A 56,950-nucleotide genomic window follows, 5' to 3' on the forward strand; every position below is an offset into this window, starting at 1 on the left:
GAAAGCCCCACCCTCAGGATCCAGGACCCGGCGACATCCGCGCTTACCGCTGAGTTCGCCGACGCCTATTTCGCGCTGCGCCAGCACAAAGGCGTCAGTCACGAGGTCGCTGAGACACAGGCGCATGACCCGCTGGTATTTGCCGCCATGATGGTGCGCCTGGGCCATGCTGACGGCACTGTTGGCGGTGCGGTTGCAACCACTGGTGATACGGTGCGCGCGGCCCTTCAGGTCATCGGCAAGGCTAAAGAAGCCCCGCTCGTCTCCAGCTTTTTTCTGATGGTTCTGCCGGAAAACCATCCCTCCGGGCGTGATGCGATGATCTTTGGCGATTGTGGGTTGGTGATCGAACCGACCTCCGAAGAACTGGCCGCGATTGCCGTGGCTTCGGCCGCGTCCTGCCAACAGCTGCTGGGCGTTGAACCAAAGGTCGCGCTTTTGTCCTTCTCCACCATGGGCTCGGCGCGCCACGGTTCCGTTACCAGGGTAAGCGAGGCCGCCGCCTTGCTCCGGGCCAACCATCCCGACCTGAAGGCCGATGGTGAATTGCAATTTGACGCGGCCTTCGCGCCCGAAGTCGCCGCGACCAAGGCCAAGGGATCCGCCATCGCAGGCCATGCCAATGTGATGATATTTCCCAACCTTGATGCGGGCAACATCGGCTATAAGATCGCACAGCGTATCGGTGGCGCCGTTGCCATTGGCCCGGTGTTGCAAGGTCTTGCCAAACCCGCCAATGATCTGTCACGCGGATGTGTGGCAGAGGATGTAACGAACATGATTGCTGTGACTGCATTGCAGGCCACCGCGTAAAGGACACTCAGGAGCCAGTATGAACCAGCCAGTGATTGATCTAAGCCCCAAAGTGTCCGATGAGGTCCGCAAGACCACCTGTTATATGTGCGCCTGCCGCTGTGGGATCAACGTGCATATGAAGGACGGCCCCGATGGTGAAAAACAGGTCGCCTATATCGAGGGCAACAAGGACCACCCGGTCAATCAGGGCGTGCTTTGTGCCAAAGGGTCGGCGGGCATCATGCAGGTCAACGCGCCCTCGCGTTTGCGCAAACCCCTGAAACGCGTCGGGCCGCGCGGATCAGGCGAATTCGAAGAGATCGAATGGGATGAGGCGTTGCAAATCGCGACCGATTGGCTGGAGCCGGTGCGCAAGGATAACCCCGAAAAGCTCGCGTTCTTCACCGGGCGAGATCAGTCGCAAAGCTTCACGAGCCTCTGGGCGCAGGGGTTCGGCACGCCGAATTATGCAGCCCACGGCGGGTTCTGTTCGGTCAATATGGCAGCGGCGGGCATCTACACGATGGGTGGTGCCTTCTGGGAATTCGGCCAACCCGATTGGGACCATACCAAGTTGTTCATGCTCTTTGGTGTGGCTGAGGATCACGATAGCAACCCGATCAAGATGGGCATTGGCAAGATCAAGAAACGCGGAGCGCGCATCATCGGCGTGAACCCGATCCGCACAGGCTATAACGCCGTGGCCGATGATTGGGTCGGCATCACGCCCGGCACCGATGGGCTGTTCATTCTGGCGATGATCCATTGCCTGATGAAGGCCGGGAAAATCGACCTCACTTACCTCGCGCAATATACCAACGCGCCGGTTTTGGTGATCAATAACCCCGGTGGTGATGATCACGGCCTGTTGATGCGGGACGCGGATGGCAAAGAGCTGGTCATCGACCGTAAAACGGGCAAGCTGACGCCGTTTGATCAACCCGGTGTGCACCCCGATCTGGCTGCGACCTATGAGGCCGACGGGCGCACCTATCGCCCCGTCTTCCATCAGATGGCGGATATGTATCTGGACGATCAATACGCGCCTGAAAACGTGGCGGAGCGTTGCGGCATCCCTGCAAAACGCATCCGCGCGATTGCGGCGGAACTGGCGCGTGTCGCCTTTGAGGAAGCCTTTGAGCTGGATCAGGAATGGACTGATTTTCGCGGCGTGAAACACACCAAAATGACCGGTCGCCCGGTGTCTTTCCACTCCATGCGCGGGATTTCGGCCCACGCCAATGGGTTCCAGACCTGCCGTGCGCTGCATGTGTTGCAGATCATCCTCGGCACGGTCGAGGTCCCCGGTGGATTCCGCTTCAAGCCGCCCTATCCCAAGCCCGCGACCGCCCACCCGAAACCGCATGTTGGCGTGACGCCGGGTTCCGCGCTGAACGGTCCCCACCTTGGGTTTGTGCATGGTCCTGAGGACCTCGCGCTCAAGGCAGACGGTTCGCCCGCGCGCATCGACAAGGCATTTACCTGGGAAAACCCGATGTCCAGCCACGGGTTGATGCATATGGTAATCTCCAATGCCTACGCCGGGGACCCCTATAAAATCGACGTGCTGTTCATGTATATGGCCAATATGTCGTGGAATTCCTCAATGAACACGCGCGGCGTGATCGACATGCTGACGGACAAGGACGAGAACGGCGAGTACGTGATCCCCAAGATCATCTATTCCGATGCTTATTCTTCGGAAATGGTCGCCTATTCCGATCTGATCCTGCCGGACACGACGTACCTCGAACGCCACGATTGTATTTCGCTTCTGGACCGTCCCATTTGCGAAGCGGATGCAGCGGCGGATGCCATCCGCTGGCCCGTGATAGAACCCGACCGTGACGTCAAAGGGTTCCAATCCGCACTTTGTGATCTGGGCGGCAAGCTTGGCCTTCCCGGCTTCGTCAACCCGGATGGCAGTCAGAAGTACAAGGATTACGCCGATTATATCGTGAACCACGAGCGCCGTCCGGGCATCGGGCCATTGGCGGGTTTTCGCGGTGTGGACGGCGACAAATCGGGGCGTGGTGAGGTCAATTCCAACCAGTTGGACCGTTATATCGAAAACGGCGGTTTCTTTGTGGAACACATTCCGGCCGGGTCGAATTACTATAAACCGTGGAATGCCGCCTATCAGGATTGGGCCGTGGGCATGGGGCTTTATGACAAGCCAATGCCCTATCTGTTCTCGCTTTATGTGGAGCCGATGCGCAAATTCCAACTGGCTGCCGAAGGGCACGGCGACCGCCAGCCCCCTGATCATCTGCGGGACCGCATCAAGGAAAAGATGTCACCCCTGCCGATCTGGTATTCCTCGGAAGAGGAAAATAAGGCAGGCGAATTCCCCATTACCGCGCTCACGCAACGCCCGATGGCGATGTATCACTCCTGGGGGTCGCAAAACGCGTGGCTGCGACAATTGCACGGCCATAACCCGCTTTATATTCCGACCAAGCTGATGCGCGAAAACGGCTTGAGTGATGGCGATTGGGCGCGGGTCACGTCACCGCATGGTGAAATTACCGTGCCGGTGCTGGAAATGGCGGCGCTGAATGAAAACACCATCTGGACGTGGAACGCGATCGGCAAGCGTAAAGGGGCCTGGGCCTTAGAGGAGAACGCGCTTGAGGCCACGCGCGGCTTCCTGCTCAACCACCTGATCCACGAATTGCTGCCGCCCAAGGGCGACGGTTTACGGTGGGCCAATTCCGATCCGATCACGGGACAGGCCGCGTGGTTTGACCTCAAGGTCCGCATCGAAAAGGCCACCCCGCCCGATGAATCGCAACCCGGTTTTGCCCCGATCAAATCGCCCGTTGGTCAGGGCCCTAAAGATCTGAAATGGAAGGTTGGCAAATGACGACGCTCCCCACCAGCACGCAAAAGAAACTCGGGCTCGTCATCGACCTCGATACCTGTGTGGGCTGCCATGCCTGCGTGATATCCTGCAAGGGGTGGAACACGGAAAACTATGGCGCGCCGCTCTCTGATCAAAACGCCTATGGCGGTGACAACAGCGGCACGTTCCTCAACCGCGTCCACAGTTACGAGGTACAGCCCGAGCAGGGTGAGGCGCAGCTGATCCACTTCCCCAAATCCTGTCTGCATTGCGAGGACGCGCCTTGCGTGACCGTCTGCCCGACAGGGGCGAGCTACAAGCGGGTCGAGGATGGGATCGTTCTGGTCAACGAGAGCGATTGCATCGGTTGCGGGCTTTGTGCCTGGGCCTGTCCTTATGGCGCGCGCGAACTCGATCAAGCCGAGGGGGTGATGAAGAAATGCACCCTCTGCGTGGATCGGATTTACAACGAAAACCTGCCCGAAGAAGACCGCCAGCCCGCCTGTGTGCGCACCTGCCCGTCCAATGCGCGCCACTTTGGCGATCTGGGCGATCCTGACAGCGACGTGAGCAAACTGGTGGCGGAGCGTGGTGGTATGGATTTGATGCCGGAACAAGGCACCAAGCCGGTCAATCAATACCTGCCGCCCCGCCCCAAAGACGCCCTGCCTGAATTTGACGTTCTGGCCCCCTTTCTGGAACCCGTCGCACAGGAGCCAAAAGGGTTCCTCGGCTGGCTCGATAAAACCCTGGAGAAACTCTGATGCATCCAGCACCTTCCGTCATTTTCTTCACCACCTTCAGTGGCTTGGGCTTTGGCCTGCTGTTCTTCCTCGGCCTCGGGATGCCGGTTGTCACGGGTTGGGTAGCCTTCGTATTTTTCGCCATCGCCTATGCCATGGCGGTGGGCGGTCTGATGGCCTCCACCTTCCATTTGGGCCGCCCTGAACGCGCGCTCAAGGCCTTCACGCAGTGGCGTTCCAGCTGGCTGAGCCGGGAGGCATGGTGCGCGGTTGGTGCGCTTGTTTTCATGGGGCTCTATGCGGCGGGCCTCGTGTTTCTGGAAACGCGATATACGGTGTTTGGCCTGCTGGGCGCGGTTTTCTGCCTCGCAACCGTATTTACCACCTCCATGATCTATACCCAGCTCAAAACCATCCCGCGCTGGAATATGGGCATTACGCCCGTGAAGTTCATGACCCTCTCCCTCGCGGGGGGTGCGCTGTTTGCAGGGCAAGTGAGTGTTGCCCTTGGCTTACTGGTCATCGCCGGGATTGTGCAGGTCATGACATGGGTTCAGGGCGACAAGGCGCTTGCCGCATCAGGAACCGATATGGCCACAGCCACCGGTCTCGGCAGCATCGGCAAGGTGCGCGCGTTCGAGCCACCCCATACTGGCACGAACTATCTGCTGCGCGAATTCGTGCATGAGATCGGGCGCAAACATAGCCAGAAGCTGCGCGTTATTTCATTGCTGCTTATGGTGGTCATACCTGTCATGCTCTTGATGCTGCCTGTTTCGCACCTCATCGCCACACTTGCCGTGCTCAGCCATGTGGCAGGTGTGTTAACGGCCCGCTGGTTGTTCTTCGCAGAGGCGGAACATGTCGTCGGGCTTTATTACGGCAAACGCTGAAACCAAATGCGCGCCACGGGTTTACCCCTGCGGCGCGCATGTTTTATAGGCAATGGCGGGATCGCGACCCAGGGATGCGATCAGTTCATCAGCCCCGCGTGACGCAAACCATCCTCGACAAGCCCGCGCGTCGTATCCGACAGACCGCTGAGCGGCAAGCGCACCTCATCCGAGCACAGATCCAACCGTGACATGGCGTATTTGACCCCAACCAGACCGGGTTCGGTGAAAATCGCCTTGTGCAATGGCATCAACCGATCCTGGATCTGGAGAGCCTTGGCATAGTCACCCGTGAGGCAAGCCGCCTGCATCTCGCTCAACATCTTGGGCGCGACATTCGCCGTGACCGAAATACACCCGGTGCCGCCTTGGGCGTTGAACCCATGCGCCGTGGCGTCTTCGCCCGACAACTGGATGAAATCCGGCCCACATGTGAGCCGCTGGTCGCTTACGCGCGCCAGATCGCCCGTGGCATCCTTCACCCCGACAATGCGCGGCAGCTGGGCCAATTCGCCCATGGTTTCCGGCGACATATCCACAACCGACCGGCCCGGGATATTATAAATAATGATCGGCAATTCACAGCAATCATGCAGCGCGGTGAAATGCGCGATCAGACCCTTTTGCGTCGGCTTGTTGTAATAGGGCGTCACGACCAGTACAGCATCCGCACCGACTTTTTCGGCATGGCGCGCCAGGCGCATCGCCTCGATTGTATTGTTGGACCCGGCACCGGCAATGACCGGGATGCGACCAGCTGCGGCCTTGACGACCTCTTCGACGACGATCTCATGTTCGCGGTGTGTCAGCGTCGGGCTTTCACCCGTCGTGCCCACAGGAACCAGTCCATTGCTGCCTTCTCCAATATGCCATTCGACAAGTTTCTTGAGCGTCTCAAGATCCAGCTCGCCGTTTCTGAACGGCGTGACGAGGGCAGGCATTGAGCCTTTGAACATGTGCACGCTCCTTTTTCCATTTTGGCCGGCAAATGGCCTGAGATTAACTTCATGTCAGCACGATCGTGATTTGATACACGCCAAGCTGTATGTAACAGAGGCTCTAGCCCTCAATCGCCGGGAATTGCAAGTGATCAGACGTCTGCTGACAACGATGATTCTTATTTTTGTAACCGCTATGCCGAGTCTGGCGGAGCGGCCAAGGCCCCTGGCCTGGGCAATGGATGCGGTGCGCAGCGGCGACTGGCAGACCGCGGCAAAAGCTGCTGCACGTGACGGCGATGTTGCGGCCGATGTGGTTGAATGGTCGCGTTTGCGCGCGGGGCGGGGCACCTATGACGATGTCATGACGTTTCTGAATCGGCGCCCGGATTGGCCGGGCGAACCATATTTGCGCAAACAATCCGAAAAGGTTGTGATTGTGCGGCCCGATTCGGATGTCATCGCGTTTTTTGATGCACAGGCTGCGCAGACAGCGGAAGGCGTTTTGCGCCATGCCCAAGCACTGGAGCGGACCGGGAAGCCGGATCAGGCCCGCAAAAATATCATAAATGCTTGGCGTTCAATGCCTATGGGTGCCACCGCGCAGGCGTTATTCGTGGCATCGCATGATGCGCTCTTGAAAGAGCATGATACCGCCCGCCTCGATGCGATGCTCTGGGCCGGCGCGATTGAGAACGCGCGCCGCATGTTTGATCGGGTGTCTGCTGCGGATCGAGCCGTTGCCGATGCGCGCATTGCCCTGCATAAATTGGATAAGGGCGTGGATACGCTCATCTCCAGAATACCACAAAGCCACGCGAAAAACCCCGGCTTGCAATATGAGCGGTTTGTCTGGCGCGCGCGCAAGGGGCGATGGGATGATGCAAAAGCGCTCCTGCTGGCCACGTCAACCAGTGCCGACGCCCTCGGTGATCCGCAAGCCTGGAGCAATCGTCGCAGGTCTATGGCTCGGGATGAAATGCGTGACGGCAACGCCGAGCGCGCCTATGAAATCGCGGCGCGCCATTTTCTGACCAGTGGCTCGAACTATGCCGATCTGGAATGGCTGGCCGGTTACATTGCGCTGCGCAAACTGAATGAACCAGAGACAGCGCTGCAGCATTTCAAGAATCATGACGCAGCGGTGCGCTCTCCAATATCAAAAGGGCGAGCAGGGTACTGGCAAGGCCGTGCATTGGAGGCCCTGGGAGATGTGGCTGCTGCGGATCAGGCATATACGCGCGGAGCACAATATCAGACCTCCTTCTATGGGTTGCTGGCCGCAGAGCGGGCAGATTTGCCCTTTGATGTCCACCTTCCAGATGACGCCGCAGGGTTAAATTGGCGTGATTCATCCTTGGCTCAAGAGCCCCTGTTTGTAGCGGGTTTGTTACTTCAGGCCTCTGGTGAGTTGAATTTGGCCGAGAGGTTCTGGACACATTTGGCCGAAAGCCTGGATCAACAACAGGCAACTCTTTTGGCAGAGGCTGCACTGGATACGGGTGAGCCGCATTTGGCAGTCATGATCGGCAAACGTGCCGCCCAGCGCAGCGTAGTTGTTCCCCGTGGGTATTATGCGCTTCATCCCATCTCAGAACAACCGCTCCCGATGGCTCCTGAGATGGTACTTGCGATTGCACGACGCGAAAGTGAGTTCGACCCTGGCGTGCAAAGTGGCGTCGGTGCGCGCGGTTTGATGCAGATTATGCCTGCAACGGGCCGCGAGGTTGCCGCTTCCATGGGGCGCGCTTCTCAGCATAGTACAGAACGGCTCATATCGGATCCTACCTATAATGCAGAATTAGGTGCCGCCTATCTGGAAGAACTGGCACATCGTTTCCGGGGCAATGTCGTGATGATGTCCGCGGGTTATAATGCCGGTCCAAGCCGCCCGGACCGGTGGATGATTACCTTTGGAGACCCCAGAAAAGGGGAGATCGACATGATCGACTGGATCGAACACATACCGTTCCGCGAGACGCGCAACTATGTGATGCGGGTGACGGAGAGCTTGCCAATATATCGCGCCAGGCTTGGTAAAGACCCATTGCCGCAACCGTTCAGCGAGGAGTTGACCGGATCATCGCTGTTGTCTTTCGCGCCAAAGGGTGAATAGCCCAGCGATGATGATGATCGCGACGCCCAATGCCACATTGGGACGGATCACCTCTCCAAATATTGTGATGCCAATTGCTGATGCAAAAACGAGCTGGAAATAGGCGAAAGGCTGCACCGCACTGGCTTCGGCGGCCTCATAGCATCGGATCAGCAGCCAATGCCCGGCGACACCCGTCACGCAAAGCAACCCCATCCACGCCCAATCCACCCGCGTCATCGGCTCCCAAAACCAAATACCTATAAGCGTCATGGTCACGGCACCCGCCGTTCCCGTCCAGAAGAAGCTGGTCGCGGTACTGTCACGGCGCGCGGCGAAACGGGTCAAAAGCCCGTAGAGTGCGAACATGAAAGCCGCAAGGAGTGGAATGGCCGCAAGCGGGTCAAATACAGACCCGCCAGGCTGGAGAATGATAATCACGCCGACAAACCCTACGGCGATCGCGCTCCAGCGGCGCCATCCCACCCGCTCGCCCAAAAGTGGTCCGGAAAGCGCCGCAACCAGCAAAGGATAACAAGCAAAAACCGCATGGCTTTCAACCAGTCCAAGGAGCGTGAAACCCGTTACCATGACGCAAACCTCCAGCGCGAGGAGAATGCTGCGAAACCCTTGCAAAACCGGCTGGGTGGTCGTTGAGGCAGACCGCAGTCCACCTGCCTTTCTGCATGCAATTGCGATGACAAAAGCCGCGAAAAACCAATAACGTACCATCACCACCAGATAGACGTTATAAGCCTGCGCAAGATGGCGCGAAATACCGTCTTGAAAGGCGAAAACGAGCGTCGTCATCAGCATCAGAGTAACACCGAGACGTACGTTATTGGACTGCGTCACGGCCGCAACACTCCCTGTGACATATGTCGTTTACGCCCAAATCCCTTTGAGCGCGTCACGGCAAATCCCGCCCTTTCAAGTGATCGCCGCACGAAACCCGCCGCAGTGTAGGTGGCAAAAGTCCCTTCCGCGGCGGTGTGCCGGGCCACCTGATCGAGTATGGTGTCAGACCACAGGTCAGGGTTTTTAGCGGGCGAAAAACCATCAAGATACCAGGCGTTTGCCAGACCACCCCAACCGTTGAGCGCCGGACTGGCGTCACCTTTGATCACATTGAGTTCAACATCATCATCCAGATTGAAAACGCCACCAACCGGTTCCCAACAGGCAACCAACTGAGAGCGCAGCCCAGTCAATTCTGGAAACACGGCGAGGGCTTGCTCTATTTGCTCTGCAGACAAAGGAAAAGCTTCGAAACTGGTAAATCTCAGCCGCCCCGATACACCGGATGCACGCCACGCCAAAACAGTTGCCAGAAAGTTGAGGCCCGTACCAAACCCCAATTCAGCCACGTGGAACCCATCACAAAACCGCTCCGGCAGGCCGTTCCCGTGCAAAAAAACATGGCGTGTTTCTTCCAATCCGTTTTCAAGACTGAAATACGGGTCATCAAAGCGGTTGGAAAACGGTACGCCATTTGCGTCCCATGTCACATCTGCGGATGGGTCCTGCACGGGTAGGCCTCACAATGCAGCTACGATCTGGCGCGACATTGAGGGAGGCAATCGAAATTGGCAATGGTCGATATCACGATCCGCGGCGCGGGTATCTTTGGTCTTTCGATCGCATGGGCCTGCGTTAAAAGAGGGGCAAAAGTTCAGATTATCGACCCCCACGGCGCGGGATCCGGAAGCAGCGGTGGCATCGTTGGCGCGCTTGCGCCTCATGTGCCGGAAAACTGGAACCCAAAGAAGGCCTTCCAATTGGACTCGCTTTTGATGGCTGGTCAGTTTTGGGCGGATGTGGAGAACACCTGCGGGGGCTGCGCCGGATACATCCGCTCGGGGCGCCTTCAACCTATCATGGAAGAGGCTGGAATGACCCTCGCAAAGCGGCGATCCGAAACGGCGCGCACGCTCTGGCAAGGCAAGGCCACTTGGGTGGTCGAGGAATGTGACCAGAATCCGTGGCAACCCAACTCCCCAACCGGATGGGTCATTCGCGATAATCTGAGTGCTTCACTGCATCCACTGAAGGCTTGTGAGGCCCTGGTCGCGGCATTGGCGGCGAAGGGCGTATCGGTTGAGGCGGATGGTATCGATACCGGGCGAACGCTTTGGGCAACGGGTGTGCATGGTCTGGAACACCTGGGCCGGGACCGCGCGCGCAACGTCGGCAGTGGGGTCAAGGGGCAAGCGGCGCTATTGCGTTTTGACGCGTGGGGTGCCCCGCAACTCTTTGCGGATGCACTCCACATCATCCCCCACCTTGATGGCACCGTCGCGGTTGGTTCAACGTCCGAGAACACTTTTGATGATCCGCGTTCGGTGGATGCACAAATCGACGGGATCATCTCGCGGGCCCGTGTGGCGGTGCCCCTTTTGCGGGATGCGCCGGTCGTGCAGAAATGGGCGGGCGTGCGCCCCCGCAGCAGGAGCCGTGCGCCGATGCTGGGCCATTGGCCGGACCGGCGCGATCACTTCATTGCAAACGGTGGATTCAAGATCGGGTTCGGAATGGCGCCGAAGATCGCGCAGGTTATGGCCGACCTGCTTCTCGAAGACCTCAACCGGATTCCTCAAGGTTTTGAGGTCAGCGCGTCGTTTTAGGATTAACACGATGCTGCAAATTCAGGTTTATGCTATAAGACGTCTGGCAGTATTCAATCTTTGAGCGAAAGAAACCCAATGTTACAACCTGAAATTCAATGCCGCGTGCGCATGCTCGACCATTTCGTTCTGACGGTGAAGAGTATCCCAGAAACGGTACGGTTTTACACTCAGGTGCTGGGCATGCGCGGTGAACAGTTTCAGGCCGCGGATGGCACACGCAGATGGGCGCTTTTGTTCGGCCAGACCAAAATCAACCTGCATCAGCAAGGGCGCGAGTTCAAACCGAACGCAGGCCATGCGCAGCCTGGAACGGCTGATGTCTGTTTCTTGACCGATGCACCCGTTGAGGCATGGATCAGCCATCTGACCACACATCAGATTGACATCGAAGATGGCCCGATAGACCGTTTGGGCGCAATCGGGCCGATCGTATCACTCTATTTGCGCGATCCCGATGACAATCTGATAGAGGTTTCCGTCCCGCAGGCTTAGCGTTCGATTTCCCTGCGCAACCCCTGCATCAACGCCTTGAGTTCGCGCGGATAGACCTCTCCCAGGAGAGCGCCATTGTCATCAAACTGGTTCGTGCAATCGGCGAGATGGATTTCCGGACCCTGAAGAATGCGCACACGAAAAGGCACCATGAAACCACGCAACACCATTTGCGCGCGCTCACCACCCGCGCGACCCGCTGCCGCGGACATCACGGCCACGGGTTTGTCGTTCCATGGTTTGCCCTTCGTCCGGCTGATCCAATCCAGAGCGTTCTTTAAAACACCGGACGGGCCTTTGTTATATTCGGGCGTCGAAATCAACACGGCATCTGCTTTTGCGATACTGTCTGACAAGGCCTGAACAGCGGCGGGCACGCCCTGTTCACTTTCAAGATCACCGTCATAAAGCGGCAAGTTCAAATCGGCCAGCGTGAATTCCTGCGCCTCAAAAAGGCGCGCTGCCTCGCGAAGCAACTGCGTATTGGCAGAGTCTTTTCTGAGCGAACCCGACAGGCCGATAAGGGAGTATTTTGCCATGATATGTCTTTCAAATTTCAATCAATCAGGGGTTATCCTGATGCCGGGAGCGCAAAAGGCAAGAGCCTCAGCAGAAAACTGAGGCTCTTATCGCACATTTCCGATCCGGATTTAGGATGCTGTGGGAAGGATAACGATTTCGACGCGGCGGTTTTGTGCTTTGCCCTGCGCACTCAAATTGCTTGCGATGGGTTGGCTTTCTCCGCGTCCAAACGTCTGGATACGCGCCCCGGACACGCCGGCGTTCAAAAGGACGGTTCCAACTGCGCTGGCGCGACGCTCTGAGAGCTGTTGGTTATATCCGGCCTCGCCATCGCTATCGGTATGACCGATCACCTGTATGGTGGATTGGGGGTATTGCTGCAAATTTCCCGCAACCGATCGGATGTCCGTTTCCAGATCGGGGCGCACGGTAAAGCTGTTTGTTGCAAACAGGATATCCTGCGGCAGGCTCACAATCAGCCGATCCCCGGTATTTGTGATCGTGACGTCATCATTGCCAAGCTGGGCGCGCAGGTCTGCTTCCTGTCGGTCGAGCGAATACCCAATGCCAGCCCCCAGCGCACCGCCAATGGCGGCTCCTACCAAGGCACCATCCCCGCGATTGCCGTCGCCTTTTGAAAGGGCACCGAGCAAAGCACCCGCACCGGCACCAATCAGCGCGCCTTGCTGGGTTCTGGGATTATTGGAATTTGCGCCGATTTGATTCGGGTTTGTGCAGGCCGTCAGGGCCAATGTGCCCGAAACGGCGACCACCAAGAGGGGTTTTGCAAATGTCATATATGCTGCCTTCGATTGTTACGGCCCCGTTCAAGCGAGGCACCATTGTGTTACCGAAGTCTATATGGCGCTATTGTGCGAGCCAACCAAGGGGGAAATTACAGCGGCAGAACTCCGCCACCCCGACGCGTCATCACGTTTCCGCGCGTGCCGTCTCATAGGCGAGCATCGCGCGTTTCATCGGCAAGCCCCAGTGATACCCGCCCAATCCACCCGATTTGCGCAAGGCCCTGTGGCAAGGGATCAGCCAGCTGATCGGGTTGCGCCCCACGGCCGTGCCAACCGCACGCACGGCACGCGGATTGCCAATCGCCTGCGCAATCTGCGAATAGGTCGTGACCTGACCAGATGGGATGCTCAACAGCGCCTCCCAGACCTTGATTTGAAACGGGGCACCCATCAGGAAAAGAGGGGCGGTATCCAGGGTGCCATCGCCCGCGCCAAAGGCTTTGAGCACCCAGGGGCGTAATTTCATCGGATCTTCGACAAACTCTGCCCTGGGCCAGCGTGACAGCAGATCTTCCAGCGCGCAGGACTCGCCCATCTCGGCCGCAAACCCAATGCCGCAGATGCCCTTATCCGTTCCCATCACCACAGCGGGTCCGAAGGGGCTTTCGAACCAGCCCCAGAATATCGTGAGCCCCGCACCGGCCCGCGCAAATTCACCGGGGCTCATGGCCTCCCAGCGCAAAAACAGATCATGCAGACGCCCGCTGCCGGAAAGCCCGAGCGCGTGTGAGGCCTCAAGCGTTGTGAATTTTTCCCGCAACAACGTGCGGGCATGGTCCAGTTTCAGGTATTGTTCGTAGCGTTTGGGCGACACACCCACCCACCGCGAAAAGACCCGTTGGAAATGGGCGGTGCTCATCCCGATTTCCGCAGCGATTTCATCCAGAGACATTGGATTTTCCGACTGGTCGATCAGGTCAATGGCACGGCGCACCACTTGATAGTGGTAGCTCGTTTCGGATGCGGCAAAGAGGGGTTGATGCTGTGTCATACCCCCTTTTACGGGAGGCCGCGCGCTCATGCGACCCGGAACTTGCGGATTGGTGACTGCACGCTGGATGGGTATTTACCTCAGATTTTAGCCGTCAGGCGTAGTTACTCTTGCTCCGTGCGTAGAATTCTCGCATACCCGGCGGATGGCAAAACAGCTGGGTTATCATACGATAAGAGAAATTTTCGCACGGTTTCAGGAAGCTGATCCCGCGCCGAAAGGCGAGTTGGACCACGTGAATGTCTACACGCTGGTTGTTGCCGTCGCGCTCAGTGCTCAGGCGACAGATGCCGGTGTGAATAAAGCCACGCGCAAACTGTTTGAAATTGCCGATACGCCCCAAAAAATGCTTGATCTTGGGCTCGACGGGGTGACGGAACATATCAAGACCATCGGCCTATACCGACAAAAGGCCAAAAACGTCATCAAATTAAGCGAAATTCTGGTACGAGAGTATGGCGGTGAAGTCCCCAACAGCCGCGCGGCCTTGCAAGGGCTGCCAGGCGTGGGGCGCAAAACTGCGAATGTCGTTTTGAACATGTGGTGGCAGTTCCCCGCGCAAGCCGTGGATACGCATATTTTCCGTCTCGGAAATCGCACCGGAATCGCGCCCGGCAAAACCGTTGATGCCGTAGAGCGCGCCATTGAGGACAATATTCCCGCTGATTTTCAGCTGCACGCCCACCACTGGATGATCCTGCACGGGCGCTATCATTGCAAAGCGCGCAAACCCATGTGCCCCACCTGCATCATCCGCGATCTATGCCCATTTGAGGAAAAAACCATATGAAAACCTACGAAGTTGTTGGCATCGGAAACGCCGTTGTCGATGTGATCACCCATGCGGATGACACGTTTCTGGATCACATGGGCATCGAAAAAGGCATCATGCAATTGGTTGATCAGGCACGGTCAGAGAAACTTTTCGGGGCGATGAATGATCGGTTGCAAACACCCGGTGGCGCTGTAGCCAATACGGTGGCCGGTGTCGGATCGCTGGGCTTGCAAACCGCGTTTATCGGGCGGGTGCGCGATGATGCCTTGGGTAAATTCTATGCCAGCGCCATGACGGATAACGGGATTGATTTTGTGAATCCGCCTGTTGTGGAGGGTGAGATGCCGACATCACGCTGCATGATCTTCGTCACGCCCGACGGCGAGCGCTCCCTCAATACCTACCTTGGCATTTCTACCGGGCTCACCTCGGCAGATGTCCCGATCAGCGTTTCGGGCAATGCGCGGATCATGTTGCTTGAAGGGTATCTGTTTGATCATGACGCGGGCAAAACGGCGTTCCGCGAAGCGGCGCGCGCGACCAAGGCGGGGAATGGCATTGCGGGGATTGCGATCTCGGACCCCTTCTGCGTCGAACGCCATCGCGCGGATTTCCTGTCGCTGATCGAACATGACCTGGATTATGTGATCGGCAATGAGCATGAGATCAAGTCGCTGTTTCAAACCGATCTTGAAACGGCACTGGCCAAGACTGCCGAGATTTGCCCGTTGGTGGTTTGCACCCGGTCAGGTGATGGCGTGAGTGTCCTGTCCAAAGGCGAGCGGGTGGACGTGCCAGTGCAGGAGATCATTCCGGTCGATGCGACCGGTGCGGGGGATCAGTTTGCCGCCGGGTTCCTTTACGGCCTGGCGACCGGTCGTAAATTGGAAATTTGCGCGCGCATGGGCAACCTCTGTGCCGCGGAAGTCATCAGCCATGTTGGTCCGCGTCCGCAGATCGACATGAAGGATGTCTTCGTCAAGGAAGGTCTTGTCTGACCATGCTGGCCAGTCGGTTTCACGCAGTTCCAGCGGAAAAAACCGCGATACCCGCAAGAGCGTAGATGGCTGTCGGGCCCCTCTATTGGGTGCGGCACGGTCGCCTGACCTTGGGCGATGACCATCTGTTGACGCGCCGGCAAAAAGAAGATCACCGGGGATGTGTAGGTCGCATAAACTTAGCCATGTTTGCATGGCGCGATAGAGCGACCGGGGATTTATCTGATCGCTGGTCTGGAATGGTGGAAATCGAAGATGATCACGCGGGCTCGCCGTGTTGCTCAAAACCGCAGTTCCGAACGTCCCGCCCCTGCTTCCCTAGAAGTAATCTGCGAATTCGGCCATCACACCGACGTAAACATCGCGTTTGAACGGCACGATATTCTCGACCAAATCACGCGCAGCCAACCAGCGCCATTCCGAAAACTCCGGGTGTTCTGTTGCGATGTTGATGTCGCTGTCCTGGCCATTGAATTGCATCAGAAACCAACGTTGTTTTTGGCCGCGATACCGACCTTTCCAGAGCTTGGGGACCAAGTCAAAGGGCAATTCATAAGGCAACCATTGTTGGCTTTCAGCAATGATCTCCACCAGATTCGACGTGACACCGGTCTCTTCCCATAGTTCGCGCAGGGCGGCGTCTCGAGCGGGTTCGCCCTCATCAATACCGCCCTGTGGCATTTGCCAGGCCGCAATCTGACTATCACGACGCTGACCGACAAAAACCTCTTTGTCCGCATTCACCAACATGACCCCCACACATGGACGGTAGGGCAATTTTGCAATCTCTTGGGGCGTCATGACGGTCATTTCTCCATTCTGGTGCGGCACAGGTCGTCTGGTTACGCGCAATCGTTTTGCGATAGATACCGCCAAATGCCACCATCTGAAAGAGACGCCGCGCCATAGGGGTCGGTTGGGTCTGCAAAAACATTTTTGGGCGTTGTGCATCCCATTGCGTGACGCGCTTTTGAGCCGGGCGGCAAAGGTTTGTTTAGTGTATGCGTCCAAAGCCTGGGCTTTCAGCGCCTGTTATCGCCTAAAGCGCCGTGCACCAGCACCATAGCCATCAAAATGCCGGGCCGATGATGTTTGTTTGAACGCCTATGGAACCCGACACACCTTAACCCATCGGTCCGTTTGCGCTCCCTGCATCTGGCGCAACCAGAGCTTCCGCTTCAATCTCGACGCGGTAGCCGCCGACCAATTTAGCCACCACCACAAGGGTGTTGGCCGGTTTGATCTCGCCAAATACGCGGCCATGCGCATTTGAAACGTGCAGCGTGTCGGCTTCATCCACCAGATAGATCCTTGTTCTGATCACATCCTTTGGCCCTGCCCCGAATGCCGCCAATGCCTCGGCGATCTTGTCGAGGATAAATGTCGTCTGCGCCCCCGCGTCATCTGGTGCCACAACCCTGTCCGATCCCGCGGTCGCAGTTGTCCCCGAGACCAATATCCGGTCTCCAACGCGTTGGGCGCGACAATATCCGGCAATATCTTCCCACTTCGACCCGCTCAATACACGCTCAGCGCCTAGGCGATACGGAACGGGGACGCTCTCATATGAAAGCGGTATCTGATCCAGATGATCGCTTAAATCACCGGTGGCCGTCAGGAAGGGCGGCTTGCGGTATTCATCGCCGCAATCGCCCGGAATTGGTCTGGTCTGTGCGAAGGCGATCTCAAGGCGGTCGTGATCTTCGCGATCAAGCTCATAAGCAAACAGCTGCGCATTATCTTCGGTATGTATGTTTTCGCCCAAGCGTGCACCGATGATGACCCCGGCGACTGCGCGCTGCTCCAACACCCAACGGGTTGCGACATTGGCAATGGAAACCCCATGTTTGCGCGCGATTGCAGAAGCCGCGCTTAGGATGGTCTGAAACGCCTTCCATCCCCCGGCCGCATCAATGAAGCGCTTGTATTTCATTTTGGACCAATCGGTGATCTGGTCGGGTTCGGGCGCATCAAGCCATCTCTCGCTCAAAAAACCACCGCATAGAGTCCCATAGGCAAGAAGCCGGACGGGCGACGTGGCGCATAATTCTGCGAGAGGCCCTGCCGCGCGGCGATCCACAAGGGAGAACGAGACCTGATTGGTGCGCAGTGCAATTCCATCCGCCAGCGCCAGAGCCAGGTGGGCGGCGTCAAAATTGGTGACACCTATCTCACGGATCAGCCCTTCCTCGCGCAGGGCGGTGAGTTCGTGCAGCGCATCAAGCCATGCCGGATGCTGAAAGCTCCACCAATGAAATTGCAACAAATCAACGCGCTCCACGCCCAGCCGGTCCAGCCTTTCCTGCACACCTTTGCGCACGATCTCCGCACTCATCGGTCCGGGGGGCGGGCACCATTTGGTGAAGGCAAGCGGCTTGGGGCTTCCCGTTCCGGTGCGACGCAGCAGCGCGCCCGTGATGATCTCCGCGGAACCGTAATGGTCCGCCATATCAAAGGTGTCAAACCCCGCATCAACGTAGCGCTGCAAAACATCGGCACCCGCCTCGGGATCCAGCTTTCCCTGCTTGCGCTCGATATCGGCGACCTGCCAAAGCCCTGTCAGCGCACGGGCGATGTTCAGGCCAGGGGCAATTTCATATCGTTCTGGTTGGGCCAATTTTGCGTCTCCATTCATGAACGGGGTGCCATTGATGCCAGGTCCGGATCGTTTTTCAAGACACCAAAGGATTGCTCGATGTCCCGCCTGAGCGCGACTTGTGCAGCGGCCAAATCATTCCGCTCCAGCGCATTTAGAAGGGCACCGTGGTATTTATGCTCTTCAATATGCGCCACATTTTTATGATAGATGATCAGATTGAGATAGGATCCATATTGCAGCCAAAGCGCCTCGACGATTGGCAACAACACGTCGGAGCCAGACATCCGATAGAGCGTGAAATGAAAATCATAGTTCTGCACAAGATCGGGCCCGTGCTGCGCGGGGTCCTCAGGTCGTTCAAGAATAGCCTTGAGTTTGGCAATGCCTGAGGCATCAATGGACGCCAGGGCTTGCTCCAGCAGAAGGCTTTCCAGAGCAAGCCGTGCTGATTTCAAATCCGACATCCTGCGCGGGTCAAAAGGGGGCACCAGCAACTTGCGGCTGCGCGTATCGATGAGCGCCCCTTCGGCGACGAGCCGACGCACGGCCTCACGCACCGGCGTCATGGAGGTGCCAAGCTGTTCTGCCAAGGAGCGCAGGGACAGCACGTCACCCGGCGCAAACGCCCCGCGCGTAAAAGCATCATGCAGCGCCTGATAGGCGCTATCGCGCATATTCGTCTGATCGATTGCTGCGATTTGCGCGGTTGTCATCTTTGCCTTTCCCGTTCTGTGCAGGGGAAGTGTTGCGCGTCATGAGGGTCATTGACAAGGGTGAGATATGATATCTACGATAAAATATCACAGGTAACAGCCGTTTTGGCGAGGAACATCAGCATGGTGCAAGAGGCGGGCTTCTGGCTATACGATCTGCGCGTCGAAACACGGCTCGAGGGACGGACGCCCGTCTGTCGCCATGTGGAGGGCGAATTCTTCCGCGTACAGGGCGAAAACCTCGTTTTCAGCGAGGGCCAGCAGGTTTCCATGTACGGGCTCGCCGCGATCCTGCCGCTGCTACCGGCCAAACAACGTGTCACATCCGAGCATGACTGGATGAGCACGGATGCTGAAATCGCCTGCCCCGATCCGCATTGCGGTGCCCGCTTCCACATCCGGCGCGAAGACAAACGCTGGTTTTCGCATGCCGAAACGACGGGCCTGCCGGACGCGCGCACAACCCCCTATTGGCAGAAGGAAACCCGCTGATGCAGCCCGTTGAAACCGTCGATCTGCGCCCGGACCACCGTATTTCGCGTGTAATAAAAGGCGGTTGGCAGCTTGCAGGCGATCATGGTGCCGTGAACAGACAGGCCGCCATTGCGGATATGGAGGCCTTTGTCGATGCCGGGATCACCACCTTTGATTGTGCCGACATCTATACCGGCGTCGAGGAGATGATTGGTGAATTCATCGCCGACCTGCGCCGCCGTCGCGGGGCGCAGGTGGCGGACCGGGTGCTGGTGCATACCAAACTGGTGCCGGACTTGACGCGCCTTGCCGATCTGCGCGCGCAGGAGGTGGAGGCGATCATCGACCGCTCCCTCAAACGCTTGCAGGTGGACCGGCTGGATCTGGTGCAATTCTTCTGGTGGGACCTGTCGCTGGGCGATGCTGTCAAAGGGCTCGACGTGCTGAAGGACTGCCAGAAAAAGGGCAAAATCGCCAATCTTGGCGTCACTAATTGGGACGTCGGACAAACCGCGCGTTTTCTGGAAGCGGGCTTTGATATCGCCGCGACGCAGGTGCAATATTCCATTCTGGACCGCCGCCCGAGCCATGGTCTGGCGGATTGGGCGCGCGCAAATGACATGCAAATCCTGTGTTACGGCACGCTGGCGGGCGGATTTCTGACCGAAAACTGGCTGGGGCGGGACGATCCCGGTTTTGCTTTTGAAAACCGCAGTCTGGTCAAATACCGGCTGATCATCGATGAATTCGGTCCCTGGGAGCGGTTCCAGGAGCTGCTTCGCTTGCTCAAATCCATCGGCGACAAACATGACGTATCGCTCAGCGCCGTCGCCACGCGTTGGGTGCTGGATCAACCGCAGGTCGCCGCCGGGATCGTCGGCGCACGATACGCAAGCCATCTGCCAAAGACGCTTGCGACATTTGCCTTCACGCTCGACGCCGATGATCACGCCGCCATCGCCGCGCTGCAAGCCCAGGCATCCGGCCCGAACGGCGCGGTCTTTGGCATGGAAGGCGATCGCACATCACGCCACGGGCGCATCATGAAATATAATCTCAACACCCGCCCGCAGGATCAGGTCTTGGGGCGCTGATGGGCGATGCGATCCTGTCCACGCTGGCATTGACCTGCGACTTCGGCCCGTTTCGCGCGGTGGATAACGTGTCGATCCGCGTTGCGCGAGGGTCGATCACCGGGCTGATCGGGCCAAACGGGGCCGGGAAATCCACCTTCTTCAATGCGATCACGGGTAACTTGAAACCGACCTCCGGCACGGTTGAGCTTGATGGGGCGGATATTACCGGGCAAGGGCCGGATCGTCTGTTCCTGGGCGGCATGGGGCGCGCCTTTCAGATCCCGCGCCCTTTCGGTCGCATGTCTGTGCTCGAAAACGTGATGCTGGCCCCAGTGGCCCAGATCGGCGAGCGTCTGTGGGGGCCGTTCCTGTCCCGCAAAGCGGTGCGCGCGCAGGAAGAAGCGATCCGCACCCGCGCGATGGAGATGCTGGAGTTCATGACGCTTGGACCTTTGGCGGATCACCCGGCGGGCAAAATTTCCGGCGGGCAGATGAAGCTCCTGGAACTGGCGCGCGTGTTGATGGGCGATCCCAAGGTGATCCTGCTTGATGAACCCGCCGCCGGGGTGAACCCGACCCTGACCGGCACGTTGATCGAAAAAATCGAAGCGCTGAATGCGACGGGCAAGACCTTCGTGATCATCGAACATGATATGGATTTCATCATGCGCCACTGCAACCCGATCATCGCGCTGGCCGAGGGGCGCGTGGTGTTCGAGGGCAGTGCCGAGGAGGCCCAGAACAGTGAGGTCCTGCGCAACGCCTATCTGGGGGCGCCGGTGGATGCCTGAGCTTGCTTTGGAAGTGACGGATCTGGTGGCGGGCTATGTGCCGGATCTACCGATCCTGCATGGCGTTTCGCTCAAGGTGCAGCGCAGCGCCGTGACAGTAATCATCGGGCCGAACGGTGCGGGAAAATCCACGTTGATCAAGGCGATTGCGGGGCTGGTGCCCGTGTCACAAGGCACCATCCGGCAAGCGGGTGAAGACATCACCCACATCCGCCCCGATCAGATGGCCACGCATCACATCGCCTATGTCCCTCAGAGCGATAATATCTTTCGCAACCTGACGATTGGTCAAAACCTCGATCTCGCCCTGCGCCGTGCCAAAGGCGAACAGGCCGCGCGACGGGCGGATCTGCTGGCGCAATTTCCGGCACTGGCGGGCAGGCTGGCGGAAAAGGCCGGGGCGCTCTCGGGTGGGCAGCGCCAGTTTCTGGCGGTCGCCATGGCGCTGGCGACGCGGCCGCAACTGATCCTTATGGATGAACCCTCAGCCGGTCTTGCCCCCAAAGCCGTGCAAGAGGTCCTCGCACAGGTCCGCCAATTGACGCAGACTGGCACCACGATCCTGCTGGTCGAGCAGAACGTGACGCAGGCGCTGGCGCTGGCCGATCACTGTTATATCCTCGCCGAAGGGCGCAACCAGATCGACGGAAAGGCCGCAGATCTGCTCGGCGATCCCGTCGTGGCCGACATCTATCTGGGTGGTAAACGGATGAGGGCGGGCGCATGATCCAGCATCTGCTCGACGGTATCCTCGTGGGCGCGATCCTGTCGCTGGGCGCGGCGGGGCTGACGATGGTCATGCACATGCTGCGCTTTGCCAATTTCAGCCATGCGGAACTTCTCTCCATCGGGGCCTATGCCGCTTTGGTGTTCGATCAACTGTTCAAGGGCCTCATGCCCGTGATGGCGACACATATCGGGCCGCTGTCCATGACCTGGGCGCTTGTTGCCGCGATGCTTGTCTCCATGGTCATCACGGGTCTGAGCGCGGTGCTCTTTGATCGGCTGATATTCCGCCGGGTGCGCGAAAACGGCGAAGAGCTCTCGATGGTCTTCGCCTCCTTCGGGCTGGCGCTGATCATCCGCAACGCCATCGGTCTGATCTTCGGGTTGCACACCAAACTCTACAGCCAGGACATCGTCTTTGCCACGGTGCTCAGCCGCGATCCCCTGATCCTTGTGAAACCCGATCAACTCGCCTCCCTCGCCATCACGCTCACCCTCATCGCGGTCCTCCATCTCATCCTGTCGCGCACCACCTTCGGCTATGCCCTGCGCGCGGTGGCCGAAAACCCCACGCTGGCGCAGGTCAACGGCATCAACCTGCGCCGTATGATCGTCGTGGTCTGGCTCCTGGGCGGCGGGCTGGCCGCGCTCGCCGGGGTTCTCTACGGCCTCAACAATCAAATCACGCCGGTCATTGGCCGCGATCTGGTGCTGCCGATCTTTGCGGCCACCATCGTGGGCGGCATCGGCTCCATCTATGGCGCATTGCTTGGCGGCTTCATCGTGGGGATTGCTGCCAACCTCGCCGTCATGGTCTTCTCAGCGGGGTACAGCCCCGCCGTCCCCTTCCTGATCATCCTCGCCGTGCTGCTGATCCGTCCTAACGGGTTGTTCGGGGAAGAACGCACATGATCGGCGTCATCTCCTATCTGGTGTTCTTCACCACCGTGGCCTCCATCCTCGCGATCGCGGTACTGGGGCTGAACCTGCAATGGGGCAATACGGGGCTGTTTAATGGCGGCGTCGTGGCCTTCTTTGGCGCCGGGGCCTACGGCACGCTCATCCTGGGCGGCACCGCGCAGGACGGCCAATTGGGCGGCTTTGCGCTCCCCTATCTTCTTGCCCTTCTGGGCGGCATGGCGGTAGCAGGGATCATGGCATGGATCGTGGGCGTGCTGACCCTGCGCCTGCGACACGATTATCTGGCGATTTCGACCTTCGGCATCGCGGTCGCCTTTGAAAACCTGATGCGCAACGCGCAGTGGCTGGGCGGCGGCGCGCAAGGCATCCGCGGGTTTGAACGCCCTTTGCGCGCGGCACTGGGGGATGGGTTCACCTATAACATCCTGTTTCTGCTCTGCGTGCTGGGTTTGCTCTTCCTTACCTACCGCTTTCTGGAAACGCTGGTCGCCTCGCCATTCGGGCGCCAATTGCGCGCCATCCGTGAGGATGAGACCGCCGCGCGCTCGCTGGGCAAAAACCCCGACCACATCCGGCTCACGGCCTTCATCACCGGCTCGGTGATCATGGGACTTGCGGGCGGGCTCTATGCAACCTTCTACGCTTTCATCAGCCCGCAGGATATTCTGCCCACGCTGACGTTTCAGATCTGGGCGATGCTGATCGTCGGCGGTGCGGGCAACAACAAGGGCGCGATGCTCGGGGCCTTCCTGATCTGGGCGGCCTGGACGGCGAGCGGTTGGGCGCTGTCGCGTTTCGCACCCGTCGAGGCGCAGCTTTATACCGGATCGATCCAATATATCCTGATTGGCCTGATCATCGTGGGAATGTTGCTCTGGCGACCACAAGGCTTGTTGCCAGAACGGCTGGTTGTGTCACAATCAGGCAAAAGACCAGAATGATAATCCAAAGGGAGTACGGAAAAATGAAAAAAGATATGCGCATCATCACATCCGCCGCAGGCCTCGCCGCAGCGCTGGCGCTCAGCGCCGGGGCCGCCGCCGCACAGGAGTGCACCACCAAGATCGGCGCGGTGTTGCCCACATCCGTGGACTGGGGCCGGCCCATCGCCGAGACCGCGCAATTCGTCGTGGATCAGGTCAACGAGGCGGGCGGCGTTGCGGGCTGCACCATCGAAATGGTGTTGCGCGACTCGCAAGTTGACCCCAAGGTCGGGGTGGATGCCGCCAAGGCGCTGGTCGATCTGGACGGGGTGCAGGTACTGCTCGGGGCGGTGTCCTCGGGCGTGTCCATGCCGATCCTGACATCCGTGACCGTGCCCAGTGACGTGTTGCAGATGTCCTGCTGCTCCTCCTCCACCGCCTTCACCAAACTGGCGCAGGAGGGCAAGACGAACGGTCTGTTCTTCCGCACCTTTGCCACCACCGGGGTGCAGGCCGCAGTCGGGGCCAAGGTTGCCCGCGATCAGGGCTATAAATCCGTCGCGATCCTCTACAAGAACGATGATTGGGGGCAGGATCTGCAAGCGCTCGTCACACGGGACCTTGAGGCGCTGGGGATCACCGTCACCTCCTCCACCGCGATCAATGATGCACAACCCTCCTTCCGCGCCGAAGTCACCAGCGCGCTATCGGGCAACCCGGATGCGCTTTATCTGGGGCTTTACCCCAACGAAGGTACGGCGGCTGTGCGCGAATGGCTGTCACTGGGCGGGACACAGAACATGATCATGGCCAATGCGCTGAAATCGGATGAGTTCCGCGACAACGTTGGCCTGCAATATCTGGGCAATGCGCTGGGGACCGATACCGCATCGCCGCGTGTGGCCAGCGCGGATGATTTTGTCACTGCCTATGAGGCGAAATTCGGCAGCGCCCCTAACGGGCCGGGTCTGGCCAACAGCTATGACGCCACAATGATCGCGCTTCTGGCGATGGAGGCTGCGGGCAAGGATGCCACCGGCGATCAGATCGCGTCACAGATCACGCGCGTCACCGACCCCGCTGGCACGCCGATCACCGCCGATAGCGCAGGCTTCGCGCAGGCCCGCGACATTCTGGCCGGGGGTGGCAGCGTCATGTATCAGGGTGCAACAGGCAACGTGCGCTTTGACGCCAATGGCGATGTATCGGCTCCGGCTGTGGTCTGGAAGTACACGGAAGATAGCGTTGAAGAGGTCGAATATCTGTCGCTTACGGAGGTGGATGATTTCATCGCCTCCCTGAACTAAGCGCTTCCTGGAAGACAAGGAAACGCACCCCTTGACGCGCTCGAGGTTTGATTTCAGGCGGCGTCAAGGGGTGCGGGTTTTGCTGGAAATGGCCCCGGTTCATCCGCGCTCCCGGATACATCCAGATCGGCTGCGTCAACATGACATAGTTGGCTGAGGCTCGAAAGCCTCTCAACCCGCCCGCATGCATCGCTTGGTGTCACAGCACACTCCCGCAACGGTGGACCCGTCGCGGGGGTGTCGCATATTCAAGGATTACGTAAACACGAAATCCTCGAAAATCAGCCCTTCCTGCATCGCAACAATACCCGCCGTCTCATTGGTATGACCGGTTTCGGCGTCCGCGGAGCCTTCTTCCTGGACAAACAACGACACGTCCGTGTTGCTGAGCGCCGTCATTCGCAGCGTTGCGGTGTCATTCCCATCCGTGCTTTGCATATCGCCCAAAAGGACCGGCGCGGCGTCAAAGCTTGTGGTGAACTCGAAGGTATCCGCTCGATGGTCCAACTGGTCCGGCGTGCGCACAACATCCAGCCCCGCTGACGCCCCCGATTCCAGCGCAATCCAGGAGACGGTTTCATCGACATGCGGGCCTTGGGCTTCTTCTTCCTGCAATTTCACCTCAAAGCCGTCATTGTCTACGCCTCTGATACGGGTCGTCACCGCGTCGTTTTCGTTTATGGAGCTGACCTCCGCCAGAACAACCGCGCCCTCCAGGGCTTCCCCGAATGCCACGCTTTCGAAATCGACACCGACGCTGGTCGTGCCCGCCACGATGGTCCGCCCCCCGCTCAGTGCGTGCGACCCCTCCGATATTGCCAGCCATCCGATGTCTTCCTGAAGGTGAAAACCGTCCAGATAATCCCATTCGTCGATCTGGAATTGAAAACCCGTGTCGGTCACGTCGCGAATACGCGTGGTTCCGGGCTGGATGCCGTTGAACGTCATGGGGCCCATGACAACAACCGCGTCCTCGATGACCGCATCAAAGCTGACGGTGTGCCATTGATCCGCGCTGTTTTGTGAAACCGTCACCGTGCCGCTTTGGCCGATGGGGGCGCGTGTGTCGGGCGCAATGCCTTGGATCGTGACCGAGACATCCGCCTGATCATTTGCACCACTCACGTCAGTCACCGTGTAGGAGAAGGATTCCAGCGCCGTATCCCCCTCATCAAGAGCCTCAAACGCATCGTTCTGATCATAGAACAGCTTGCCATTGGCGGTCAGCGTCACAGATGCGCCAGACAGCAGGGCGATAGTTTCACCCGTATTGATCGCCTGCCCCTCGATCGCGGTGATGGTGAGCGCACCTGGCTCTGCATCCGTATCATTGGCCAGAACATCAAGGATCAACCCAGCGCCTTCCTCGACACTGGCGATATCATCCCCCGCGACAGGGGCCGTGTTGCCGAACAAATCGAAGATGGTCGAAAACCCATAGGTGACATCGGCAAACTGCAGGTTTTCAATCGTGTCAAAGACCAGGTCAATGCCCTCACCGACCACCTCGATCATGTTCTCGAAAAGTGAGAAGCTGTAGGTATTGAACAGCGACGCATAGATCACCGTGTCAACGCCCGCATCGCCGTGGAAGGTATCATTGCCACCGCCCCCGATGAAGCTGTCGTTCCCGGCCCCACCCGACAGGATGTTATCCGCGACATTCCCGATCAGCTGGTCATCACCCGAACCTGTCACCGCATTCTCGATCACGGTGCCGATGCCCAACGTCAAATTGCCAGTGCTGCCCCCAATGTCAGAGGTGTTCTGGAATGTCTGCCCCTCGGTCTGGACGGTAAGGTCGATCTTTTGATCGGCGCTGTACCCGCTAACATCCAACGTATCGATACCGCTGGCGTCAATGATCGTGGATGCAGTGCGATTGGCGAAATCGGAATATGAATTCCAGATACGGCTTTCGTCTGCTGAAATGTTCGTGTTGAAACCATAGGTCGTGTCGCCCACAAAGGCGTTTGACACACCGTAACCGAACTGCCCGTAGATGCTGTCCAGGGCCAGCCAATCAACGGCCATCGGTGTCTGAAGGAACTCATAGCGTGCATCAATGACCGTGTTCTCGCTCTGGGAGAAATAGGACATCATGGAGGCCTGCCAGCTGTCCAGCTCAAATTCCGCATCCGAAGCGTAACTGGCACTGCCGTTATAACCGCCCTGGTGACCAAGGCCCAAAGCATGGCCGATCTCGTGAAAAATCGTCTGCAATGTGTAGTCATCATAGGTGGACGTACCGCCCGACCAACTTTGGGATACGTTGATGTAGGAGTAATAGATCGTGCCGTCGCTGTAGCGCGTTGAGCCGGCATAGGCGCCACTGGAATTATCGGAGAAAAAGAAATCCACCAGGCTATCGTCGGTGCTTTGGGTCTCGACAAATTCGACCCCGAGAACGGCGCTGTAGACGTCAAAGGCGTCCCGGATCAGCTCTGCCCGCTGGGCGGAAACACCGTCTGTATCGCTTCCCCCACCATAGCGCAAAGTGTTGAATCCGCTTACATTATAGTGGAGCACGCCGTTGTTGGCATCCAATCCGGTTGTCCCAAGATTGTGGCGCAATCCGGTGCTGTTGTTCCAATACCCCAGTTCCAGAAAGTCCGACATTTCCCGTAACGTTGCCGTTGCCCCTGCAGAGTCGGTTCCGATGTCGGTGAGGACCTCAGCACGGTCTACGTCATCGCGGAACCTATCGGAATTCATGCAAGCGTCACAGACGCAGGTCGAAAGGTGATCAGACAGATCGGTATCAGTAGCTGACATGGAATTCTCATTTTCATGTGTTGATATTGCAGCGGTGTGACCGTTCTGGTCTGGTAACTTGGAAAACATGCGTTTCCTCCTGAGTTGGTCCCAACACCCTTCTCGAACATACATGGAACCGATAAGATTTTGCTAGTGGTCAACCGGCAGAAATCAGTGACGTGCGAAGTTATGTTGGCGATCTTCCGCCCGCTGCGCCGCTTTCCTTTGACCGACAGGCAGTTTTTTGCCGGAACGCGGGGGCCACATCAGGCACCAAGGTCTCCAGAAAATTAATGCGATGGCACGCCGAGACGTCCTGTCGCATGCGCGTGTTCAACAGGATCCGCTGTTAACTTCACTGTTTATCGCCAGCCTCATCTAAAGCTGGTGGGCGCTGGCGGCACCAGTTTTACCAAATTTGATCTAACGCTGCTTTGCGGTGATCGCCCCCTGTGGCTTTTCCGGCTGGCATTCACCTGCGGCCTCCGTTTAGGCTGGTGCCGCACAAAACGCCAAGGAACACAGCCATGCCCGCCCCCCTCAACACCTTCAAGAAATCTCTCGCAGAGGGGCAGACGCTTTTTGGCTGCTGGATGAGCATCGCTGAGGGCTATACCGCCGAAATCCTCTCCGGCGCGGGGTTTGATTGGTTACTGATCGACGGGGAACACTCCCCAAATGACATCCGCTCCATCCGCGATCAGATGGTCGCGCTCAAAGGTTCTGCCAGCCACCCGATCGTGCGGGTACCCGTGGGCGAAACCTGGATTATCAAACAGGTGCTGGATGTCGGCGTGCAGACGGTGCTGGTGCCGATGGTGGAAACCGCTGCGCAGGCGCGGGATTTGGTGCGCGCCTGCCACTATCCGCCCGATGGCACGCGCGGCGTGGGATATGCGGTCGGGCGGGTCTCCAATTTCGGCCAGATGGAGAACTATGGCCCCACCGCCAATGACCAAATTTGCTTGTTGGTACAGGTGGAAAATAAAACGGGGCTGGATAATCTTGACGAAATTCTGGCCGTGGAGGGCGTCGATGGCGTGTTCATCGGTCCTGCGGATCTTTCGGCCAGCCTCGGGTATCTCGGCCAAAGCATGCACCCGGATATGCAGGCCACCATCATGGATGCGCTGCAAAGGATCGACCAGAGCGGCAAGGCGGCGGGCATCCTGACCCCCGATGACGCCATGATCCAGGCCTCGCTTGATGCGGGCGCGCGGTTTGTGGCTGTGGCGATGGATATTGCACTCTTGCTCAACGCTGCGAAATCCGCGGCCAGCAAATGGCAGGGCAGGAAATCCTGATCGCTCTTTCCCTTAACCTTCAAGGCGTATAAGACCCGCGCACCATCCCTTTCGTATTGGAGTAAAACAGATGGGTTACCGCGTCGTTATTGCGGGTGCCACAGGCAATGTGGGCCGCGAAATGCTGAACATCCTTGCAGAACGCCACTTTCCCGTGGATGAGATCGCCGTGCTGGCCAGCCGGAAATCTCTGGGCACGGACGTGAGCTTTGGGGAAAAGACGCTGAAGACGAAGGACCTTGATACGTTTGATTTCACCGGCTGGGACATCGCGCTGTTTGCGGTGGGCTCTGAGGCGACAAAGAAATATGCGCCCAAGGCGGCCAAGTCAGGCTGCGTGGTGATCGATAACTCCTCGCTCTACCGCTATGACCCCGACGTTCCATTGATCGTGCCCGAGGTGAACCCCGAAGCGGTGCATGGCTATGCCAAGAAGAACATCATCGCCAATCCGAACTGCTCCACCGCGCAGATGGTTGTGGCCCTAAAGCCGTTGCATGACCGCGCGACGATCAAGCGCGTCGTCGTCTCCACCTATCAATCGGTGTCCGGGGCGGGCAAAGAAGGCGCGGATGAGCTTTGGGATCAGACCAAATCAATCTACAACCCGACGGATGATAAGCCGCCGCGCAAATTCACCAAACAGATTGCCTTCAACGTGATCCCCCACATCGACGTGTTCCTCGATTCCGGTGAGACCAAGGAAGAGTGGAAAATGGTCGCGGAGACGAAAAAAATCGTCGACCCTAAGATCAAGGTCACGGCGACCTGCGTGCGCGTGCCGGTGTTTGTGGGTCACTCCGAGGCGATCAACATCGAGTTCGAAGATCCGCTGGATGAAGACGAGGCGCGCGAGATTCTGCGCGAGGCACCCGGTATCATGGTGATCGACAAGCGCGAGGACGGGGGTTACGTCACGCCCGTGGAATGTGTCGGCGATTTCGCCACCTTCATCAGCCGTATCCGCCAGGACAGCACGATCGACAATGGGCTGAACCTGTGGTGTGTGTCCGATAACCTGCGCAAGGGCGCCGCACTGAACGCGGTGCAGATCGCGGAATTGCTGGGCAATCGGGTTCTCAAAAAGGGCTGAGGCCTTTAGGTTCGGATCTGGGTGCCTTTTTGATGTCTGCGATCGGTTGATTTTGGCACCATACAAGACGGGCCGCCTGTCAACTCAAGGCCGACACCCTAATGGCCCACGCAAACAACCCTTCGGCCATTTGGCCGGGGGGGCATCCCACAGGACCCTTTGGCTGCCGCCCGGTCCTAAAGCCCAACGAGACCGAATAACCGCCCCAGAGGCTTCGCCGCCCACCCATAGTTTTCATAAAGCTGCTTTGCCGCCATTGAGATCAAGGCACCCGGCCCCTTTTCGCCAAGTTCCTTTTCAAGCACTGCGACCTTTTCGGACAACTCTGCGGCCTCTTGATCTGACACCGCCGCCTTTGCCCTCAGCGTTTCGATTTCCTCAAAAAACTCTCGGAATGCCGTCTCGGTGACGGTCATGCTGGATGTCGCAACATTCTTGTTCTTGTTGCCTTGGCTAACATTTCCGAACACGGCATTGCCGCCACTTTGATTGATCGTGATCCCGCTCTTGGTCATTTCTGTCCTCCACCCATCTTGTTCATGATCGTATTCATCCCGCCCTGCACCACATTGCCCATCTCGACTTTCCCGCCGGAAATATTGATGTTCATCGCCTGCAACCGCTGCGCTTTGAGATCGCTGGTGTCGATGTCGTTTTCTTCCAGAACATCGACCAGGACCTGAAAAACGATTTCATTCACCGCGCGGGTTTGGGTGGTGATGTCGAAATCATTGTAGGTCGATTTATAGACCGTACGAACCTTATCCAGCATCGGATAGTCGCGCTTCAGATAGGGGATGATCCAGAACCAGAAGGTCAAGGGGGAGGCGAGCACAACCCGCAGCCGCTTGTCCCGGTCAATGAACCCGCCCAATAAAATCCACCACCGCAGTGATTGCGTCTTGCCGGTCATACCGACCTGAACAATCAGATTGATGGCCGTGCCACGATCCGTTGTCACGACATGCGCAACCTGAAAATGACGAGGATCCTTGGCGCTCAGGTCCTTGTCCTCATCGGTGACCACCACGGGGACAAGCTGTGTGCCATGCAACCGATCACTCATGGCATGCGTGACCCGCCGCGACAGTTCCGCCAGTATATTCTGCTCATGATAAAACAGATGTTGGAAACTGCTGCCATGGGCCGCGCCGTAGCGCGAAAACGGGAACCGCTTACGAAAAGAGACCTCGGGGGTGTTGATCATGCTGATTTCCTTCTTGATCACAAAATGCGTGATCAATCCGGTGACGAGCAATATGGGCAGGATCAGCCCCGCCGTTAACCCGATCAGGACCAAGTAGATGACAATCGCCAAGGCAATGGTGGATATCTTGATCCGATTCTGAACTTTTGCCGATTCCAAAGCAGCCATAAAAACTCCATTCAAAAAAATTGGTCGAAAAATCATAAAATATGAGAGAAGGTTAACAGCAGATCGCTGTTTCAGACAAGAAACTCTTTTCCGGATGCGGAATTTGTCAGGATCACGCGCCATGAGCAGCACGTTATGCACTGGTCGGTTTCGCGCGTTATGCCGCGACACCTAACGCGCGTTCATCCCGCCCGCTTTGAGGCGACCCTCACGTCTCGCGCGGGCTTTTCGGCTTGCCGGGTCCGAAACGGCGCAGGAACGTCACATAGGAAAAGCCAAGGTCAGAAGCGTTGCACAGCCATTGCCCACTGGTTTCCGTATGCAACGACAAACCACCCCAGGAGATTTTGAGGAAATAACCGTGACGGCGCAAGCGCACGTCCAGATCATGCCAGCCCTCTGCCTCTGCCATATCACGAAACAGCAGTTTTTGCAGCGCAAAAATAAGGCGTTGATCGGCTGTTTGCGCCTTCTTTTTCGTCCCCTTATGGGTGGCGAGATGGGCGACCAAAAGGTTTTCAACGATCTTGCCCACGGTGTCTTCACTTTCCGTCGCCAGATCATGCACGGCCAAAACCAGATCGGCGGGTAACTCAATAGTAACGGTACGGCTGTTCATAATGCCGAGGTTTCCCGAATTAAAGTTTCGAAATGATTAAAATCTTTCGGCGCGCAGCACTTCACAGTCAACAATACTGACAACACCGATGTGACGCTCCACGACGCTGAAGGCGGCATCCAGCAAATCATCGAGCTTTTCCGATCGGATGATGCAAATCATCTGCACCATGCCACTGGCGCGCCCGATCTCACCGGCGCGTGTCCACTCCCCGGATCGACCGGAACCGCCCAGAACCGGCAACACGGTAAATCCGGTTATGCCGGCTTTCTGCACGGCCTCCGTCAAGCGGGACTGCATGATCGCTTCGATAGTGATCTCAACACGTTTGGCGCGGTGTGTTTGCATGGCTTCAAACTCCTGTCAGGGCGGTGGCCAACGCGACATAGAGAGGTATGCCAAGCGTCAGGTTGAACGGAAATGTCACGCCGAGCGAGAGCGTCAGGTAAATGGACGGATTGGCTTCGGGCAGGGCCACGCGCATGGCCGCCGGGACGGCGATATAGGAGGCGGAGGCCGAAAGCACCATCATCAGGACCACGCCGCCGGTGGAGAGCCCCAGAAGCAGCCCCGCACCGAGCCCGCAAATGCTGCCGATCACCGGCATCGTAATGCCAAACGCCAGCACGCCGGGGCGCAACACCCCGCTGCCGCCGCGCAGACCCCGTCCGGCCACCAGCCCCATATCGAGCAGGAACAAGCAGAGCACACCCTTGAACGGGGCCACGACGAAGCTGGAAATCTCCGCAAGGCCTTCCTCTCCTGTCGCCCAGCCGATGAAAAACGCGCCCACCAGCAGGACGATAGAGCCGTTGAGCATGATTTCCCGCATCAAATCGCCATCCATGCGCCGCCCGTCGCCCCCGCGCGAGATCAGCCAGAGGGCCGAGAGGATCGCGGGCGCTTCCATGGCGGCGGCCACTGCGACCATATAGCCCTCAGACGAAATGTCGCTGCTTTCTAGCACGGAGGTCGCCGCGACAAAGGTCACGATGGAGATCGAGCCGTAATGCGCCGCGACGGCGGCCGCGTCCAGGCGCGAGAGTTTCGTCATCACCTGCAACAGCGCGAAAGCAATAAGCGGCAGGGCAGCAGACAGGATGATACCCGCCAGCAGTGTCAGGCCGAGTTTTGCGTCAATGCCATGAGAGGACACGCTGACACCGCCCTTGAAACCGATGGCAAAAAGCAAATAGATCGACAGCGCCTTTGCCGCCGCTTCCGGCACGCTCAGGTCCGAACGCGCCAGCGAGGCGGCCACGCCCAGTGCAAAGGACAGGATAATCGGCGAGATCAGGTTATTGCCCGCCAGTGTCAGTATCTGTTCCATGAGCCGCTCCAAAATCCCCGCCCGACCGAATAAGAACCTGCATTCACATGTGCAAGGTCAAACCGGTTGGAACGCCTGTGTATCCACATTGAAATACTCCAGACCGCCCTCGCCGATATCGGTCCACAACCCGTGGAGCGTCAATATTCCTTCCGCCACACGGGATTGGATAAAGGGGAAGGTCATAAGATTGTCCAGGCTGGTCAGAACCGCATGCTTTTCAAGCTGTTGAGCCTGTATAACCGGGTCGTTTTCTTCAGCGACCAATGCGTATTTCGGGCGCAGGATATCCATCCACCGACCCACAAAACTCTGCGGGTCTTCAAGCTCCGGGGCAGCACCCTGGCACATGTCGATGCAGCCCTTGATCCCGCCACAACTGGAATGGCCCAGCACGATCAGATGCGTGACATGCAGCATGTTGACCGCATATTCCACTGCTGCCGAGGTCCCGTGATGATCCCCGTCCGGCTGATAGGGCGGCACCAGATTAGCGATGTTGCGGTGGATAAAGAACTCACCCTGATCCGCCCCGAAAATCGAGGTCACATGCACGCGGCTGTCACAGCAGGAGATCACCATAGCGCGGGGATGCTGGCCGTTGCTGGCCAGGTGGCGATACCACGCTTTGTTGTCGGCATATCCCGTTGCCTTCCAGCCATGATAGCGCTGTACCAGGTACCCCGGAAGCGGTTTCGCGTGGTCCATATCCATCCCGTTCCTCTTTGCGGTCGGGTGCAACTATACCGAATTCATATCGAATTCGAGAGAAAACCGCTCGCGTCATAAACACTTTGGATAGAATTGCCATGTCATACCCTAGGCGTGCCGTGGGGGCATTAGAGGGTGAGTGTAATGGATCAGGTCCTGAAAATCAGGCTGAAAGAAACTGTGCACGTCGATCAGGATCGGCTTGCAGCGCTATACGCGGAACTTGGCGAGGCCGGTGCCGAAGATGTCGTTTGCCGTGCGATGGAAGAGCTTGCGTTAAGGTTGTCGCATTGCAGCCGGCTTTATACCGCCGACAATGGCGCAGAGTTGCGCAAATGCGCGCGCTCGTTGATCGCGATTGCCGATCAGATCGGGATGCACGTCCTGGCGCGTGTGGCCGCTGACGTGATCACCGCAATCGATGCGGAGGATGAACCAGCCCTTGCCGCCACGCTCGCGCGCCTCATTCGCATTGGCGAACAATCCCTGACCGCGATCTGGGATTTGCAGGACATCACAATCTGATACCTTGCGCAGGAGGCACGACAGGCTAATCTGGCATTTCAACAGCCTGAAAGGCACCATGTCATGCCTCTGCCTCCCTTCGCCAGCCCTTCCGATCCCGCGCTTGATCTTCATGTTATTGATCCATCCGGGTTGGCGGGTTGGCAGGCAGAACAACCAGATCATATTGGCCAATGGCTCGACACGCTGGGCTTCACCGGCGCATTGGGTCAGGCGCATCTTGTCCCCGGCGCAACTGGCGCGCCTGCTCTGGCCGTTGTCGGATACGGAACCGCGGACACGCGTGCGCGCGGCCGTTTTCATCTGGCCGGGGCTATCGCAAAATTGCCCCAAGGAATCTATAAAATCGCTCACGGGTTACCGCCCGAGCACGCTGAGGTGGAGGCCCTCGGCTGGTTGCTCGCGGGCTACCGATTTGACCGCTACGCTACGCAATCCCCTATGCTGGCGAGTTTGCAGGCCCCCGCCGGGATCGACACCGATGCCCTCTATGCCATCGCCTCGGGCGAGGCTCTGACCCGCGATCTGATCAACACGCCTGCCTCTGACATGGGCCCGGATGACCTCGAACAGGCCGCGCGCGATCTGGCCATGCGGCACGGTGCGCGTATCACCGTGATCACTGGCGATGAATTGCTGGCGCAGAATTTCCCGATGATACATACCGTTGGGCGGGCGGCCAACCGCACGCCGCGTCTGATCGATATGACCTGGGGCGACAAGGGGCCCGAAATCACGCTGGTGGGCAAGGGCGTTTGTTTTGATACGGGGGGGCTCAACCTCAAACCCGGTGCCTCTATGGGATTGATGAAAAAAGACATGGGCGGATCCGCCGCCGTGCTTGGTCTTGCGCATATGATCATGGCGACGGGGCTTGAAATCCAATTGCGCGTGCTGATCCCGGCGGTCGAAAATGCCGTTGCAGGCAATGCTTTTCGTCCCGGTGACATCTTGACCTCGCGCAAGGGCCTGAGCGTGGAAATCAACAACACCGACGCCGAAGGCCGCCTCGTTCTCGCCGATGCCCTGAGCTATGCGCAAGAATCGAATCCTGATCTGATCATCTCCATGGCCACGCTGACCGGTGCCGCGCGCGTCGCTGTGGGTCCGGACCTCGCGCCTTATTACTGTGACGATGCCGCGTTTTGCGCAGCACTGGAAAACGCCGCGCAACACCATGCTGACCCCGTCTGGCGCATGCCTTTTCACACGCCGTATGAGGCGATGATCGAACCGGGCATTGCTGATCTGGACAATGCGCCCAAGGGTGGGTTTGCCGGTTCCATCACCGCCGCGCTGTTTCTGCGGCGTTTTGTCGACACATCAACCTATGCGCATTTCGATATCTATGGCTGGCAACCCTCTGATGCGCCCGCCCGCCCCAAAGGGGGCATTGGGCAAGCCACACGCGCCCTTTTGAACACGCTCGCCGAGATGACAAAACCGTGAGGGACCCGCGCGTGACACCCGACCCGGACCTTGTGAGCGTCGATGAACCGATGCAGGTCGCGGCCCCCATCGCGGAATTGCGTCGCACCCCTTCGGGGCAACGCGACCGGCAGTTTATATACGGCGCGCCTGTCACGGTCTTGCACCACGCGGGCGACTGGCGGTTGGTCCGGGCAGAGCTGGATGGGTATTGCGGCTACGTCACGGCGGATGCGCTGGGGCCCCGCCGCGCCGCGACCCACACCGTCACCGCCCGCTCGACGCAGGCCTATGAGACGCCGCATTTCAAATCGACCGATCAAATGAACCTGACGTTTGGCAGCAAACTTGTGGCAAAATCGGAAACGGCTACCTTCATCGAGACCGAGCTCGGCCATATTCCGCGCCAGCATGTGCACCGCATATCGGATACCGCCACCGATCCTATCGCCATCGCCTCCCTGTTTCTTGGAACCCCCTATCTCTGGGGGGGTAATTCTGCCTGGGGTCTGGATTGCTCTGCGCTGGTGCAATTCGCCTGCCAGGCCTGCGCCATTCCCTGTCCAGGGGACAGCGACCAACAAGAGGCGACCCTCGGGGAGGCTTTGCCGATCGGCACTCCCTATCAAAGGGGCGATCTGCTTTTCTGGAAAGGTCACGTGGCACTGGTCATGACACCGACCACAATCATTCATGCCAACGCCGGTTACATGGCCACCGTTGAGGAAGACATCGAGGACGCTATCACCCGGATCGAGGCGCAGGGCGATGGCCTCGTGACGGCGCATAAACGCCTGCCAAAACCGTAAGCGCCCCTAGTCAACCGCGCGGATCAGCTTGCGTTCCAGCACCCGCAACACGGTTTTCAGGTCGTGGCCGCGTCGCAGGATTTGCCCGTCCATACCGACGACCGAATACATGCCCTGTTTGTCGCGCATCTTGGGCCGCTTTTCGATCCGGTACATGGGGTTTTCAGCAGTACGGCGGAACACCGAGAAAATTGCCACCTCGCGCAGGCAGGAAATACCGTAATCGCGCCACTCGCCGGCGGCGACAAAACGACCATAAATCGATAGGATCACGGAGAGTTCCGTGCGGTGAAAGGCAATCTGTTCGGGCGGAAGCGCGTGCAGATTGCTGGGCGGTGGCACCTGATAATTCATGCGCCAGACTTGCGCCCTTCGCCCGTCAAATCAAGCCCTTCCGCCCGGAATATGTGCTCGATGCGTTCCATCTCCGCAAAATGCGCCCAGCTGATGAGGCCGTAAGCGTCCAAATGCAGTGCTTGTGTCCAATGTCACAAAGACACCGCTGGTCTCCTTTGAGCCGATATCTCCACAGGATGTCTCGGGTTTCGGTGGCCGCGACACGAACATGTGGCGGTGAATGCACAACTCCAGATTTCGCGTGGCCCCATATTTGACCGATCAATAGCCACATCAGACACCCCCGGTCCGCAAGGCGCGGGTTTGGCGCAAAAACCTCAGGCTAAACCCCGTAGCGCGCCATGAAAGTCTCGACCGCGCCCTCGACCACACGGTCGATTTCCGCCGTCGTTACGACCTTTGTCATGCCAAACATCAGCCGCGGCCAGACGTCCGCCTTGCACAGCTCGCCGAACTGATCAACGGCCAGAATGCGGTCCTCAATGTGCAATTGCCCGCGCGCTTCGGCCTGTTCGAAATAGGCCGCCATTTCGGCACGAAACACCGCAGGGCCAGAGCTATAGAATTTTTGTCCCAACTCCGGGAAACGGTCGGATTCCGCAACACAGATGCGGAAAATTTGCTGGCCAAATTTGGAGGTGATGAAGCGGAGGAAATGTTGCCCCGTTTGCAACAAGACTTCGCGCGGTTCAGCCTCCATGTCGATGCTGTCCAGCGCGTCACGCGACTGGCGCTGGCATTCCGTTGTCGCCACCTCCATGAACAAAAACCGCTTGTCGGGAAAGTAACTATAGAGCGTCGCCTTGGAAACATTGGCCGCCCGCGCGATGTCATCCACACTGGCCCCCTCGAACCCATCCGCCATAAAGACCTGTCGCGCGCCTTCCAGCACCTGGTCGAATTTGCGCCCTTTGCGGATCGTCTCAACAGTCGTTGTCATGGCCCCTCCGGCGATATGACCTCATAGTATAAACTGAACCGTTCAGTTCCAAGGAGATTCCAGTAAGCGGCACTGCAAGGCGGCTTGTCGCATGTGTTTTATTACATTAGAATGATTCTAAATTATAGGTGAGCAACATGAGTTTTTCTTTTCCGCGCAAACGCTTCCGTGATCTGAATGAACAAGAAATTCTGGCGCTTGCGATCTCCTGCGAAGAAGATGATGCCCGCATTTACCGCGGCTATGCGGAGAGCCTGCGCGCGGATTTCCCCGATTCAGCGCATATTTTTGACGGCATGGCCCAGGAGGAAGACGGCCATCGCCAGCGTTTGATCGATCTGCACCGGGCGCGGTTCGGGGATGTTATTCCCCTGATCCGGCGCGAACATGTGGCCGGATATTACCAACGCCGTCCGGTTTGGCTCATCGAAAATCTGGGGCTGGAACGCATGCGCGCCGAGGCCGAAGCCATGGAGCGCGAAGCGGAACGATTCTATTTGAACGCCGCCGCCCAAACCCGTGACGCCGCCACGCGCAAACTGCTTGGCGACCTCGCCGCCGCAGAGGCCGAGCATCAGATAGTAGCGGGCGATCTTGAAGCCAGATACCTTGATGCAGACGCACGCCAGAGCGAAGAAGAAGCGGCGCATCGGCAATTCCTGCTGACCTGGGTGCAACCCGGTCTGGCCGGGTTGATGGATGGTTCCGTCTCCACGCTGGCCCCCATTTTTGCCACCGCCTTTGCCACGCAAGACACATGGACCACCTTTCTGGTGGGACTGGCCGCCTCGGTCGGCGCGGGCATCTCGATGGGCTTCACCGAGGCCGCATCCGATGACGGGCAACTTTCGGGGCGAGGCTCACCCATCAAACGCGGCTTCGCTTCCGGGATCATGACCACCGTGGGCGGGCTGGGTCACGCGCTGCCCTATCTGATTACCGACTTCTGGACGGCGACGGTCATCGCCATTATTGTCGTCTTCGTAGAGCTTTGGGCCATCGCCTGGATCCAGAACCGCTTTATGAACACGCCCTTCTGGCGCGCAACCTTGCAGGTCGTTGTCGGCGGTGCCCTTGTCCTAGCCGCTGGGGTGCTGATCGGTTCTGGGTAGCTTGCGCAACCCCGCGGATCGCTCTAACACCCTTGCATGATTGAAATCTTCTTCAAGACGGTTCCCTTTTTCGCGCTGATCGGTCTGGGGTACTGGGCCGGTTACACCCGGTTTTTTACCGAAGAAGCCACCGCCTATCTCACCAAATTCGTTTTCTATTTTGCCCTCACCGCGATGTTATTTCGCTTTTCCGCGAACCTCTCGCTTGAGGATGTCTGGGACCCCAACCTCGTGGCGGGCTATCTCGCAGGCACCATGGCGGTCTACCTGATCGCGACGCTGGTGGGGTATCTGCGCAAACTCGATATTGCCACCACAGCGGTCGAGGCCCAATGCGCGGCCATCGGCAACGTGGGTTTTCTGGGTGTGCCGATGTTAACGCTGCTGCTCGGCGAAGCCGCTATTGGCCCGGTGATGATGGCACTCGCCGTTGATCTTATTGTATTTTCCAGCCTCATCGTCATACTGATCACGGGTTCACGCGACGGGCGTTTACAACTCGGCATCCTGCGCACGGTTGGTCTGGGTCTGGTCAAAAACCCGATGATCATGGCCATTGTTCTGGGTCTCATGTGGTCCTTTTTCGACATCCCGATCCCGGCACCTGCCAATGAATTCCTCGCCATTCTGGGCGCTGCGGCGACACCCGGTGCGCTTTTTGCCATTGGGGCGTCGCTTGCCACCAAATCCGCCGAACGGCTGCACATTGCGGGCTGGCTGACCTTTTGCAAACTGGGGCTGCATCCGCTGTTCGTGGCCATCGGCGTGCTCTATCTTTTTCCGGCGGATCCCTATTTTGCCGCCGTCATCATCGCGGCTGCTGCCCTGCCCGTGGCGGGCAATGTCTACATCCTCGCGCAGCACTACGGTGTCGCCCCACACCGCGTATCGGCAGCAATCCTCGTCTCGACCGCCGTCAGCATTCTCACAGTCAGCGGGATCATTGCTGTGGTGGCCCCGACCTAACCCTTTCGGGGGGCTTGCCGCACAGGCCTGCACAGGGTAGCCAAAGGAAACGACCTCAAGGAGACTGCCGTGGAAACCATCTCAGAAAACGCCTGTTTTGCAGGTACGCAAGGCGTTTATACGCACCCCTCCAAAAGCTGCGCCTGTGACATGACCTTCGGGCTGTTCCTCCCTCAGGAAGCCAAGGATGGTCCGGTCCCGCTGCTGTGGTATCTCTCCGGCCTGACTTGCACCCATGAGAACGCGATGGTCAAGGCGGGCGCGCAGGCCTGGGCCGCCGAGCAGGGAATCGCGCTGGTGTTTCCCGATACCTCACCGCGCGGCGACGGCGTTGCCGATGATGAGGCTTATGACCTGGGCCAAGGGGCGGGGTTCTATGTCAATGCGACCGAAACCCCATGGGCCGCGCATTTCCAGATGTGGGATTATGTGACCAAGGAACTCCCCGCGTTGCTGGAAGAAAGCTTCGCGCTGGACATGACCCGTCAGGCGATCACCGGCCATTCGATGGGCGGGCATGGCGCGCTGACGATGGCCATGGCATTGCCCGGACGCTTCCGGTCGGTTTCCGCCTTCGCGCCAATTTCCAACCCGACGGCCAGCGATTGGGGGCGCAAACAGCTTACTGCATATTTGGGGAACAATGAAACGGCTTGGGCCAGTCATGACGCAACGCTTTTGATGCAAGACAAGGGTTTTGACGGGCCAATCCTGATTGATACCGGGACCAATGATCAGTTCATCGATCTGCTCAAGCCCGAGGCGCTCGCCGCAGCCGTGGCCACGCGGCGTCAACAAGCCACGCTGCGCCTGCAACCGGGGTATGATCACAGCTATTTCTTTGTTTCGACCTTCATGGAAGAGCATGTCGCCTTTCACGCGGATGCGCTTTACGCATGAGCGCGCTTTACATCGACGCGGACGCCTGCCCGGTCAAGGCGGAGGCGGAAAAGGTCGCAACCCGCCACCGGATCAAGATGTTCGTGGTCTCCAATGGGGGCTTGCGCCCCTCGCAAAACCCACTGGTCGAAACGGTGATCGTGCCCGATGGCCCCGATGTGGCAGATATGTGGATCGCGGATCGTTGTGGTCCCGGTGATGTCGTGGTCACCGGGGACATCCCGCTGGCCGCGAAATGCGTGGAGGCCGGAGCGCAAGTGCTCAAGCACAACGGCGAGGCGCTCAGTGCTGCCAATATCGGCAATGTGCTGGCCACGCGTGATTTAATGACCGACCTGCGCGCGGCTGACCCGTTTCGACAGGGCGGCGGCAAAGGTTTTACAAAGGCGGATCGCTCCCGTTTTCTGGATGCATTGGAGCGGTCGCTGCGGGCCGCAAAGTCGAAGATTTAGGTAGATTGAAAAGAGACCACGGATGAAACCCAAAGCGGTGATTTTCGACATCGGCAATGTCCTGATCGAATGGCAACCCGAACGGCTTTATGATGCGGTTATCGGCGAAGAGCGACGCCGCGCGATGTTCGCGCAGGTGGATATAATTGGCATGAACGAACTGGTCGATCTGGGGCATCCGTTCAAGAAAACAGTCTATGACCAGGCCGAAAAAACCCCCAAATGGGGCAATGAGATCCGCATGTGGCATGATCGCTGGATCGAAATGGCAAGCCCGGTGATTGATCATTCGGTTCGCCTGATGAAAGCGTTGCAGGCCAAGGGTATACCGGTCTTTTCCCTGACCAATTTCGGCATCGACAGCTATGATTTCGCAGCGACGCATTACCCGTTTATGCGCGATTTTGACCGTGATTTTATTTCCGGCCACATGCGGCTGGTCAAGCCTGATCCGCAGATTTATGCGCAGGTTGAAACCACATCCGGCCTCAGCGGGGGGGAGCTGATCTTTGCGGATGATCGCCCGGAAAACATCAAGGTGGCCAAATCTCGCGGCTGGCAAACGCATCTGTTTGAAGGACCGCAAGGATGGGCGGATCGCCTGGTTGATGCGGGCCTTTTGATGCGCGAAGACGCGCTGTGAGCGTTACCGTCATTCCCTTTGAGGCTGGCGAGGCCGCTCTCGACTGGGTGGCTCTGACTGAGGCGCTGGCGGCGGGGCATTTGCTGCCGAAGGCAGAGATCACCGATACGTTTCTCTACCGCGATCCTGATACGCTGCTGAACCGTGCGGCCTGGGTTGATGGTCTGGGTCTTGCGGTAAAATCGGCCACGATTTTTCCGGGCAATACCGGCCCCACGGTCCCGTCGGTCAACGGCGGGGTGATGCTGTTTTCGGATGATGATGGCACCTTGCAGGCGATCATTGATTTTCACCTCGTGACCAAATGGAAAACCGCCGGGGACAGCCTGCTGGCCGCGCGCAGGTTGGCGCGCCCGGACAGCCGCAACATCCTGATCGTCGGGGCCGGAACGCAAGCGCGGGGCTTGCATGCCGCCTATCGCGCGGCCTTCCCACAGGCAAAATTCACTGTCTGGAACCGGACGGCTCAGACCGCCCGGGACATGGCTGCGACCCTTCCGGATATGATCGCAAGCGATAATCTGGAGGCTGCCGTGCGCGCGGCGGACATCGTTACCTGCGCGACCATGTCCACCGACCCGCTGATCCAGGGGGATTGGCTGCAACCGGGCCAGCATATTGATCTGATCGGGGCCTATCGCCCCGACATGCGCGAGGTGGATGACACCGCCCTTACGCGCGCGCGGTTGTTCGTGGACAGTCTGGACACCACCGTCGGCCACATCGGAGAGATCAAGATCCCGATTGAAACCGGCGTGATTACGGCGGGCGATATCATCGCTGACTACTACGCCCCCGAGGCATTCAAACGCGGCGGTAACGATGAAATCACACTATTCAAAAACGGCGGTGGCGCGCATCTTGATCTGATGACCAGCCGCTACATTCTGGATCGATGGAACGCTGACGCATGATCTGGTTTTATCTCATCCTGACCGCAATCATCGCCCGGCCGTTGGTGCAGGAAGCCTTGCGCAAACCTGTGACCCAAAATCTGCGCGACGCGGCTCCGGGCAGCTTTGCGCAGCTCTCTCAGGGGATCACGCATTACCAATGGTATGGGCCGGATAATGGGCCGGTTGCGGTCTGTGTGCACGGTTTGACCACGCCCAGTTTCGTGTGGCGCGGGTTGGCGAACGGGCTGGCCCTGATGGGGTATCGCGTGCTTGTCTATGACCTCTATGGGCGCGGCTTTTCGGACCGGGTGCGCGGGGCGCAGGACCGCGCGTACTTCATGCAACAACTGGCGGATCTTCTGGCAGATCAAGGGCTTGAGGATGACATTACCCTTGTGGGATATTCCATGGGTGGTGCGATTGCCGCTATTTTCGCGGCCAGCCAACCCGACCGCATCCGTCATCTCATTCTGCTCGCGCCAGCGGGTATGGCACCGGTGGCGACGGGCTTCCTTACATTTGCCGCACGGACGCCCGTGATCGGCTGGTGGCTGATGTTGAGCCGCTATCCCGCGATGCTGCGCAAAAGCCATGCTGCCGAACTCGCCGACCCCACCAGCGTGGAAGGCATTGATCACCTGAAGGAAGCCGAGTTGCACCGCCGTGGGTTTTTCCCCGCCGTGCGCGCAAGTCTTCGCGGCTTGCTGTCCGAAGACCTGTCCAGTGATCATATGACCTTGTACCGCGAAAAAGTGCCCGTTCTTGCCATTTGGGGGACTGCGGATGACGTCATCCCGCTCTCCTGCTCGGACAGGCTTGCGGAGTGGAACAGCAACGTCCAAAACGAAGTGATTGAGGGTGGCGGCCACGGTTTGCCCTATTCGCACACAATACAGGTTTTAGACCATATCGACCGTGTCCTGCATCAAAACGCCTAGGCCGTGCGCAGCCCTTCCAAACGGCGCTCGCGGATCGGCAAGTGGATGATCGCGCTGAAGGCCCCGACGCCGACACCGATCCACCAGACCAGCGTGTAATCGCCGTAGACGTCATACATGCGCCCGCCGAGCCAGACGCCAAGAAAACTGCCCAACTGGTGGCTCAGAAAGACGATCCCATAAAGCGTACCCATATAGCGCAACCCATAGATATGCGCCACGAGCCCGGAGGTGAGAGGGATTGTTGCCAGCCACAGCGCGCCCATAGCGAAGGAAAACAGGATGACGCTTTCGGGCGTGATCGGGAAGATGATGAACAGCGCCGCGATGATCGTGCGCCCGGTATAGATGCCCGCGAGAAGGTATTTCTTGGAGTAGTGTTTTCCCGCCCATCCGGCCAATAGGGTGCCGCCGATATTGGCGATCCCGATTAGCGAAATAGACACCGCACCCAGGGCCGACGTGGTGCTGATCCCCATATTATCGAGTGTGCCGCCCGGTGTGATCGGGCCACATAATTCGGTCACGAAGGCGGGGAAATGCGCGGTGATAAAGGCGATCTGATAGCCGCAGGAAAAGAACCCAAGATAGATGAACGTATAGGAGGGGTCACGGAAGGCCTTGACCAGAATTTGCCCGAGGCTTTCATCCAGTTCGGATTTGCTTGCCATCACCGGCGCGCGCATCATCGGCAAGGTCAGCAGGACCAGAATGATCGCGGCGGCAAAGAGCATGAAAGTGCTTTGCCAGGTCATGAACCCCAGCAACCATTCGGCCGTGGGTGGTCCGAAAATTTGCCCGCCGCTGCCCGCCGCCGATACAATTGCCAGCGACATCGAGCGATTTTCATCCGATGCGGCGCGCCCGACCACGGCCAGGATGACGCCAAACCCCGTGCCCGCGATGCCGAAACCGATCAGCCAGGCGTAAAGCTGATGCTCTGCGGGGGTGCTTGATTGCGCGGATAGCATCAGGCCAAGCGCGTAGATGATTGCGCCCAAAACGATGGATTTCCGGTCTCCGATTTTTTCCGCTAGCGCCCCGAACAGCGGCTGCCCCACACCCCAGGCGAGGTTCTGGATCGCAATGGCCAGCGAAAATTCCGCCCGCAGCCAGCCGAATTCCTCCGCTATCGGAATCTGGAACACGCCGAAGGTTGATCGGATTGCAAAGCTGACGATTATGATGACGCAGCCGACGATCAGCACGGGCGTCATGAGGGGTGTGCGTGTTTGCATCTGCGATCCTCCGGTCTGGCGACTGTAACCGGACAGGGCATTGCGTCAAATCAGCAATCCTGCGCTTCGCATCACAAATCCTGATGCAACTCCGGCCTTTCCCCAAAACGCGCTGCAAGCTATTGATCGGACATGGATACACTGGGCAACATCTATCGAAATCTTGTGGACGCGGGCGAATTGCACGCCGATGATGCGCAGCTTGCGGTCCTGCCGGAATTTGAACGGATCCGTGCGGCCCTCAATACACCCGTGAAAAAAAGCCTGTTTCGCAAAGCGTCGGAACCCCCTCAGGGGCTTTATCTCTGGGGTGGTGTGGGGCGCGGCAAATCCATGCTGATGGATTTTTTCGTGCAACATCTGGGGGATATCCCAGCGCGTCGCGTTCATTTCCATGCCTTCATGCAGGAAATCCACACGGCCATGCACGAGGTACGCAAAAGCGGGGTCGAGGACGCCATCGCCCCCGTGGCCAGGGACGTTGCGGCCTCGGTGCGTCTGCTCGCCTTTGACGAGATGCAAATCAGCGATATTACCGATGCGATGATCGTGGGCCGGCTGTTTCAGGCGCTGTTTGAGGATGGTGTCGTCGTGGTCACAACGTCCAATCGCGTGCCAGATGAGCTTTATAAAAACGGATTGAACCGCGATCTGTTTCTGCCCTTTATCGCGTTGATCAAAGAAAAGATGAATGTGATCGAACTGGCCAGCCCCAAGGATTACCGCCAGGATCGTTTGGCGGGGCAGCCCGTTTATTTCACACCAATCAATGGCGCGGCCCGTTTGACGATGGACTCTGTCTGGGATGATCTTGCGGGCGGGGCGGGGACGCCGCTCATCCTCAAGGTCAAAGGCCGCGATGTGGAATTATCCGCCTTTCGCAATGGCGTGGCGCGCGCAGGGTTTCACGATCTATGCGGTAAACCCCTGGGGCCGGCGGATTTTCTGGCAGTGGCCGAAGCGGTCAAGGTTCTGATGATCGACGGTATTCCCGCGCTGTCGCGCGATAACTTCAACGAGGCGAAGCGGTTTGTGACGCTGATTGATGCGCTCTATGAAGCGCGTGTGCGGCTGATCTGCTCTGCGGCGGCCAAACCGGAAATGCTCTATCTGGAGGGCGAAGGCACGTTTGAGTTCGAACGCACCGCCTCGCGCCTGCGCGAAATGGGGTCCGAGGGCTGGGGCACTTAATCCATACCTCTCAAAACGGCCCCCGCGAGGTAAAGCGATCCACAAATCAGAATGCGCGCATGCGGCGTATGGGCGATAATATCGGACAGCGCGCCATGCACGTCCGAGCCTGTGCGTGCCTCAAAGCCGACACGGCGCGCCGCCTCAGCCGTGACATCGGCGGGCAATGTATTGATCTCATCGGGAATGGAAATGGCCACAAGCCCCTCTGCGACCGCCGCCAAAGGGCGCAGATATCCGTCGATGTCCTTGGTATTGAGCATCCCGCAGATCAGATAGGTGGGGCGCTTTGGCAGGCTGCGCAGATGGCTACCGAGCGCCTCGCCCGCAGCCGGGTTATGCCCGCCGTCGAGCCAGATTTCTGCCTCTGGTGCGGCCTTGAGCAGCGGCCCCGCATTCAGATGTTGCATCCGCGCGGGCCATCTTGCCTGTGTCACCGCAGCCTCACAAACATCGGGCCCAAACCCCAAATAGCGCAGCACCGCGATCGCCGTCCCCGCATTCATCATCTGATGCGCGCCGGGCAAATTCGGGCGCGGCAGATCAAGCAACCCGGTGTCATCCTGAAAACTCATACGGTCCCGGTCCGGCCCAACATGCCATTGCTGGCCATAGGCTTGCACGGGCGCGCCATTGCATTCCGCGACCTCTTCGATGACCGCCAGCCCCTCATCCTCCTGCCGTGCGACCACGCAGGGCACGCCACGCTTTATGATGCCCGCTTTTTCAAAGGCGATCTTGCCGATTGTATCGCCAAGAAACTGTTCGTGGTCGATGGACACGGGCGTAATCGCCGTGATCTTGGGGCGGGCGACCACATTGGTCGCGTCCAATCGTCCGCCAAGCCCGACTTCGAGCAGCGTATAATCCGCAGGCACACGCGAAAACGCCAGCAAGGCCGCACAGGTGGTGATCTCGAAATAGGTGATGTTGCCACCGTCATTGGCGGCGTAGCATTCATCCAGAACAGCCGTGAGATCGGCTTCCGAAATCAACGCGCCCGCAACGCGAATACGCTCGTGAAACCGCGCAAGGTGTGGGCTGGTATAGGCATGCACCCGGTGCCCCGCCGCTTCCAGACCCGCGCGGATCATGGCCTGGGTCGATCCTTTGCCATTGGTCCCGGCGATATGGATCACGGGCGGCAAATTGTCTTGCGGATTACCGAGCGCCTCCAGCAGGCGCCACACACGATCCAGCGTCAGGTCGATAATCTTGGGGTGAAGGGCCATCATCCGCGCAAGGATGACGTCAGAGGTCGCGGCGCTCATTTCTTTGCAGGTGCCTGTGGGGTCGGTCCCGCGTCCTTGACGGGTTCAGGCGGGGTCGCGTCTATGGGATCAGGCGGGGGCAAATCCCCCATGACGGCGGGGGGCAAGCCCAACAACATGCGCGTGATGGAGATCAATTCATCGCGCATCTGACCACGCGGTGTGACACGGTCCAACATCCCGTGATCCAACAGATATTCCGCCCGCTGGAAGCCTTCGGGCAGCTTTTCGCGGATCGTTTGTTCGATCACGCGCGGCCCGGCAAAGCAAATCAACGCATTCGGCTCGGCAATATGCACATCGCCCAGCATCGCGTAACTCGCCGTCACCCCCCCCGTTGTCGGATGCGTCAGCACCACGATATAGGGCAGGCCCGCCTCCTTGAGCATTTGAATGGCCACGGTGGTGCGCGGCATCTGCATCAGACTCAGGATACCCTCCTGCATGCGCGCGCCGCCTGCGGCAGAGAACAGAATGAGGGGGCGTTTGAGCCGCACCGCCTCCTGTGCCGCCTTGATGATCGCATTGCCGACATACATCCCCATAGAGCCGGCCATAAAGTCAAAATCCTGCGCGGCCGCGACGATGGGGGTGCGCCCAATTTCGCCCAGGACGACAAGCATCGCCTCGGCCTCACCGGTCTGTTTTTGCGCCGCTTTCAATCGGTCCGGATAGCGTTTTTGATCGCGAAAACCCAGCGGATCGGGTTTGGGGGCCTCCACCTTTACTTCGCTGAAAATGCCACCATCAAACAGCGTCGTGAACCGGTCGCGCGCGGTGATGTGCATGTGGTGGTTGCAATTCGTGCACACATTCAGATTTTCGGACACTTCGCGGTGAAAGAGCATGGTCCCGCATTCGGGGCATTTGGTCCACAGATTGTCCGGAGTCTCGCGGCGCGAAAAAATCGAGTTGATCCTTGGCCGAACGTAGTTCGTGATCCAGTTCATGCGGTGTTCCTTTGGCCTTGCTTAAACCCTAGTTAATCGCGTCACAGGCAAAGTGCAATCAGCGCCGGATCGCAAGACGCGCCGCCAGCCAGCTGACAATCATGAAACCGAAGTCCACGGGCAACCAGGCCCGCACCGCCTCGACATCGCCCAGCGAAAACGGGCTGAGATAAAGCGCGAGACCAGAGAGATCATCGGGCAGGGAGATCACCACGATGGCCACCACGTTATTGACGAAATGGACGATGATGGCCGGACCCAATGTCCCCGCGCGCGCCGTCAGATCGGCCATGAGCAGGCCGAACACAACCGCCCAGAGCGCAATGGCCGTGGCGTTCGGGCCGGCCTCGATGGGCATATAATGACCCAAACCAAACAGTAGGGACGGCACCACCATCCAGATCAGCGGCGCGCCGAACCGCGCCGCCAGTTGTTGTTGGAGGTAGCCGCGAAACAAGACCTCCTCGGCGCTGACCTGAATGAACACAGCCAGCAGGGAAATCGGCAGAAGGATCAGCCAAGGTGCCAGATCCATGTTCGCCACCAGTGGCGCGCCCATATCCCAGGGCGGCATGATCCATACGACGATGTTGATCAGCACCAGAATGAACAACACGTCGCGCATCTGCGTCAGGCATAAGGGCAGGTTGCCGATAATTTCGGGAAACCCCCGCTTGTGAACCACGCGCAGGGCAATCGCGACCCCAAGCGTCATGAAACCGAAACTGCCCAGCAGAATAAACATCGCCAAGGGCGTGGACCCGGTGAGCATGGTCTGCGAAAACGCCTGCGCGTCTTTGCCCTGCCAGGTATAGAGCGTGCGAAACAGTGTCTGATTACAGAGCAGATAAACGCCGGAGGCGATGATCAGCCCCATGATCAGGCGCCAGATCTGTGACGTTTCCCGAGCCGGGTTCACCAGATGTTCATGAGCGTTGTAGGCTGAACGCGACAACATTTCCAGCGCTCCTTAGCTGTCTGATTTTTCTGTAGTGTTTTGCTCTTGCGGCACGCTGACACGCGCCTCTCGCAAGAGTTCAGCCGCACCCGTCAGGTGTCCGGCGACAGTGCGCAACAGCTGCAACAAAACCGTCGGATTGGTTTCGATGACCGACCGGAACTCCTCTGCGCCGATCCGCAGGAACTTGCTGTCTTCCAGTGTCACCAGATCCAGCTGGCGCGGCTCGTCAAGGATGATTGCCAAATCCCCAATCAGGCGGCCGGGTTCGACGGTGCCGATGTCATGCCATTCGCCATCCTCATCGTAATACCCCATGATCGCGCTGCCCGACAGACACAGATAGGCCGCATCGGCCCGCTCATCGCGGCTGAAAATCCGCTGCCCCTTCTTGGTTTTGTACCATTGCGCGGAAAACGCCAACAAACGCTGGCTGCGCGAATCGAGGTTGGCAAAAAGCTCGGTCCGCGAAATGACGCGTATCTTGCGGCGCAGATCGTCAGAGCCGCTGTCTTCCCCCTCCTGCGCATCCGGCTGTTCCACGCCATCGATACGGCCGTTCTTGATTTCCACGAACATGTCATAAGCTGTTGGGTTCTCGAACTTATCCTCCAGAAAGATCATCGTGGTATTGGGCAGCAGATCGCGCAGTTTCGCCCTTGTCTGCTTGCGGTTTTCCGCATCGTGGCTGGCCAGAACCGTATCGAGAATGAGCACATCCGGGCGTTTGATGCCTGCCCGGCTAAAGGCGGCGCGTTCCTGAAAGGCGCTCGCCAGATTGGTACCGCCAAGCCCCGTCTTGATATCCAGAATGGTTTCCGCAACCTGGCGTTTTAGCCCATGTTCGGCCACCACTTCGGCCACAAGATCCTCAATCAATTCACCCTGCACGCCCGCAACACCGGCAATGCGACCATACAGCGCGTTTTCCAGAAGCGAGAGACGCGGCAGATAATTTTCCAAGGCGACCGGCACAAAAAGCTCGCGCATTCTCTCGCGCATTTCATCGCTTTTTGCCCGCCGGATTTCGAGAATTTCCTGTTTGAAGCTCTCGGGGAAGCCAGGGCCGATCTGTTCAGCCGTAAAGGCAAATGGCACCGTGAGCAGGAGGGAGAATTCCTCCTCGCTCAACGCCTGATCGCCCTTTTCCTTTCGGCGCAGGGCGATATCAACCAGCCGCTCATATAGCTCTTCTTCGATGCCTAGTGCGGTAAAAAGCGGGTGGTTCGTGCCATCCATACCAAAGGTCTGATGCAGCGTTTCGATCAAGGTCTGCGAGATTGCGATCCCCTGCTCAGCCAGTCCCAGCTCCGAGATCAAGGCCAGAAAGCTGCTCTCCGCCGCAAGGCCGCGTTGCGAGATATCCCGCTTTGGGGAGGCGAACATCAGGTTGCCGCCCAGCGGAATGGAGGGGTTGAACGCCTCCGGGTCGAACCGGTTCACATAGCCATCAAGGCCGCGTTCCACCAGTTTTGCATGCACATCCTCACGCAGGCCCACGATCGCATTTGCCAGCCTGGCATGTGTTTCCGGATCAATGCGTGACACCAACATGCGACGGAACATGAACTCATCCAGCCCCATCGCCTCGACAAGCTGGAACCACCAACCGCGGATTTCCTCGGCTGTGTTCAAGCCCGCAAGACCCGGATCGATCCAATCCGCTTTGAGGCTGTCATGGCTATTACCGGACCGCTCGGCCTCGATGGTGCGCTTGTCCTTTTTGTTGGGATCCCAAAGCACCGTTTTCGGGCTGGACTTCAACGGCATCAACAAATTTTCTCCTAAGGTGCCGTCAAACAGATAGGGCCTTGAATGGGCATAACCGATGCGCGCGGCGATCACCGCCTGATGCATTTGCGCCAGATCGAGCCCGGTCATCGTGACGCTGCCGCGTGTGGGCATGACCTCACGGGTCAGAACTTCGGCCAAGGCGGTGCGTTCGACCTGGCTGCTGGTCTGGATTGCCACACGCGCACCCGCCGGGATTTCCAGATTGATGTTCTCAATGACGGCGTTGCCATCCGAATTGCGTACGGTGACATTCTTGATGGAAATCGCGCCATCCAGATGCGGGATTTCGTCTGGTTCACCTTCCATCAGGCGCTCGTCAATCATGTCCTTTGGCGCGAAACGTTCGGTCACGATTTCCCAACGCAGGGACATGTCCTGTACCTGATTGTAATAGGTCAGCAGCTCTTTCCAGGGCGAACTGAGATCCTTATAGGCCGCCAGCGCTGCAACCAGCGCGCCCACTGTGATATCGCCGGTGATCGCAAGATAGCCGCCCGCCGAGTAGAAAAAGAAAGGCGTCAGCTGTGTGATGAAGTTGTTGAGAAACTTCATGAAGAATTTCTTCTGATAGATCTGGAACCGGATCTCGAACAGACGCCCCAACCGGTCCGTGAACCCGGCCAGACGGAATCGCAATCCGCCATTCGTACGCAGATCGCCGATGCCTGCCGCGGTCTCCCCGATTTCCGACGAGAACTGGCGCACCTCGACGATACGCTTTTTGTTCAACTGGTTGATCTGGCGTTGCAGCATAGGAATAATGTAGGCCTGAAGCGGGATCAGCGCGATCCCGGCCAGGCCGAACCAGACGCTTTGCGCAAACAAAAAGGCCACGATGATCAACATCTGCCCCGCTTGAAACACCGGTTGCGCCACCGCATCGCCCATCAGCCCGCCCATGGGTTCGGCTTCGGATGTGACCATCGAGACCAATTCGCCCTGGCTGGTATTTCGGAAATAAGCGCGCGGGAAGCGGGTCATACGGGTGATGAGGCGATACCGGAACCGGCGCAGTAACCGTTCGGCCAACACGCCTTTCATTGTATTCAGCCGCATTTTGAGAAGGCCGTGCAACAGGACAGAACCGAGATACAGAAAACACAGCGCCATCAGGAATTGCACCTGGGTCAGCGTATACCCAAACATATCTATGCTGTTGTCCTGCGCCCCGATGGCATCGTTGATGATGCGTTTGGGCAATTCCAGCGTGGCGTAGAGAAACGGGAAGGTGAACAGCGTAAAGAACAGCAAAAACAGCTGTTCCCGTTTGGAAAACTTCCAAATGAACGCGAAAAGAGAGGATTCCATTTTCCGGCTTTCGGGTTGGGGCCGATCTCGTGCCACGGCGGGTTGCCGACCGCACCTTCAGTCAAGTTCATCCAATCTAGGCCCGCCCTTTTGCCAATACAAGCGCGCAAATGGTCATTGGCTGTGCGCAGATGAACGCGAGAGCCTTGCGGCGACAGGGTCTGTTAGCTATTCCGGGTGCAAGAGTTTTTGAAGGAAAGACCCCATGTCCAGCCAGCGTTTTGATAAATCCAGACTGCCCAGCCGCCATGTGACCGAAGGGCCCGCGCGCGCGCCGCACCGGTCCTATTATTATGCCATGGGCATGACCGAGGAAGAAATCCACCAGCCACTGGTCGGTGTGGCCACGTGCTGGAACGAAGCGGCCCCTTGCAACATCGCGCTCAGCCGTCAGGCGCAGGCCGTGAAAATGGGTGTGAAACGCGAAAGCGGCACGCCCCGCGAGTTTACCACGATTACCGTGACCGACGGTATCGCCATGGGCCATGAAGGCATGCGCTCATCGCTGGCCTCGCGCGAGGCGATTGCAGATACGGTGGAACTGACCATGCGCGGGCATTGCTATGACGCGCTCGTGGGGCTGGCGGGGTGTGACAAATCCCTGCCGGGGATGATGATGGCGATGATCCGTTTGAATGTGCCGTCGGTGTTTCTCTATGGCGGCTCGATCCTGCCGGGCCGTGCGCCCAAGGGGGCATCGGTCCCTGCGGAATACGCCGACCGTGATCTGACCGTGCAGGACATGTTTGAAGCCGTGGGTCACCAACAGAACGGTACCCTAACCGAAGCGGAGTTGGAAGTGCTTGAGCGCGTCGCCTGCCCCTCGGCCGGTGCTTGTGGCGGGCAATTCACCGCCAACACGATGGCTTGCGTGTCTGAGGCGATTGGCCTGGCGCTGCCCAATTCCGCCGGGGCCCCCGCGCCCTATGAGAGCCGCGACGCTTACGCCGAGGCTTCAGGCGCGGCCGTAATGAACCTGATCGAGAAAAACATCCGTGCGCGCGATATCTGTACCCGGCAAGCCTTTGAAAACGCAGCCCGGATCGTGGCCTGCACCGGCGGCTCGACCAACGCGGGTCTGCACCTGCCCGCCATGGCGCATGAAGCGGGCATTGATTTCTTCCTTGAGGATGTCTGCGAGATTTTCCGCGACACGCCCTATTTCGTCGACCTGAAACCGGGCGGCGCTTATGTCGCCAAGGATATGTATGAAGCCGGCGGCGTGCCTGTTGTGATGAAGGAATTGCGCAAAGCGGGCCTTTTGCATGAGGATTGCATGACGGTTACCGGCTATTCCATCGGCGAGGAACTCGACAAGGTCAGCCTTGAGGCAGACGGGCGCGTTGTCTATCCGATCGAAACGCCGCTGTCGAAAACCGGCGGTGTCGTGGGTCTTAAAGGCAACCTCGCCCCCGAAGGGGCCATCGTGAAAATCGCCGGGATGGAACCGCAACATCTGTTGTTCACCGGACCCGCGCGCATTTTTGAATGTGAACAGGACGCGTTCGAGGCCGTGCAAAACCGTACCTACGCAGAGGGCGACGTCTTTGTGATCCGCAATGAGGGTCCCGCAGGCGGGCCGGGCATGCGCGAAATGCTGGCCACCACGGCGGCTTTGTCCGGACAAGGCATGGGCAAGAAGGTTGCCTTGATCACGGACGGGCGTTTTTCCGGTGCGACGCGCGGTTTCTGCGTCGGACATGTGGGCCCCGAAGCGGCGCATGGCGGTCCCATCGCACTGCTGAAAGACGGCGATATGATCACGCTGAACGCCATTGAAGGTACGATTTCCGTAGCCGTGTCGGATGATGACATGGCAACACGCAAATCCGAATGGCAAGGTGCCCGCCCGACAATCTACGGGGCAGGCGCGCTTTGGAAATACGCCAAGCTGGTGGGCCCAACCTATATGGGTGCCGTGACCCATCCGGGCGCAAAAGACGAAGGCCATGAATATATGGAGCTGTGACGGGGTTCCCCCTGCTTGGCCTGACGTGGCCGTGCAGGGGGAATGGCGACAGACAACATTGATGCAGGAGTCCGACTATGCTCTTTTGAGAGCATGTTTGAACCCAAACAGACCGTAAAGAACGACCCGGAAAAACGATGGTATCAATCTGACCGGGTTTTCTTCGGTTTCGGCGCTTGCCACATTCTGGCGGGTGTTTTCTTGGAGGACCCGCCGCTGGAAGGTTTTTACGGTGAGTGGATTGTTCCGGCCAAAGGTTACAGCGGAACCCATATCTATGCGACCAACGGCGTGTTGGCCTTTGATTTCCACGGGTATTCCTACAGGGAAAACCTGCTGGCAAAATACTGGCGTGGGCAGCAGAAGCGATGCCCGGACTGGGCGGCAACGATCATAGAGATCGACTTCCACCTGCTCGATACAGCAGAATTGAGTAAACGCAAACACCTTGGAGCTGATCAGTATTTCAATGATCCGCGCCCCAGAGCGAAGCAATTCATATCGGCGATCAAACCGCCTACCTTTAGTCGCGGTCGCAATGCCGCCGGGGGCCACGCCTGCCAAACATCACCTAAATAGAAAAAGCCCCGGTGGAAATCCAACGGGGCTTTGCCAGAATACCATGGGCAGTGCGCTTATTCGACCGGGACCAACGCGCTCAACCCCTTGAGGATATCAATCGCATAGGCAAGTTGGTAATCCTCTTCCCGCAATGCGGCTGCGGCATCGGCTTTGGCGCGGTCGGCTTCGATCTGTTTGATCTCATCGTCGGTCAGGCTGTCATTGTTCAAACTGCCACGCAAATCAGCCTCGGACCGCAAGGGGCGCGCGTTGCTTTCTTCCTCTTCTTCGGAGGTCTCCGGTTTGCGGCGTGGTTGCTCGACAACGATGTCGGGGGACACGCCCAAGGACTGAATCGAGCGGCCCGATGGCGTGTAATAGCGCGCAGTCGTCAGGCGCATGGCACCCTCTCCACGTAGAGGCATCACCGTTTGCACGGACCCTTTACCAAAGCTCTTGGTCCCGACAACAATCGCACGGCGGTGGTCTTGCAACGCACCCGCGACGATTTCGGACGCTGAGGCAGACCCACCATTGATCAGCACGACAATCGGCTTGCCCTTCGCCAGATCACCTGCCGTCGCGTTGAACCGCTCTCCGTCCTGGATGTTGCGCCCCCGCGTGCTGACAATTTCACCTTTTTCCAGGAAGGCATCCGACACCCGTATCGCCTGCGTCAAAAGCCCGCCGGGGTTGTTGCGCAAATCTACGACGATACCGTTAACCTGGTCCATCCCCCCCGCCGTTTCGATCTGCTCTTTGAGGCCGGATTCGAGGTTGGTATAGGTCTGGTCATTAAAGGTCGTGATCCGCAACACGACTGTGTCACCTTCGGTACGGGTACGCACAGCAGTCAGTTTGATCGTATCCCGGATGATGGATACATCGAAGGGTTCCGCCTCCCCTTCGCGCACAACCGTTATGAGGATTTCAGAACCCACCGGACCCCGCATCATATCAACCGCCTCATCCAGCGTGAGGCCCAGAACGGAATCGCCATCCACATGGGTAATGAAATCGCCCGCTTCGACACCCGCTTCATCCGCCGGTGTGCCATCAATCGGCGAGACGACTTTGACAAAGCCCTCTTCCTGCGTAACCTCAATGCCGAGACCGCCGAATTCACCGCGTGTCTGGACGCGCATCTGAGCCGCATCATCGGGCGACAGATAGCTGGAGTGCGGATCAAGCGATGTGAGCATCCCGTCAATCGCGGCCTCAATCAATTCGCCCGCCTCGACTTCTTCGACGTATTGCGCGCGGATGCGCTCGAAGATGTCGCCAAACAGATCAAGCTGCTCATAGACATTGCTCGACTTTGCCGATTCCTGCGCAAGCAACGGGCCTGCGATCTGCGTTGTAGCAATGACACCGGCGACGATGCCGCCCGCTGCCGCCATGGCAAATTTCTTCATTTCTCTCTATCCATCCTTATCGGTTCGGAACCAGAGGCTCGGGTCCTCGGGTGAGTTATCCTGTCTGACCTCTATATAGAGCGTTTCTGA

56 protein-coding genes (2 of these 56 only partly in view) are annotated in these 56,950 nt (G+C 58.4%); 31 read left to right on the forward strand and 25 right to left on the reverse strand.

All coding sequences use genetic code 11. The annotated features are described in order from the left end of the window. The 4 genes in view from pta to ROLI_RS19285 are tightly spaced (at most 19 nt apart) and all read left to right on the forward strand, a layout consistent with a single transcriptional unit that may run on beyond the window. Positions 1–813, forward strand: the 3' portion of a protein-coding gene (gene pta, locus ROLI_RS19270; protein ID WP_187429364.1) for a phosphate acetyltransferase. The gene continues 186 nt to the left of window position 1, outside the view; the window shows 813 of its 999 coding nt (coding positions 187–999); the start codon falls outside the window, past its left edge; it ends in the stop codon at positions 811–813. A 19-nt stretch (positions 814–832) separates the two neighbouring features. Further along, positions 833–3,661, forward strand: a complete 2,829-nt coding sequence (locus ROLI_RS19275) for a molybdopterin oxidoreductase family protein (RefSeq protein WP_187429363.1) — start codon at positions 833–835, stop codon at positions 3,659–3,661. Further along, positions 3,658–4,404: a 4Fe-4S dicluster domain-containing protein gene (locus ROLI_RS19280; RefSeq protein ID WP_187429362.1), complete on the forward strand. Its 747-nt coding sequence runs from the start codon at positions 3,658–3,660 to the stop codon at positions 4,402–4,404. Before ROLI_RS19275 ends, ROLI_RS19280 begins: the two co-directional genes overlap by 4 nt. Further along, a complete protein-coding gene (locus tag ROLI_RS19285) occupies positions 4,404–5,276 on the forward strand; it encodes a DmsC/YnfH family molybdoenzyme membrane anchor subunit (protein WP_187429361.1) in 873 nt (290 codons plus the stop codon). The genes ROLI_RS19280 and ROLI_RS19285 overlap by 1 nt, the downstream gene beginning before the upstream one ends. Positions 5,277–5,356: 80 nt before the next feature. Here the strand turns inward: ROLI_RS19285 and dapA are convergent, their stop codons facing one another. After that, a complete protein-coding gene (gene dapA / locus ROLI_RS19290; protein ID WP_187429360.1) occupies positions 5,357–6,232 on the reverse strand; it encodes a 4-hydroxy-tetrahydrodipicolinate synthase in 876 nt (291 codons plus the stop codon). Positions 6,233–6,386: 154 nt separating this feature from the next. Between dapA and ROLI_RS19295 the strand changes: the two genes are divergently transcribed. After that, positions 6,387–8,330: a lytic transglycosylase domain-containing protein gene (locus ROLI_RS19295; protein WP_187429359.1), complete on the forward strand. Its 1,944-nt coding sequence runs from the start codon at positions 6,387–6,389 to the stop codon at positions 8,328–8,330. Here the strand turns inward: ROLI_RS19295 and ROLI_RS19300 are convergent. Next, entirely contained in the window at positions 8,295–9,164 is an 870-nt protein-coding gene (locus ROLI_RS19300; RefSeq protein WP_316247420.1) for a DMT family transporter, read from the reverse strand. The two genes, ROLI_RS19295 and ROLI_RS19300, sit on opposite strands and share 36 nt — an antisense overlap. Beyond that, positions 9,161–9,838 carry a tRNA (5-methylaminomethyl-2-thiouridine)(34)-methyltransferase MnmD gene (gene mnmD, locus ROLI_RS19305; RefSeq protein WP_187429358.1) on the reverse strand — a complete coding sequence of 226 codons (678 nt, stop codon included), beginning with the start codon at positions 9,836–9,838 and terminating at the stop codon, positions 9,161–9,163. Before mnmD ends, ROLI_RS19300 begins: the two co-directional genes overlap by 4 nt. Positions 9,839–9,901: 63 nt before the next feature. Here mnmD and ROLI_RS19310 point away from each other — a divergent pair, with 63 nt between their 5' ends. Both ROLI_RS19310 and ROLI_RS19315 read left to right on the forward strand, forming a co-directional pair. Then, positions 9,902–10,933 (forward strand): FAD-binding oxidoreductase, encoded by a 1,032-nt coding sequence (locus tag ROLI_RS19310; protein ID WP_187429357.1) that lies wholly within the window; start codon positions 9,902–9,904, stop codon positions 10,931–10,933. A 78-nt stretch (positions 10,934–11,011) separates the two neighbouring features. Beyond that, a complete protein-coding gene (locus tag ROLI_RS19315; RefSeq protein WP_187429356.1) occupies positions 11,012–11,428 on the forward strand; it encodes a VOC family protein in 417 nt (138 codons plus the stop codon). Here ROLI_RS19315 and ROLI_RS19320 read toward each other — a convergent pair. The 3 genes from ROLI_RS19320 to ROLI_RS19330 all read right to left on the reverse strand — a co-directional run bounded on the left by ROLI_RS19320 (position 11,425) and on the right by ROLI_RS19330 (position 13,747). After that, positions 11,425–11,967: an NADPH-dependent FMN reductase gene (locus ROLI_RS19320; RefSeq protein ID WP_187429355.1), complete on the reverse strand. Its 543-nt coding sequence runs from the start codon at positions 11,965–11,967 to the stop codon at positions 11,425–11,427. The two genes, ROLI_RS19315 and ROLI_RS19320, sit on opposite strands and share 4 nt — an antisense overlap. 111 nt (positions 11,968–12,078) lie before the next feature. Next, the gene (locus tag ROLI_RS19325; RefSeq protein WP_187429354.1) at positions 12,079–12,747 is read right to left on the reverse strand and encodes an OmpA family protein; all 669 of its coding nucleotides are present in this window, start codon (positions 12,745–12,747) and stop codon (positions 12,079–12,081) included. A 133-nt stretch (positions 12,748–12,880) separates the two neighbouring features. Next, positions 12,881–13,747 (reverse strand): bifunctional helix-turn-helix domain-containing protein/methylated-DNA--[protein]-cysteine S-methyltransferase, encoded by an 867-nt coding sequence (locus ROLI_RS19330; protein WP_187429353.1) that lies wholly within the window; start codon positions 13,745–13,747, stop codon positions 12,881–12,883. 145 nt (positions 13,748–13,892) lie between these two features. On the opposite strand from ROLI_RS19330, the gene nth reads away from it, so the two are divergent. Together nth and ROLI_RS19340 are read left to right on the forward strand one after the other, a co-directional pair. After that, positions 13,893–14,537, forward strand: coding sequence for an endonuclease III (gene nth, locus ROLI_RS19335; RefSeq protein ID WP_187429352.1), 645 nt, complete (start codon positions 13,893–13,895; stop codon positions 14,535–14,537). Further along, complete coding sequence (locus ROLI_RS19340; protein WP_187429351.1) at positions 14,534–15,520, forward strand: adenosine kinase; 987 nt, start codon at positions 14,534–14,536, stop codon at positions 15,518–15,520. The genes nth and ROLI_RS19340 overlap by 4 nt, the downstream gene beginning before the upstream one ends. A gap of 318 nt (positions 15,521–15,838) precedes the next feature. Here ROLI_RS19340 and ROLI_RS19345 read toward each other — a convergent pair whose 3' ends face one another. The 3 genes from ROLI_RS19345 to ROLI_RS19355 all read right to left on the reverse strand — a co-directional run bounded on the left by ROLI_RS19345 (position 15,839) and on the right by ROLI_RS19355 (position 18,832). After that, positions 15,839–16,321, reverse strand: coding sequence for an RNA pyrophosphohydrolase (locus ROLI_RS19345; protein WP_187429350.1), 483 nt, complete (start codon positions 16,319–16,321; stop codon positions 15,839–15,841). A gap of 322 nt (positions 16,322–16,643) precedes the next feature. Continuing rightward, positions 16,644–18,137: an aldo/keto reductase gene (locus ROLI_RS19350; protein ID WP_222869445.1), complete on the reverse strand. Its 1,494-nt coding sequence runs from the start codon at positions 18,135–18,137 to the stop codon at positions 16,644–16,646. A gap of 14 nt (positions 18,138–18,151) precedes the next feature. Then, complete coding sequence (locus ROLI_RS19355) at positions 18,152–18,832, reverse strand: GntR family transcriptional regulator (RefSeq protein ID WP_187429348.1); 681 nt, start codon at positions 18,830–18,832, stop codon at positions 18,152–18,154. A 123-nt stretch (positions 18,833–18,955) separates the two neighbouring features. On the opposite strand from ROLI_RS19355, the gene ROLI_RS19360 reads away from it, so the two are divergent. The 7 genes from ROLI_RS19360 to ROLI_RS19390 are packed head-to-tail and all read left to right on the forward strand — an operon-like array spanning position 18,956 to position 25,050. Then, positions 18,956–19,324, forward strand: coding sequence for a TIGR04076 family protein (locus ROLI_RS19360; protein ID WP_187429347.1), 369 nt, complete (start codon positions 18,956–18,958; stop codon positions 19,322–19,324). After that, a complete protein-coding gene (locus ROLI_RS19365) occupies positions 19,324–20,400 on the forward strand; it encodes an aldo/keto reductase (protein WP_187429346.1) in 1,077 nt (358 codons plus the stop codon). The genes ROLI_RS19360 and ROLI_RS19365 overlap by 1 nt, the downstream gene beginning before the upstream one ends. Next, a complete protein-coding gene (locus ROLI_RS19370) occupies positions 20,400–21,173 on the forward strand; it encodes an ABC transporter ATP-binding protein (protein ID WP_187429345.1) in 774 nt (257 codons plus the stop codon). Before ROLI_RS19365 ends, ROLI_RS19370 begins: the two co-directional genes overlap by 1 nt. Beyond that, positions 21,166–21,900 carry an ABC transporter ATP-binding protein gene (locus ROLI_RS19375; protein ID WP_187429344.1) on the forward strand — a complete coding sequence of 245 codons (735 nt, stop codon included), beginning with the start codon at positions 21,166–21,168 and terminating at the stop codon, positions 21,898–21,900. Before ROLI_RS19370 ends, ROLI_RS19375 begins: the two co-directional genes overlap by 8 nt. Beyond that, complete coding sequence (locus ROLI_RS19380) at positions 21,897–22,811, forward strand: branched-chain amino acid ABC transporter permease (RefSeq protein WP_187429343.1); 915 nt, start codon at positions 21,897–21,899, stop codon at positions 22,809–22,811. Before ROLI_RS19375 ends, ROLI_RS19380 begins: the two co-directional genes overlap by 4 nt. After that, positions 22,808–23,761 carry a branched-chain amino acid ABC transporter permease gene (locus tag ROLI_RS19385; RefSeq protein ID WP_187429342.1) on the forward strand — a complete coding sequence of 318 codons (954 nt, stop codon included), beginning with the start codon at positions 22,808–22,810 and terminating at the stop codon, positions 23,759–23,761. Before ROLI_RS19380 ends, ROLI_RS19385 begins: the two co-directional genes overlap by 4 nt. 23 nt (positions 23,762–23,784) lie before the next feature. Then, positions 23,785–25,050 carry an ABC transporter substrate-binding protein gene (locus ROLI_RS19390; protein WP_262386441.1) on the forward strand — a complete coding sequence of 422 codons (1,266 nt, stop codon included), beginning with the start codon at positions 23,785–23,787 and terminating at the stop codon, positions 25,048–25,050. Between the two features lie 255 nt (positions 25,051–25,305). Here the strand turns inward: ROLI_RS19390 and ROLI_RS19395 are convergent, their stop codons facing one another. Continuing rightward, a complete protein-coding gene (locus ROLI_RS19395) occupies positions 25,306–27,825 on the reverse strand; it encodes a M10 family metallopeptidase C-terminal domain-containing protein (RefSeq protein WP_187429341.1) in 2,520 nt (839 codons plus the stop codon). A gap of 509 nt (positions 27,826–28,334) precedes the next feature. On the opposite strand from ROLI_RS19395, the gene ROLI_RS19400 reads away from it, so the two are divergent. Then, positions 28,335–29,111 carry an HpcH/HpaI aldolase/citrate lyase family protein gene (locus ROLI_RS19400; protein WP_187429340.1) on the forward strand — a complete coding sequence of 259 codons (777 nt, stop codon included), beginning with the start codon at positions 28,335–28,337 and terminating at the stop codon, positions 29,109–29,111. A 70-nt stretch (positions 29,112–29,181) separates the two neighbouring features. Next, positions 29,182–30,204, forward strand: a complete 1,023-nt coding sequence (locus ROLI_RS19405) for an aspartate-semialdehyde dehydrogenase (RefSeq protein ID WP_187429339.1) — start codon at positions 29,182–29,184, stop codon at positions 30,202–30,204. Between the two features lie 176 nt (positions 30,205–30,380). Here ROLI_RS19405 and ROLI_RS19410 read toward each other — a convergent pair whose 3' ends face one another. From ROLI_RS19410 to ROLI_RS19435, 6 genes are all read right to left on the reverse strand, one after another. Next, entirely contained in the window at positions 30,381–30,719 is a 339-nt protein-coding gene (locus tag ROLI_RS19410; protein WP_187429338.1) for a hypothetical protein, read from the reverse strand. Continuing rightward, positions 30,716–31,579 carry a hypothetical protein gene (locus ROLI_RS19415; RefSeq protein ID WP_187429337.1) on the reverse strand — a complete coding sequence of 288 codons (864 nt, stop codon included), beginning with the start codon at positions 31,577–31,579 and terminating at the stop codon, positions 30,716–30,718. Before ROLI_RS19415 ends, ROLI_RS19410 begins: the two co-directional genes overlap by 4 nt. Positions 31,580–31,787: 208 nt before the next feature. Next, on the reverse strand, positions 31,788–32,198 hold the full coding sequence (locus tag ROLI_RS19420; protein ID WP_187429336.1) for a hypothetical protein: 411 nt from the start codon (positions 32,196–32,198) through the stop codon (positions 31,788–31,790). A 36-nt stretch (positions 32,199–32,234) separates the two neighbouring features. After that, entirely contained in the window at positions 32,235–32,546 is a 312-nt protein-coding gene (locus ROLI_RS19425) for a P-II family nitrogen regulator (protein ID WP_187429335.1), read from the reverse strand. Positions 32,547–32,550: 4 nt separating this feature from the next. Beyond that, a complete protein-coding gene (locus ROLI_RS19430) occupies positions 32,551–33,528 on the reverse strand; it encodes a sodium-dependent bicarbonate transport family permease (RefSeq protein WP_187429334.1) in 978 nt (325 codons plus the stop codon). A gap of 57 nt (positions 33,529–33,585) precedes the next feature. Further along, on the reverse strand, positions 33,586–34,236 hold the full coding sequence (locus tag ROLI_RS19435) for a carbonic anhydrase (RefSeq protein ID WP_187429333.1): 651 nt from the start codon (positions 34,234–34,236) through the stop codon (positions 33,586–33,588). Between the two features lie 147 nt (positions 34,237–34,383). Between ROLI_RS19435 and ROLI_RS19440 the strand changes: the two genes are divergently transcribed. The 3 genes from ROLI_RS19440 to ROLI_RS19450 all read left to right on the forward strand — a co-directional run bounded on the left by ROLI_RS19440 (position 34,384) and on the right by ROLI_RS19450 (position 37,001). After that, positions 34,384–34,764, forward strand: a complete 381-nt coding sequence (locus ROLI_RS19440) for a hypothetical protein (RefSeq protein ID WP_187429332.1) — start codon at positions 34,384–34,386, stop codon at positions 34,762–34,764. Positions 34,765–34,827: 63 nt separating this feature from the next. Then, positions 34,828–36,213 (forward strand): M17 family metallopeptidase, encoded by a 1,386-nt coding sequence (locus tag ROLI_RS19445; protein WP_187429331.1) that lies wholly within the window; start codon positions 34,828–34,830, stop codon positions 36,211–36,213. 11 nt (positions 36,214–36,224) lie between these two features. Then, a complete protein-coding gene (locus ROLI_RS19450) occupies positions 36,225–37,001 on the forward strand; it encodes an NlpC/P60 family protein (RefSeq protein WP_316247419.1) in 777 nt (258 codons plus the stop codon). A 6-nt stretch (positions 37,002–37,007) separates the two neighbouring features. On the opposite strand, the gene ROLI_RS19455 is transcribed toward ROLI_RS19450, so the two are convergent. Both ROLI_RS19455 and ROLI_RS19460 read right to left on the reverse strand, forming a co-directional pair. Further along, entirely contained in the window at positions 37,008–37,355 is a 348-nt protein-coding gene (locus tag ROLI_RS19455) for a DUF2794 domain-containing protein (protein ID WP_187429329.1), read from the reverse strand. A gap of 325 nt (positions 37,356–37,680) precedes the next feature. Then, a complete protein-coding gene (locus ROLI_RS19460) occupies positions 37,681–38,298 on the reverse strand; it encodes a TetR/AcrR family transcriptional regulator (RefSeq protein ID WP_187429328.1) in 618 nt (205 codons plus the stop codon). A gap of 137 nt (positions 38,299–38,435) precedes the next feature. Between ROLI_RS19460 and mbfA the strand changes: the two genes are divergently transcribed. From mbfA to ROLI_RS19495, 7 genes are all read left to right on the forward strand, one after another. After that, positions 38,436–39,410 (forward strand): iron exporter MbfA, encoded by a 975-nt coding sequence (mbfA, locus tag ROLI_RS19465; protein WP_187429327.1) that lies wholly within the window; start codon positions 38,436–38,438, stop codon positions 39,408–39,410. Between the two features lie 36 nt (positions 39,411–39,446). Then, a complete protein-coding gene (locus ROLI_RS19470) occupies positions 39,447–40,376 on the forward strand; it encodes an AEC family transporter (RefSeq protein WP_187429326.1) in 930 nt (309 codons plus the stop codon). A gap of 69 nt (positions 40,377–40,445) precedes the next feature. Next, a complete protein-coding gene (gene fghA, locus ROLI_RS19475; RefSeq protein ID WP_187429325.1) occupies positions 40,446–41,276 on the forward strand; it encodes an S-formylglutathione hydrolase in 831 nt (276 codons plus the stop codon). Next, a complete protein-coding gene (locus ROLI_RS19480; protein ID WP_187429324.1) occupies positions 41,273–41,728 on the forward strand; it encodes a YaiI/YqxD family protein in 456 nt (151 codons plus the stop codon). The genes fghA and ROLI_RS19480 overlap by 4 nt, the downstream gene beginning before the upstream one ends. Before the next feature lie 22 nt (positions 41,729–41,750). After that, a complete protein-coding gene (locus tag ROLI_RS19485; protein WP_187429323.1) occupies positions 41,751–42,371 on the forward strand; it encodes an HAD family phosphatase in 621 nt (206 codons plus the stop codon). Next, positions 42,368–43,285: an ornithine cyclodeaminase family protein gene (locus ROLI_RS19490; protein WP_187429322.1), complete on the forward strand. Its 918-nt coding sequence runs from the start codon at positions 42,368–42,370 to the stop codon at positions 43,283–43,285. The genes ROLI_RS19485 and ROLI_RS19490 overlap by 4 nt, the downstream gene beginning before the upstream one ends. After that, entirely contained in the window at positions 43,282–44,205 is a 924-nt protein-coding gene (locus ROLI_RS19495) for an alpha/beta fold hydrolase (protein WP_187429321.1), read from the forward strand. The genes ROLI_RS19490 and ROLI_RS19495 overlap by 4 nt, the downstream gene beginning before the upstream one ends. Here ROLI_RS19495 and ROLI_RS19500 read toward each other — a convergent pair. After that, complete coding sequence (locus ROLI_RS19500) at positions 44,202–45,443, reverse strand: MFS transporter (RefSeq protein WP_187429320.1); 1,242 nt, start codon at positions 45,441–45,443, stop codon at positions 44,202–44,204. The genes ROLI_RS19495 and ROLI_RS19500 overlap by 4 nt on opposite strands. A gap of 132 nt (positions 45,444–45,575) precedes the next feature. On the opposite strand from ROLI_RS19500, the gene zapE reads away from it, so the two are divergent. Continuing rightward, positions 45,576–46,634: a cell division protein ZapE gene (gene zapE / locus ROLI_RS19505; protein WP_187429319.1), complete on the forward strand. Its 1,059-nt coding sequence runs from the start codon at positions 45,576–45,578 to the stop codon at positions 46,632–46,634. Here zapE and ROLI_RS19510 read toward each other — a convergent pair. The 4 genes from ROLI_RS19510 to ROLI_RS19525 are packed head-to-tail and all read right to left on the reverse strand — an operon-like array spanning position 46,631 to position 52,915. Beyond that, the gene (locus ROLI_RS19510; RefSeq protein WP_187429318.1) at positions 46,631–47,905 is read right to left on the reverse strand and encodes a folylpolyglutamate synthase/dihydrofolate synthase family protein; all 1,275 of its coding nucleotides are present in this window, start codon (positions 47,903–47,905) and stop codon (positions 46,631–46,633) included. The genes zapE and ROLI_RS19510 overlap by 4 nt on opposite strands. After that, on the reverse strand, positions 47,902–48,855 hold the full coding sequence (accD, locus tag ROLI_RS19515; protein WP_187429317.1) for an acetyl-CoA carboxylase, carboxyltransferase subunit beta: 954 nt from the start codon (positions 48,853–48,855) through the stop codon (positions 47,902–47,904). Before accD ends, ROLI_RS19510 begins: the two co-directional genes overlap by 4 nt. A 58-nt stretch (positions 48,856–48,913) precedes the next feature. Then, positions 48,914–49,813: a CPBP family intramembrane glutamic endopeptidase gene (locus ROLI_RS19520; RefSeq protein WP_187429316.1), complete on the reverse strand. Its 900-nt coding sequence runs from the start codon at positions 49,811–49,813 to the stop codon at positions 48,914–48,916. Positions 49,814–49,825: 12 nt separating this feature from the next. Next, complete coding sequence (locus tag ROLI_RS19525) at positions 49,826–52,915, reverse strand: ABC transporter transmembrane domain-containing protein (protein WP_187429315.1); 3,090 nt, start codon at positions 52,913–52,915, stop codon at positions 49,826–49,828. A 205-nt stretch (positions 52,916–53,120) separates the two neighbouring features. On the opposite strand from ROLI_RS19525, the gene ilvD reads away from it, so the two are divergent. Together ilvD and ROLI_RS19535 are read left to right on the forward strand one after the other, a co-directional pair. Continuing rightward, positions 53,121–54,884: a dihydroxy-acid dehydratase gene (gene ilvD / locus ROLI_RS19530; RefSeq protein WP_187429314.1), complete on the forward strand. Its 1,764-nt coding sequence runs from the start codon at positions 53,121–53,123 to the stop codon at positions 54,882–54,884. Positions 54,885–54,926: 42 nt separating this feature from the next. Beyond that, positions 54,927–55,463, forward strand: coding sequence for a hypothetical protein (locus ROLI_RS19535; protein ID WP_222869444.1), 537 nt, complete (start codon positions 54,927–54,929; stop codon positions 55,461–55,463). 56 nt (positions 55,464–55,519) lie between these two features. On the opposite strand, the gene ROLI_RS19540 is transcribed toward ROLI_RS19535, so the two are convergent. Beyond that, positions 55,520–56,860 carry a S41 family peptidase gene (locus ROLI_RS19540; RefSeq protein ID WP_187429312.1) on the reverse strand — a complete coding sequence of 447 codons (1,341 nt, stop codon included), beginning with the start codon at positions 56,858–56,860 and terminating at the stop codon, positions 55,520–55,522. Positions 56,861–56,866: 6 nt separating this feature from the next. Continuing rightward, positions 56,867–56,950, reverse strand: partial view of a murein hydrolase activator EnvC gene (locus ROLI_RS19545; RefSeq protein ID WP_187429311.1) — the end only. 1,059 nt of this gene lie beyond the right edge of the window; 84 of the gene's 1,143 nt are visible here — the last part of the coding sequence; its start codon lies off the right edge, out of view; the stop codon is at positions 56,867–56,869.

The sequence above is a fragment of the Roseobacter fucihabitans genome (assembly GCF_014337925.2).
GTDB lineage: Bacteria > Pseudomonadota > Alphaproteobacteria > Rhodobacterales > Rhodobacteraceae > Roseobacter > Roseobacter fucihabitans.

Coding starts and splice junctions, on each gene's coding strand:
- zapE (WP_187429319.1), top strand. CDS start 45,576: ATGGATACACTGGGCAACATCTATCGAAATCTTGTGGACGCGGGCGAA.
- ROLI_RS19520 (WP_187429316.1), bottom strand. CDS start 49,813: ATGTTGTCGCGTTCAGCCTACAACGCTCATGAACATCTGGTGAACCCG.
- ROLI_RS19375 (WP_187429344.1), top strand. CDS start 21,166: ATGCCTGAGCTTGCTTTGGAAGTGACGGATCTGGTGGCGGGCTATGTG.
- ROLI_RS19445 (WP_187429331.1), top strand. CDS start 34,828: ATGCCTCTGCCTCCCTTCGCCAGCCCTTCCGATCCCGCGCTTGATCTT.
- ilvD (WP_187429314.1), top strand. CDS start 53,121: ATGTCCAGCCAGCGTTTTGATAAATCCAGACTGCCCAGCCGCCATGTG.
- ROLI_RS19470 (WP_187429326.1), top strand. CDS start 39,447: ATGATTGAAATCTTCTTCAAGACGGTTCCCTTTTTCGCGCTGATCGGT.
- ROLI_RS19535 (WP_222869444.1), top strand. CDS start 54,927: ATGGCGACAGACAACATTGATGCAGGAGTCCGACTATGCTCTTTTGAG.
- ROLI_RS19430 (WP_187429334.1), bottom strand. CDS start 33,528: ATGGAACAGATACTGACACTGGCGGGCAATAACCTGATCTCGCCGATT.
- ROLI_RS19325 (WP_187429354.1), bottom strand. CDS start 12,747: ATGACATTTGCAAAACCCCTCTTGGTGGTCGCCGTTTCGGGCACATTG.
- ROLI_RS19365 (WP_187429346.1), top strand. CDS start 19,324: ATGCAGCCCGTTGAAACCGTCGATCTGCGCCCGGACCACCGTATTTCG.
- ROLI_RS19425 (WP_187429335.1), bottom strand. CDS start 32,546: ATGCAAACACACCGCGCCAAACGTGTTGAGATCACTATCGAAGCGATC.
- ROLI_RS19385 (WP_187429342.1), top strand. CDS start 22,808: ATGATCGGCGTCATCTCCTATCTGGTGTTCTTCACCACCGTGGCCTCC.
- ROLI_RS19295 (WP_187429359.1), top strand. CDS start 6,387: ATGATTCTTATTTTTGTAACCGCTATGCCGAGTCTGGCGGAGCGGCCA.
- mbfA (WP_187429327.1), top strand. CDS start 38,436: ATGAGTTTTTCTTTTCCGCGCAAACGCTTCCGTGATCTGAATGAACAA.
- ROLI_RS19540 (WP_187429312.1), bottom strand. CDS start 56,860: ATGAAGAAATTTGCCATGGCGGCAGCGGGCGGCATCGTCGCCGGTGTC.
- dapA (WP_187429360.1), bottom strand. CDS start 6,232: ATGTTCAAAGGCTCAATGCCTGCCCTCGTCACGCCGTTCAGAAACGGC.
- ROLI_RS19495 (WP_187429321.1), top strand. CDS start 43,282: ATGATCTGGTTTTATCTCATCCTGACCGCAATCATCGCCCGGCCGTTG.
- ROLI_RS19330 (WP_187429353.1), bottom strand. CDS start 13,747: ATGACACAGCATCAACCCCTCTTTGCCGCATCCGAAACGAGCTACCAC.
- ROLI_RS19355 (WP_187429348.1), bottom strand. CDS start 18,832: ATGACAACCGCGCAAATCGCAGCAATCGATCAGACGAATATGCGCGAT.
- ROLI_RS19340 (WP_187429351.1), top strand. CDS start 14,534: ATGAAAACCTACGAAGTTGTTGGCATCGGAAACGCCGTTGTCGATGTG.
- ROLI_RS19285 (WP_187429361.1), top strand. CDS start 4,404: ATGCATCCAGCACCTTCCGTCATTTTCTTCACCACCTTCAGTGGCTTG.
- ROLI_RS19395 (WP_187429341.1), bottom strand. CDS start 27,825: ATGTCAGCTACTGATACCGATCTGTCTGATCACCTTTCGACCTGCGTC.
- ROLI_RS19415 (WP_187429337.1), bottom strand. CDS start 31,579: ATGGCTGCTTTGGAATCGGCAAAAGTTCAGAATCGGATCAAGATATCC.
- ROLI_RS19310 (WP_187429357.1), top strand. CDS start 9,902: ATGGTCGATATCACGATCCGCGGCGCGGGTATCTTTGGTCTTTCGATC.
- ROLI_RS19380 (WP_187429343.1), top strand. CDS start 21,897: ATGATCCAGCATCTGCTCGACGGTATCCTCGTGGGCGCGATCCTGTCG.
- ROLI_RS19405 (WP_187429339.1), top strand. CDS start 29,182: ATGGGTTACCGCGTCGTTATTGCGGGTGCCACAGGCAATGTGGGCCGC.
- ROLI_RS19480 (WP_187429324.1), top strand. CDS start 41,273: ATGAGCGCGCTTTACATCGACGCGGACGCCTGCCCGGTCAAGGCGGAG.
- ROLI_RS19280 (WP_187429362.1), top strand. CDS start 3,658: ATGACGACGCTCCCCACCAGCACGCAAAAGAAACTCGGGCTCGTCATC.
- ROLI_RS19320 (WP_187429355.1), bottom strand. CDS start 11,967: ATGGCAAAATACTCCCTTATCGGCCTGTCGGGTTCGCTCAGAAAAGAC.
- ROLI_RS19485 (WP_187429323.1), top strand. CDS start 41,751: ATGAAACCCAAAGCGGTGATTTTCGACATCGGCAATGTCCTGATCGAA.
- nth (WP_187429352.1), top strand. CDS start 13,893: ATGGCAAAACAGCTGGGTTATCATACGATAAGAGAAATTTTCGCACGG.
- ROLI_RS19400 (WP_187429340.1), top strand. CDS start 28,335: ATGCCCGCCCCCCTCAACACCTTCAAGAAATCTCTCGCAGAGGGGCAG.
- ROLI_RS19370 (WP_187429345.1), top strand. CDS start 20,400: ATGGGCGATGCGATCCTGTCCACGCTGGCATTGACCTGCGACTTCGGC.
- ROLI_RS19525 (WP_187429315.1), bottom strand. CDS start 52,915: ATGGAATCCTCTCTTTTCGCGTTCATTTGGAAGTTTTCCAAACGGGAA.
- ROLI_RS19455 (WP_187429329.1), bottom strand. CDS start 37,355: ATGAATTATCAGGTGCCACCGCCCAGCAATCTGCACGCGCTTCCGCCC.
- ROLI_RS19410 (WP_187429338.1), bottom strand. CDS start 30,719: ATGACCAAGAGCGGGATCACGATCAATCAAAGTGGCGGCAATGCCGTG.
- ROLI_RS19510 (WP_187429318.1), bottom strand. CDS start 47,905: ATGAGCGCCGCGACCTCTGACGTCATCCTTGCGCGGATGATGGCCCTT.
- accD (WP_187429317.1), bottom strand. CDS start 48,855: ATGAACTGGATCACGAACTACGTTCGGCCAAGGATCAACTCGATTTTT.
- ROLI_RS19345 (WP_187429350.1), bottom strand. CDS start 16,321: ATGACGCCCCAAGAGATTGCAAAATTGCCCTACCGTCCATGTGTGGGG.
- ROLI_RS19440 (WP_187429332.1), top strand. CDS start 34,384: ATGGATCAGGTCCTGAAAATCAGGCTGAAAGAAACTGTGCACGTCGAT.
- ROLI_RS19460 (WP_187429328.1), bottom strand. CDS start 38,298: ATGACAACGACTGTTGAGACGATCCGCAAAGGGCGCAAATTCGACCAG.
- ROLI_RS19390 (WP_262386441.1), top strand. CDS start 23,785: ATGAAAAAAGATATGCGCATCATCACATCCGCCGCAGGCCTCGCCGCA.
- ROLI_RS19360 (WP_187429347.1), top strand. CDS start 18,956: ATGGTGCAAGAGGCGGGCTTCTGGCTATACGATCTGCGCGTCGAAACA.
- ROLI_RS19420 (WP_187429336.1), bottom strand. CDS start 32,198: ATGAACAGCCGTACCGTTACTATTGAGTTACCCGCCGATCTGGTTTTG.
- ROLI_RS19315 (WP_187429356.1), top strand. CDS start 11,012: ATGTTACAACCTGAAATTCAATGCCGCGTGCGCATGCTCGACCATTTC.
- ROLI_RS19275 (WP_187429363.1), top strand. CDS start 833: ATGAACCAGCCAGTGATTGATCTAAGCCCCAAAGTGTCCGATGAGGTC.
- ROLI_RS19500 (WP_187429320.1), bottom strand. CDS start 45,443: ATGCAAACACGCACACCCCTCATGACGCCCGTGCTGATCGTCGGCTGC.
- ROLI_RS19435 (WP_187429333.1), bottom strand. CDS start 34,236: ATGGACCACGCGAAACCGCTTCCGGGGTACCTGGTACAGCGCTATCAT.